The sequence below is a fragment of the Pseudomonas sp. BN411 genome, assembly GCF_029871235.1.
GTDB lineage: Bacteria > Pseudomonadota > Gammaproteobacteria > Pseudomonadales > Pseudomonadaceae > Metapseudomonas.
Window position 1 is genome coordinate 158208 of the sequence record NZ_SSOM01000085.1, and the last position, 56906, is coordinate 215113.

Below are 56906 nucleotides of genomic sequence, written 5' to 3' on the forward strand. Positions count from 1 at the left end.
CTTCAACAAGGCCTTCAAGCCCAACCGCACGGCCTTCGACTGGCTGAGCCGCGACCCGGTGGAAGTGGACAAGTACGTGGGCGACCCGCTCTGCGGCTTCCGCTGCACCAACCAGTTGTGGCTCGACCTGCTCGGCGGGCTTCAGAACATCACCCCGCCCAAGCACCTGGCGCAGATCGACCCCGACCTGCCGCTGCTGGTGATCGGCGGCGAGCGCGACCCGGTCAGCGAAGGCCGGCGCCTGCAGGATCTGGCCCAGGCCTTGCGCCGGGCCGGCATCAGGGACGTGCAACTGAACATCTACCCCGACGCCCGCCACGAGCTGCTCAACGAGAGCAACCGCGACGAGGTGACCAACGACCTGATCGACTGGCTGGAACAGGCCCTTGCCCACAGCCGGCACCACCCAACGCAAGCCAAGGAGACCGCATGAGCCAGGTAACCAACTTCACTTACGACGCCCTGGAAGTCGGCCAGAAAGCCACCTTCTCCACCGCCGTCGAAGAGCGTCACATCCAGCTGTTCGCCGCCGTCTCCGGCGACCGCAACCCGGTGCACCTGGACGCTGAATACGCCGCCACCACCATGTTCAAGGAGCGCATCGCCCACGGCATGTTCACCGGCGCCCTGATCAGCGCCGCCATCGCCTGCGAAATGCCCGGCCCGGGCAGCATCTACCTCGGCCAGCAGCTCAAGTTCACCCGTCCGGTGAAGCTGGGCGACACCCTGACCGTGGAACTGGAAATCCTCGAGAAGCTGCCGAAGAACCGCGTGCGCATCGCCACCCGCGTGTTCAACCAGAACTCCGACCAGGTGGTAGACGGCGAAGCCGAAGTGCTGGCACCCAAGCAGCAGCTCTCCGTGGAACTGCCGGAGCTGCCGCCGATCACGATCGGCTGATTGCGCTGGATACGAAAAAGCCCGGATGAGTCCGGGCTTTTTTGTGGGCATTCGTCTGCCCTCACCCCAACCCTCTCCCGCAAGCGGGAGAGGGAGCAGTTTGTGCCCGCCGGGCAGTCGTCCGCTTTTCCTGTAGGGGCGAATTCATTCGCCAAGCAGGACGTAGTCCTGCCGTAGGTTGGTGCTGAGGAACGAAGCCCAACGAATCGGCCCCGCCCTACTCCTCCACCGTCACACTCGCCGTCATCCCAGCGCTCAGGGTCACGTCGTCCGGCACCTTGTCCAGCTTGATCCGCACCGGAATCCGCTGGGCCAGGCGCACCCAGTTGAAGGTCGGCTCGACGTTCGCCAGCAACTGGGTATCCGGAATCGCGTTGCGGTCGGTGATGCCGCGGCTGATGCTTTCCACCTTGCCGGCGAGCGGTTCGCCCGCGCTCATCAGCCAGACCTTTACCGGTGCGCCGACCTTGATGCGCGACAGCTTGGTTTCCTCGAAATAGGCCTGGACATAGAAGGAGCCGTCATCCACCAGCGCCATGACCGGCTGGCCAGCGCCGACGTAGTTGCCCTGGGCGAGGCGCAGGTTGGTGACCTGGCCATTGCGGGGCGCGCGCAGTTCGCTGCGGGCCAGGTTCAGTTCGGCCACCTTCACTTCCGCCTGGGCCTCGCGGAACTCGGCGCGGGCCACGTCGGCAGTGATCAAGGCGTTCTCGCGCAATTCCGCGCTGATGGCCTGAGGTCCCAGGTGCTCGCGGCGGGACGCCTCGTGTTCACGCAGGCGCAGTTGGTGCTGGCGCGTGTCGGCCACAGCACGGGCCTTCTCCAGCGCCGCCTGGTAGCGCTCGCGGTCGATGCTCAGCAACAGGTCGCCAGCCTTCACCTGCTGGTTGTCCTGGACCTTGAGCTCCATGACCCAGCCGGACACATCCGGCGATATCACCACCACATCGGCGCGCACCCGCGCATCGCGGGTCCAGGGTGCAAGCATGTAGTGCTGCCAGAGACCATAGCCGGACACCAGGGCCACCACGACCAGGGTGAGGGTTACCAGCACACGCAACATCGAACGCATCTTTCTCTCCTTCACCAGTGCCCGGTCAGCGCGACCAGCGCGGCCAGTACACAGACATACAGGGCACAGTCGAACAAAGCCTCGTGCCAGATCCAGCGCGCCAGCCCGACTCGCGCCAGGCCAACGCGCAGCACGCCGGTCACCAGCAGTGCCAGCAGTGCATAAAGCAGAAAGGGGCTGAGCAACACGCCGCCCAGGGACCATTCACGCAAGCCCATGGCTCGCCTCCTGTTGTTCACACCATTGTCGCCAGCTCTGCTGCAACTGCAGCACCGCCGCCTGGGCCAGGCGGCGGTCGATGCTGCGGCCCGCTCCACGCAGGGCCTCCAGCAACTCACTGACGGGTTCGTCGAGGGCCTGGGCGCGACCGGGCGCCGGCCCCTGCATCAGGACGCGCTCAAGGTTGCGCAGGAAGCGGTCCTCGGAAACGCCCAGTGATCGGTCTGCTGCCGCCAGGCAACGGCGCAGGTGCAGCAGTTCGTCGCCCAGGTCCAGGCTGGCGATGCCGTCGTCCCAGCGGCTGCGGCTCTGCTCCGGCAACACCGGATACAACCGCGCCAGTTGCAGCAGGCGGTCGGCCATACGGCCGCCAAACCAGTTCTCCGCACCGGCCAGTCGCACACCGGTGAGGCGTGCCAGGTCGGACAGCGATGCCTTGAGCAGGCGCCGACCGTGCCACACCGGGTTGCGCAGGGGAATCAGGCGGAAGGTGAACACCGCGAAGCCAACCCCCAGCAGCATGGAAATCGCCTCATTGAAGAACAGGCCGACGTCGAAGCGCATCACGTTCTGCGGCGCGCAGAGCACGATGAAGTGCAGGCAGAAGGAAGTGGCCGTCGCACCCAAGGCCGGTTTGGCCATGCCCAGCGCGCCGAAGAACAGCGGCACGCCGAGGGCCATGCAGAGCATCGGAAATCCGCTGAGCTGGGGCAGGAACACCTGGCCGACGATGAAGGCCACCGGCAATGCATAGACGATTCCGCGCAGGAACATCATGCCGATCTGCTCGGCATTCTCGCGGCTGGCGAACAGGCCGCAGATCACGCAGGTCAGGGTCAGCGCGCCGACGGCCGAAGTCCAGGCGGTGGCCAGCCAGAAGGCCGACAGGCCGAGAAAGGCCAGAGCGCTGCGCAGGCCATAGATGGCGGCGGTCTGCACGTCGCGGTGGGTCGACAGCGGCGGCGGCGCATCCGCCGGGGCCTGTCCTTGCTCCACCGCGTGCATGGCGATCACGGCGGCGGAAGCCTGGCGCATCACCATCGCCATGCGGCCCAGACAGTACTGCTGCACGGTGGACAACGCCTCATCTTCGGATGCCAGCAGCAAGCGATCGCGCACGTCATCCAGGCGAGCGGTGTCGGGGTCGGCCAGGGTCAGTTCCACTTCTTCCAGCCAGGGCCGCAACTGCTCGACCTCGCCCTCCCCCAGCTGGCGCCACTGTCGCGCCACGCCACGAGCCAGGCGCAACAGACTGAGCAGATCGCGGCTGAGCACCTGCAACGCCACCGCGCGCTGGCGGCCACGGTTGCCCTCGAACCAGGCGTGCTCACGCTGGGTGTCCACGGCCACTATGCGTCCGAGCACACCGAGCAGGCCCTGGCGCTCCTGGCGCTCCCCTTTCAGGGCGGAGAGCGACGCCTGAATGCCGCATTGCCAGGCATCCCGCGCCTGGCGGGCCAGCTGGCGCTCCACCCGCTGCGGCCAGAGCAGCGCACTGGTGAGCGTGGCGCAGAGAATTCCCAGGCAGATTTCCGTGGAGCGCGCCACCGCCTGGTCGAACACCGTCAGCGGATGGGCGATGGCCGGCAGGCCGATGATGGCGACCGTGTAACCGGCCAGCACGAAGGAGTAGGACCAGGCGCTGCGCATCATGGTGGACGCGGCGGTGCAGATGCCCAGCCAGGTGGCCAGCGCCAGCAGGAACAGCCACGGCGTCTGGGCAAAGAGGCCGACGATGGTCACCGACATGACCGTCCCCACCAGGGTGCCGAGCAACCGTGCCAGCCCCTTCTGCACCACCATGCCGGACAGCGGCTGGGCCACGATGAAGGCCGTCATCAATGCCCACTGCGGCTGCTGGAGGTCGAAGCGGAAGGCGCACCAGAGCGCGAGCGCGCCGCCCAGCAGGGTCTTGATCGCGAACTGCAGCGCCGGGATGTCGGGCGCCACGAAGGCACGCAGGGTATCGCGCACGGGCAAGGTCCAAAGAAGGTGAGTGTGAAATTGAAGATAGCCCGCCGGAGTCGGCAGGCTATATGCAAGGCTTATTATTAGCCTCCTAATATAATGCCGTCCAGAGGCGACTTTTACGTTCGTCGGCTTCCGGTTGTTAATTAATTAAATGGCTATTTAAATAAGTCATCCCACTTGTCCGGAGATGGTTACCGTGACCCGCCCCCGTTCCCCAGGCCGCCCCACAGGCGAATCCCAGCTCCAGCGCGAACGCCTGCTGGACGCCGCCACCGACGCCTTCGCCCACATCGGCATCCACGCCGCGAGCCTGCGTGGCATTGCCCAGCAGGCCGGCGTGACCCCGGCCCTCGTCAACTACTACTTCGGCAACAAGGAACGCCTGGTGGATGCCCTGGTGGAAGAGCGTCTGCTCCCCCTGTTCCAAGGCATGGCCGAGCGCCTGCAACAGGTCGGCGACGATCCGCTGGATCTGGTCAGCGCCTTCGTGCGCGGCATGAGCGCCAACCTCAGCCGCAATCCCTGGCTGCCACCGCTGTGGGTGCGTGAAGTGCTCTGCGAAGGCGGCGCCCTGCGCGACATGCTCGCCAGCCGCTTCGCGCCGATGGTGCCGGTCCTGCTGGCCGAGCGCTTCGCCAAGGCCCAGGCCGGTGGCCGCCTGAATCCCGACATCGACCCGCGCCTGCTGGTGGTCTCGCTGGTGGGCATGGTGATGCTGCCCTACGCCGCCGGCCCGATCTGGCGCGGCATCTTCGCCACCCCGGAACTGGGCGACGAAGCCATGGTGAAACACATACTGGCGCTGCTCGAACGGGGCCTGGAGGTGAAACCATGAAACGCCTGCTCCCCTGCCTGCTGGCCTTCACCCTGCTCGCCGGCTGCGAAGACCCCGCCCAGCAAGCGCTGCTCGGCACCCTGGAATGGGATCGCATCGGCCTGCCCGCCGAAGCCTCGGAAACCATCCTTGCCTGGCGCGTGGCCGAGGGCGACCAAGTACAGGAAGGTCAGCTGCTGCTGGAACTGGACCCGCGCCGCCTCGACGCCCGCGTCAAGGAAGCCGAAGGTGATGTCGGCCAGGCCCGGGCGCGGCTGGACGAACTGAGCAACGGCGCCCGCAGCGAGACCGTGGACGCCGCTCGCGCCACCCTCAATCGCAACCACGCGGAGCTGACCGACGCCGAGCGCAACTTCCAGCGCATCGCCTCCCTCTACCAGCGCCGCCAGGTGGCCATCGCCGAACTGGACCGCGCCCGCGCCGCCCGCGACCAGGCCAGCGCTGCTGTGAAGAACGCCGATGCCCAGCTCCGCGAACTCACCAACGGCACCCGCCCGGAGCAGATCGAGCAGGCGACCGCACTGCTCCAGGCCGCCCAGGGCCGTCTGGCGCAATTGAAAGTCACCCGCGAACACCTCAGCCTGCGCGCGCCCCGTGCCGGACGGGTCGACGCCCTGCCCTTCAAGCCCGGCGACCAGCCGCCGCTGAACGCCGAGCTGGTCAGCCTGCTGGTGGGCGATGCGCCCTATGCACGGGTTTATGTGCCGGCCTCCGTGCGGCCGAACATCGCCATCGGCGACTCCCTCAAGGTGAAAGTGGAAGGTGTGGACGAACCCTTCGAAGCGACCGTGCGCAGCATCGCCAGCGAGTCCAGCTTCACTCCCTACTTCGCCCTGACCGGCGAAGACGCCAGCCGCCTGGTCTATCGCGCCGAGCTGGTGCTCAAGGGCGATGCGGCGCGCAAGCTGCCCGCCGGCCTGCCGGTGCAGGCGGAGCGAGTGAGCCATGAACAGTAACGAAGCTGTCATTCGCGCGAACGGCCTGACCAAGCGTTTCGGCCAGCTCACCGCCGTTGATGGGCTGAACCTGCACGTCAACCGCGCCGAGGTTTTCGGCTTCCTCGGCCCCAATGGCTGCGGCAAGTCCACCACCATCCGCATGCTCTGCGGCCTGCTACTGCCCAGCGCCGGCGAGATCGAAGTGCTCGGCTGCCGCATTCCCCAGGACGCCGAACCGCTGAAGCGGCGCATCGGCTACATGACCCAGAAGTTCTCCCTGTACGAAGACCTCACCGTGGGCGAGAACCTGGAATTCCTCGCCACCGTCCAGGGACTGGACCGCCGCCAGGCCCGCCAGCGCATCGATGAACTGCTGGAGCGCTACTGGCTGGCAGACCGTCGCAAGCAACTCGCCGGCACCATGAGCGGTGGCCAGAAGCAGCGCCTGGCGCTGGCCGGCGCGGTGCTGCACAAGCCCGACCTGCTGCTGCTCGACGAGCCCACCAGCGCCGTGGACCCGCAGTCGCGCCGGGAATTCTGGGACTCGTTGTTCGAACTGGCCGAAGCCGGCACCACCCTGCTGGTCTCCACCCACTACATGGACGAAGCCGAACGCTGCACCCGCCTCGGCATCCTCGACGCCGGCCGCCTGGTGGCCGATGGCAGCCCCGCCGAACTGATGGCCGCCCTACCCGGCCGCCCATTGGTGGTGGAGTGCGCCCAGCCGCGCCAGGCCCAGCGCGCCCTGCAAGGCGCCGAGGAAGTCATCGCCATGGCGCAGATCGGTGCCACGCTGCGGGTGCTCAGCGCCGTCGACGACGCCCACGAGCGCATCGCCCGGCGCCTGGCCGAACAGGCCGTCGAGGCCGAGGTGAAGCCCACCGACGCCAACCTCGAAGACGTCTTCGTCGCCGTCACCCACCGCCCGCTGGAGCGGGCCGGAGCCTCGTCATGAACCTGCGCCGCCTGGGGGCCATCGTCCTCAAGGAACTGCGCCAGCTGCGCCGCGACCGCCTGACCTTCGCCATGATCGTCGGCATCCCGATCATGCAACTGGTGCTCTTCGGCTATGCCATCAACATGGACGTGCGCGGCCTGCACGCCGCCGTGCTGGACCAGGCGGACACCGCCCGCTCCCGCGAAGTGGTGGCCGAACTCGGCGCCAGCCAGGTGCTGGACTTCCGCTACCAGCTCGCCACGCCCCAGGAACTGGACAAGCTGCTGCGCGAAGGCAGCATCAGCGCCGCCCTGGTGGTGCCGCCGGACTTCGAAGCACGCCTGCAACGCAAGGACCGCCCACCCCTGCAACTGGTGGTGGATGGCTCCGACCAGGTGGTGCAAGCCTCGGCGCGGCAACTGGCGGCCTATCCCCTGCCCGGCTGGCCGAACCTGATCGGCGTGCAGGTGGTGAACTTCTACAACCCGGAACGTCTGGCGCCGCTGAACACCGTGCCGGGGCTGATCGGCGTGATCCTGACCATGACCATGGTGCTGTTCACCGCCATCGCCCTGGTGCGCGAGCGGGAGCGCGGCAACATGGAGCTGCTGATCACCACGCCGGTTTCCCCCTGGGAACTGACCCTGGGCAAAGTGCTGCCCTTCGTCGGCATTGGCCTGGTGCAGGTGACGGTGATCCTGCTGGTGGGGCTGTGGCTGTTCGAGGTTCCAGTGCGTGGTTCGCTGCTGGAGCTCTACGGCGCGTCCCTGGTGTTCATCTTCGCCAGCCTGACCCTGGGCGTGTTCATCTCCACCCTCGCGCGCAGCCAGTTCCAGGCGATGCAGATGGCCTTCTTCACCTTCCTGCCGCAGATCCTGCTGTCGGGTTTCATGTTCCCCTTCGCCGGCATGCCACAGGCGGCGCAGTGGATCGCCGAGATACTGCCACTGACCCACTTCCTGCGCCTGACCCGCGGCATCATGCTGCGCGGCGCGGGCCTTGCCGACCTCTGGCTGGAACTGGTGGTGCTGATGGTGTTCACGCTGGTGATGCTTACCGTCGCGGTGATGCGGGTGCATAAGCGGTTGGATTGAGAAATACCCAGTTGGGGCGCTTCTCTGTAGGGGCGAATTCATTCGCCAAGCAGGCCGAAGGTCTGCCCAGAAAACTGTCAGGGGGCAGCTGCGCCGCCCTTGGCGAATGAATTCGCCCCTACAAGGTTTCCGGGAGTTCGGATTCACTGCCTTGCCCCATTTCGTTGGGCCTCGTTCCTCGGACCAACCTACGGGAGGCCTATGGCCTCCATCGCGAATGAATTCGCCCCCACAAGATCAAGCCAGAGGCGCGGATGCATAAGCGGCTGGATTGAACCCCGAAATCCGGGCCGCTTTTCGTAGGTTGGGTCGGGCGGCGTTCCGCGAGCGAAGCGAAACCCAACGATTCACAGCCCGGCCATATTTCGTTGGGCCTCGTTCCTCGGACCAACCTACGGTCTCTCACCTCTACCGGATCAAGCCAGCAACCCCGCCATCGTCCGCTCACCCAGCGCCGGGCCGATGCTCATGCCGACACCGCTGTGCATCAGCACCGCCGTCACGCCAGGAGCGGCCTTGAGTACCGAGAACGGGCCGGGGCCACGTGCGCCGTAGACGCCCTGCCAGCGCTCCACCACCGTCAGGCGGGTGCCCAGGGTGTGCTCGGCCAGCGCCAGCATGATGTCGTCCACCGCTTCGGCGTTGAAGGGCGAGGCATCACTGCCGTAGTGGTGAGAATCGCCGACGATCAGCTCGCCATAAGGCGTCGGGCTGACCAGCAGGTGGATACCGTTTTCCTCCAACTCAGGCTGCTCGCTCTGGATCTGCTCGCGGATGGCTTCGGCCTCCGGCAGGTCGGCGAAGGCGCCGTAGTGCACGCAAGAGAGGCCGGTGAGCACTGCCTGTTTCAGACCGAAGTCTCGCTCCGGGCGTACGCGCAGCATCTGCAGACGGCACACCTGGGGTTGCAGCGGAGCGATGTGTTCGGCCAGCAGAGTCTGGTAGTCGTGCCCCGAGCAGATAACGATCTGCTCTGCGCGGCAGCTGCCTTTGGTGCTGTGGATAACCCCCGGTTCGACGTCGCGCACCAGGGTGGAGAAATGGAATTCGACGCTGTGTTCGCGGCGCAGGTAGTCCACCAGCGCGGGAATAGCCTCGCGGGAATAGATCTGCTGGTCGTCCAGCCCCAATAGCGCGGCGCGGTGGTGGCTGAACTGGCCCTGGTAGAGGTTGTGCAGGTGCTCGCCGCGCAACAACTCAACGCGATAGCCGTGCTCGGGGGCGCGCACTTCGCAAAAGGCTTCCAGCAGCTCCTCTTCGGCGCGGGTACGGGCGAACAGCAGGGAGCCGTTGCGGCGGATGTCGAAACCGGCGGCCTCGGCCCAGCCCGCCCAGATTTCGCGACTGGCGCGGGCCAGCGCATGCATGGGGCCCGGCGGTTGGCCGGTGACCAGGGCCTGGCCGAAGTTGCGCACCGACGCGCCCAGCGGCGTGGCGCTGCGCTCGAAGACGCTGACGCGCAGGCCGCGACGGGCGGCGGCGTAAGCGTGGGAAAGGCCGAGGATGCCGGCGCCGACGATGGCGATATCGGTGTCTTGCAGGGGCATGAGTGACTCCTTGGATTCGAGCGGGGCCCAGCTTCCCTCACCCCGGCCCCGCTCCGCGCCCCTGCCTGGCGCTTCGCGCTCAGGCGCTCATAGGCACTGGAAGCAGTGCTTCCAAAAGCGTGCCTATTCGCCCCAGAGGGAGAGGGGGAAAAGAGCGAGGGAGCGGGCTGATACTTCGGGTTACTGCGGCAGCTTCTCGGACTTGCCGTCGTAGCGCTTACGCCACTCGGCCAGGATCTGGTCGCGGTTCTGCGAGGCCCAGGCGAAGTCGTTCTTGATCAGGCGCTGCTCGTAGTCGGCCGGCAGTTCGGTCTGCGGTTTGGCGATGCCCGGAGCGGCGAGGACGGCGAAGTTCTCCTTGTACAGATCCATGGCAGCCGGGCTGGCGGAGAAGTCGGCGAGTTTCTTCGCCGCTTCCATCTGAGCGGTGCCTTTCACGATGCCGGTGGCTTCGATTTCCCAGCCCAGGCCTTCTTTCGGCAGGACGATGTCCAGCGGGGCGCCCTGGCGCTTGAGTTGCACGGCCGGGTATTCGAAGGAGATGCCGATGGGGAACTCGCCGGCGGCGGCCAGTTTGCACGGCTTGGAACCGGAATGGACGTACTGGCCGATGTTCTGGTGCAGGCCGTCCATGTAGGCCCAGCCCTGCTTCTCGCCGAAGGTCTGCAGCCAGGCGCTCACATCGAGGAAGCCGGTACCGGAGGACGCCGGGTTCGGCATCACGATCTTGCCCTTGTACTCGGGCTTGGTCAGGTCCTCCCAGCTGCCCGGCTTGGCCAGGCCCTGTTTCTCGGCTTCCACGGTGTTGAAGCAGATGGTCGCGGCCCACACGTCCATGCCCACCCAGGCCGGCGGGTTGGCGGCGTCACGGTAGTTGGCGCCGATGGTGTCCAGGTGCTTGGGCGCGTACTTCTCCAGCATGCCCTGCTGGTCCAGGATGGCCAGGCTGGAAGCGGCCAGGCCCCACACGGCGTCGGCCTGCGGGCGGTCTTTCTCGGCCAGCAGCTTGGCGGTGATGATGCCGGTGGAATCACGCACCCACTTGATCTCGATGTCCGGGTTCTGCGCTTCGAAGGCCTTCTTGTAGGCCGACAGCTGTTCGGCTTCCAGGGCGGTATACACGGTCAGCTCGGTGGCGGCCTGGGCCTGGAAGCTGAAGCCGGCCACAACGGCAGCGGCGAGGGCGAGGCGTTTGAACATGGAAAGCTCCTTGTCGGGGTTGGCTTGCGGTTTGTGGTTGTTCAACGGTTGGTTCAGGCGGTGGCCGGCGAGCCCCGGCGCCACGCCTGGGAGCGGCGCAACAGGCCGCGCGAAGCCCAGGCCAGCAGCAGGGACACCGCAGCGGAAGTCAGCAGGATCAGGGTCGACATGGCGGCCGCACCGCCCACGTTGCCGGCGTCGTCCATGTTCAATACGGCCACGGCGGCGAGGATGCTGTCGGGGCTGTAGAGGAAGATGGCGGCGGACACCGTGGTCATGGCCGAAACGAACAGGTAGCGAATGATGTCCAGCAGCGCCGGCAGGCAGATCGGTACGGTCACTCGCAGGTAGTGGCGCCAGAGCGGCGCCTTGAGCGACAGCGCGGCGGCTTCGAACTCGCCGTCCAGCTGGCGCAGCGCGGTAGTGGCGGTCATCTGCGCGGTGGTCAGGAAGTGCGCAATGGAGCAGATCACCAGCAGGGCCATGCTGCCGTAGAGCGCATGCAGTGGATTGCCCGGCAGGTTGAAGAAGAACACGTAGCCAAGGCCTAGCACGAGGCCGGGCACCGCCATGGGCACGAAGCTGAGCAGGCGCAGCGCCTGGTTGAACCACTGCTGGCCACGGGTCTTCTCCATCAGGTAGGCGCCGGTGAAGATCAGCGCGCTGCCGAAGATGGCCGTGCAAGTAGCCAGGGTCAGGCTGTTGCGGTACGCCAGCCAGCCGCCGCCCGCGGTTTCTTCGAAGGCGTAGTGACGCAGGGACAGTGACAGGTTGTAGGGCCAGAACTTCACCAGCGACGAATACACCGCCATGCCCAGCACCAGCAGGAGAATCGCGCAGACCACCAGCACCAGGGCCAGGAAGCAGGCATCGCGGACCTTCGACGGTGCCGGGTGAAAGACCTGGGCGCGGCCGCTCATGGCCTCGCCCTGGCGGCGGCGCAGCCAGGCATCGACGCCGAAGCTGAGCAGCGCGGGCAGCAGCAGCACCATGCCGATCAACGCACCACGGCCGAACTGCTGCTGGCCGACCACGGCCTTGTAGGCCTCCAGCGCCAGCACCTGGTAGTCGCCGCCGACCACCACGGGCACGCCGAAATCGGTGATGGTCAAGGTGAACACCAGACAGAACGCGGCGAACACAGCCTGGCGCGTGGCCGGCCAGGTGATGCTGCGGAAGGCCTTCCACGGACCGGCGCCCATGCTGGCGGCAGCGTCGAACAGGCGCGCATCGGCCATCGACAGTGCCGAGAGCAGCACCATCAGCGCATGGGGGAAGGTGTAGATGGCTTCTCCGAGGACGATGCCCCAGAAGCCATAGATGTTGTCCGGCAGCCAGTCGCGCAGCAGGCCCTGGTTGCCGAACAGGTAGATCAGCGCGATGCCCGGCAGCATCGAGGGCGCCAGCAGCGGCAGCAGGGAAATCCCCCGCCACAGGCCCTTGGCCGGAATCAGCGTGCGCTGCAAGGCATAGGCGAACAGGTAGGCCGTGGGCACCACGATGGCGGCGACACTGAGGGATACCTTCAGGCTGTTGCCCAGCAGCCAGTGGAAGTTGGCGCTGGCGAACAGCTCACGGGCCGCGACGAAGCCGCCGCCCTGCCCCGCTTCACCGCTGAAACCGCGCCAGAAGATCGCCAGCAGCGGCAGCAGTACCGCGAGGATCAGCAGACCGAGGAACAGGTACTTGCCGCCGGTCACGAAGAGGCGGTCGCCGAGGTCGCCGCGCGTAGCGCCCTTGGCCGGAACGTTATCCAGCTTGATCACGGATTCCATCTCAGGCGAACACCTGCAGGCTGCGAGACGGCAGGGCCACCCAGATATCCGGGGTGCCGAGGCGCGGCAGGCTTTCCGGGTCCAATTCGGCCAGCAGCGAATGGCCTGGCAGTTGCTCCAGCTCGAAGCTCATGCGGCAGCGGTTGCCGAGGAAGGTGATTTCCCGCACCTGGGCACGGAAGCGATTGTCCTGCTGCTCGGAGGGGTTGATGGCGATAGCTTCGGGGCGGCAGAACAGGCGACCGCTGGTGGCACTGCCCGCGGTTTCCGGCAGGCGCAGGTCGAGGTTGCCGACACGGGCATGGCCGTTCTGGCTCGAGTCGAAGGGCAGCCAATTACCCTGGCCGACGAACTCCGCAACGAAGGGCGTCGCCGGCTGGCGATAGATGTCCTGGGGCGAACCGTATTGCTCGACGCGGCCCTGGTTCATCACCGCGATGCGGTCGGCCATCAGCATGGCCTCGTCCTGGTTGTGGGTCACCATCAGCGTGGTGATGCCCAGGCGCTTCTGCAGTTGGCGCAGCTCGGTGCACAGGTGCTCGCGGACGCGGGCGTCCAGCGCCGACATCGGCTCGTCCAGCAACAGCAGTGAAGGCGCGGGAGCCAGGGCGCGGGCCAGGGCTACGCGCTGTTGCTGGCCACCGGATAGCTGGCCGGGGAATTTCTTCTCGCTACCCGCCAGGCCCACCAGCTCCAGCATCTCGATGACGCGGGCACGAACCTGCTCGCGGCCGCTACCGGACAGGCCGTAAGCGATGTTCTGCTCGACGGTCAGGTTGGGGAACAGCGCATAGGACTGGAACAGAATGCCGTAGTCACGGGCCTGGGGCGGCAGACGAGAGATATCCCGCGAGCCGATGTGGAGCGTGCCGCTGTCCTGCTGTTCCAGACCGGCGATGCAGCGCAGCAGCGTGGTCTTGCCACAGCCCGACGGCCCCAGCAGGCACACCAGTTCGCCTTCGGCGATATCCAGGGACACCCCACCCAACGCGGTGAAATGGCCGAAGCGCTTGTGGATATCTCGCACCCGCATATGGGTGGCTTGGTGGTCGGCTGGGGTCATGGCGGTACCTCGTTAAGCAGTTGGCGTGCACAGGTGCACGGCTCGACGAGGTTGATGCTAGGGAGGCATTACGAACACCAGATGGCGTTTGGGCAAATTACGCCGATAGTGTCATTGGCGGATTTGGGATAGGGGATCGGAGCGTCAGGGAACACCAACGGCGCCATGCCGAACTCCAATGGTGGATCGATGAAGCGTGATCCACCCTACGACTCCGACGTGCTTTTCGTAGGGTGGATGTCGCTCTTTACATCCACCTTTCCTACTCGGTGCTTTCCCGCGCCACCGCCAGGAACGCCGCCGGAAGCCGTGCCTGGCGTCGTTCCTTGAGGCAGTAGAGGTATTCGTCGATCTGCGGCGCGCCCTTGAGTTCGATAACCCGCAGTTCCGGGTTATCCGGCACTTCATGGCGGGCGATGATGCTGATGCCGAGATTGCGGATCACCGCCTCGCGGATGGATTCGCGGCTGCCGATTTCCAGCAAGGGGCCGATGGAGATTCCGGCGTCCTTGAGCATGTCCTCGGTGAGCTGGCGGGTGGTCGAACCGGGCTCGCGCATCAGCAGGCAGTGGCCCTTCAGGTCCTCCAGGCTCACCGACTTGCGCCGTGCCAGGGGGTGTTCACGGTGTACGGCCAACACCAGCGGGTCGCTGCCCAGCACCATGCGCACCAGGCGGGCGTCGTCCAGTTTCTGCGAGGAGGCGGCGAGGTCGACGCGATACTCCTCCAGGGCTTCAACCACCTGCTGGGAGTTGCCGATATCCAGGGAAACATCGATCTGCGGAAAGCGTTCGCGGAAGGTGCGCACCAGGTCGAGGATGTAGTACGGCGCTGTGGCACCGATGCGCAGGGTGCCCTGCATCTGACCGCAGTTGCGCAGGAAGAACTCGATGTCGGCCTCCTGCTGCAGTAGCACCTTGACCATGGGCAGCAACTTCGCCCCCTCTTCGCTCACCGTCAGGCGGCGCCCTCCACGATGGAACAGCTCCACGCCGTACTGGCCTTCCAGATTGCGGATCTGGGTGGTCACGGTCGGCTGGCTGAGGCCGAGCTTCTTCGCCGCCTGGGTGATGCTGCCCAGGCGGGCAACCATATAGAAGGCCTTGAGCTCAGCGGCGAGCATGGGGATGGAACCTCGGAACGGGGAAGTCCAGGCATTCTGCCCGTGGCCGGGTGAGCTGCACAGTGGCGGAGGAAACCTGTGGAAGCGAATTCAATCGCGATGCAGGACGCGGCCCTACTCGCCTACGCGTTCCACCCGTGCCCTTTCCTGCAGGCGGAAGGCAGCAGGTGAAATGCCGAAGCGCTTGCGGAACAACCTCGCCAGGTGGCTGGTATCCACTGCGCCAATCTCATCGGCGATCAGCGCCAGGCTGTGGTTGGAGTTCAGCAGGCGCCACTTCGCGTGGTTCAGGCGCATCTCGGTCCAGTAGGCCTTCACTGTCATGCCCTGGCTGGCCTGAAACAGCCGGTCCAGCTGGCGGCGGCTGATGCCAACCACATCAGACAGTTCGTCAGCACCGGTCGCCGAAGCCATCAACTGCCTCATCAGGGCGATGGCGCGATCCACTTGCCGCCCGTGCATGACTTCGGCCTCCCGCGAACGCAACCGGTGCTCGCTGCTGCGGCTTTCATCCACCAGCATGTCGGCCAGCCCCTTGAGTGCCTTGGTGCGGCCGCACGCTCGGGACAACAATTCCACCGCCAGATCGATGGCAGCAGCGCCGCCGGCGCAGGAAATACGATTGCCGTCGAGCCAGTAGAGCCGGTCCCGCTGCAACTGGATGCGCGGAAACGAGGCACGGAATTCGGCCTCGTGCCGCCAGTGCACCACCACCTTGTGGCCAGACAGCAGGCCGCAGGCGGCGAACAGGAAGCTCGCGTTGTCGATGCAGACCAGTTTCACGCCCTGCGCAGCCGCCTTGCGCAGGAGCGGCCGGTAGCGCGGGGCGAGCGCCTCGGTGGCGCCCGCACTGCGCCCGCCGAACACCACCAGGTAGTCGTATTCGGCGAGGGTCACCTCGTCCGCACTGGCATCCACCTGGAGCGCGGCCCCGCTGCTGGACAGGACATGCCCGTGCTCAAGACCGAGGATCGTCCAGCTGCAGTAGCGCTGGCGGCTGTAGTCTTCCTCATCGCCGGTGAAACGCAGCTTGTCGAGAAAGCCACCGAAGGGCAGCAGGCTGAATTCGGGAAGCGGCAGCAACAGGAAGCGAACGTCGGGCTGGAGGGTGTCGTCATGCATGGTCGGTATGTCCTGAAACTACCCGTCAATGTCCAGAAAATACCTCATGCAATCACCTTGTGCCCCTAGACTGGCCCCAGCCTTCAACGAGGACCTACACATGGCACTGGAAACCTGGCTGATCTACTTCATCGCCACCATCGGCCTCTCGCTCACCCCCGGCCCGAACAGCCTGCTCGCCCTGACCCACGGGGCGCTGCATGGAGCGAAACGGACGCTGTTCACCATCGTCGGCGGGGTTACCGGCTTCAGCCTGTTGATCGCCCTGGCGATGTTCGGGCTGGGCGCTCTGCTGGAAGCCTCTTCAGCCGCGCTGACGGTGCTCAAGTGGGTGGGTGGTGCCTATCTGGTGTGGCTGGGCATCCAGCTCTGGAGATCGCCGCCGCTTCGCCTGAATCCCCTGACCGGAGCGGCTACGCCCCCGGCCTCCAGCCTGTTCCGCCAGGGCTTCCTGTCCGCCATTGCCAACCCCAAGGTGCTGCTCTTCTACGGGGCCTTCCTGCCGCAGTTCATCGACCTGCAGCGTTCGCTGGTTGCCCAGTTCGTGGTGATGGCGGCGACCTTCGCCGCAACGGAGTTCCTGGTGGAGTATCTGCTGGCACGCCTGGCGTTCAGGGTCCGCCCCTGGCTGGAGCGTGGCGGCAAGGGCTTCAATCGCGGCTGCGGGACACTGTTCGCGCTGATCGGCGCGGCGCTGCCAATGACTCGCTGATCGCTGAAGGTGCCTGCAACGGGCACCAGACATGAAAAGCCCCGCACCAGGCGGGGCTCGTTCGCGCTAGTAACCGCCGCCGCCTCCGCCGCCGCCGCCCATGGGCTCGCTCTGTTGCGAGCCACCGCCACCACCGCTGCCGCCATCGCAAGACGAGCCACTGATCGCGATGAACAACGCCACCATTAACAAGGGGATCAAGCGCTTGAGCATCTGAGTTCTCCCGTGAGGTGAGCCCCCATCTTTCAGTCAAGCGCGCAGCACAAGGCGCCGCAAGCACAGGCGGCAAGCGGTATGGAGCGATGAGGAGTCATGAAAAATGGCGTCCCAGAGTGGGTTCGAACCACCAACCTTCCCCTTAGGAGGGGGATGCTCTATCCAATTGAGCTACTGGGACGCGGGGCTTGCCAATTGCTGGCAAGGTCCGGAGGACGGGCGGCATGTTAGCGACGTCCGCACGTTTTGTCATGCCTCGCGGGACCAGTGTCCCGCGAGGCATTCACCTCAGCGGCCGAAGCGCTCTTCGGCCAGGCGATCCGCCACGGCAGTGGTGGTACGGCCTTCGCTGTCGGCGCGGGCGAAGATTTCCCGCAGGGTCTCACCGATGCCTTCGACGTGCTGGCGCAGCGCGGTTTCGCTGCCGTTGCTGCGCTCGTACCAGACGTCGATGATGCCGCCGGCATTGATGGCGTAGTCCGGTGCGTAGAGGGTGCCGCGACGACGCAGCTCCTCGGCCAGGCCCGCGTCGGCCAGCTGGTTGTTGGCGGCGCCGGCGATGATGGGCGCGCGCAGGGCTTCGAGGGTCTGCGGGTTGATGATGCCGCCCATGGCGCACGGCGCGAAGACGTCCACATCGAGGCCGTAGATTTCGTTCTGCCCTACCACCTGGGCGCCCAGTTGCTCGGCGGCTTTACGGGCGTTGGCTTCGTGGATATCGCAAACCCAGAGCTGGGCGCCCGCCTCCTTGAGGTACTGGGCCAGGCTGAAGCCCACCTGGCCAACGCCCTGGATGGCCACGCGCAGGCCGGTCAGGTCGTCACGGCCGAGGCGATGCTTGGCCGCCACGCGGATGCCGACGAAGGTGCCGTAGGCGGTGGACGGCGACGGGTTGCCGTCACGCACGCCGCCACCCAAGGCCTCGCGGGTGCCGGCGCCGGCCACGTGGCGGCTGCGCTCGGCCATGATGCGCATCTCGGTGACGCCAGTGCCGGAGTCGGCGGCGGTGATGTAGCGGCCACCCAGGCTGTCGACGAAATCGCCCATGGCCTGGAACAGCGCTTCGCTCTTGTCGCGGTGCGGGTCGCCGATGATCACGGCCTTGCCGCCACCCAGCGGCAGGTTGGCCAGGGCGGATTTGTAGGTCATGCCACGGGACAGGCGCAGCACGTCGCGCAGGGCCTGTTCGTCGTTCAGGTAGGGCCACATGCGGCAGCCGCCGAGGGCCGGACCGAGGTTGCTGTTGTGGACGGCAATGATGGCCTTGAGGCCGGTGGCCTTGTCGTGGCCGAAGACCACCTGCTCGTGATGATCGAACTCGACATGGGTGAAGACGGACATGGAGGTACCTCTGATTCGGTATGGACGTGTTTCAAGTCGAAGAGCGCCCTCCCCCCGGCCCCTCTACCGCAAGCGGGAAAGGGGGGAGGTCTGAGGGCGTAATTGGGTTCAGGCAGCCGGGTCGAACAGGTGCAACACCTGGATGTCGCTGGCAGTAAGGCGGGCGCGGAGCTGCTTCTCCTGCTCGCGGACCTTGGCCAGGGCGCGCTCCTTCACCGGGCCGTAGCCACGGATCTGCTCCGGCAGTTCGGCGAGGGCGACGGCTGCGGCGTAGTTGCTTGGCTTGAGTTCCTTGATGAGCAGGTCGACCGTGGCTTCGTACCCGGCGATCAGCTCGCGCTCGACCTTACGCTCCTCGCTATGGCCGAAGGGGTCGAAGGTGGTGCCTCGCAGGAACTTGAAGCGCGCCAGCACGCCGAACGCCTTGAGCATCCAGGGGCCGAAGCGGCGCTTGCGCGGTTCGCCGGTGAGCGGGTCGGGCTTGGCCAGCCAGGACGGCGCCAGGTAGAACTCCAGGTGGAAGTCACCCTCGAACTGGGCTTCGAGCTGCTTGCGGAAGGCGTCGGCGCTGTAGAGGCGCGCCACTTCGTACTCATCCTTGTAGGCCAGCAGCTTGGCGTAGTACCGGGCAACGGCGCGGCTCAGGGCCTTGTCTTCACCGCTGTCGGCCTGACGCACGCGCTCCACCAGAGCACGGTAGCGCTCCGCGTAGTCGGCATTCTGGTAGGCACGCAGGTGATCGGCACGGTGCTGGACGATTTCTTCCAGGGTTTCGCAGCGCGGTGCTTCCACTTCTGCCGGTTTGGCCAGCTTTTCCACCGCCACGAGGTCGTGGGCGGCACGGCGGCCCCAGAGGAACGCCTGCTGGTTGAGAGCGACGGACACACCGTTGAGCTCGATGGCCTTGTCGATGGCCTCGGCGGAGATCGGCACCAGACCGCGCTGGTAAGCGAAGCCCAGCATGAACAGGTTGGTGGCAATGCTGTCGCCCAACAGGCGGGTGGCCAGGCGGGTAGCGTCGACGAAGTGGGTCTTGGCGCTGCCAACCGCTTCTGCCAGCGCGTCGCGCATGGCCTGGCCGGGCACCTGGGCATCGGGATTGCGGGTGAACTCGGCGGTGGCGGCCTCATGGCTGTTGACCACGGCGTGGGCGATGCGGTCGTTGAGCTTGGCCAGGGCCTCTTCGCTTGCGGCTACCACCAGATCGCAACCCAGCAGCAGATCGGTCTCACCAGCGGCGATACGCACGGCGTAGATGTCGTCCTGCTTGGCGGCGATGCGGATGTGGGTGATCACCGGGCCGAACTTCTGCGCCAGGCCGGCCTGGTCGAGTACGGTGCAGCCCTTGCCTTCGATGTGCGCGGCCATGCCGAGCAGCGCGCCGACGGTGGTCACGCCACTGCCGCCAACGCCCGGCAGGAGGATGTTCCAGGGACGCTCCAGGCTCGGCTGGCGCGGCTCCGGCAGAGCCACGAAGAGCGCCTTGGCACCGGCCGCTTCGGGCTTGCGCAGGCTGCCGCCATGCACGGTGACGAAGCTCGGGCAGAAGCCTTCGACGCAGGAGAAGTCCTTGTTGCAGGCGTTCTGGTCGATCTGGCGCTTGCGGCCCAGTTCGGTTTCCAGTGGCAGCACGGACAGGCAGTTGGATTTGACGCTGCAGTCGCCGCAGCCTTCACACACGGCCGGGTTGATGAACGCGCGCTTGGCCGGGTCCACCAGCTTGCCGCGCTTGCGACGGCGACGCTTTTCGGTGGCGCAGGTCTGGTCGTAGATCAGCACCGACACGCCCTTGAACTCGCGCAGCTCGCGCTGCACGGCATCCAGTTCGCGGCGATGGTGGAAGGTGACGATGGGCGCGAAGGTATCGCGAGTCGGGTACTTCTCCGGCTCGTCGGTGACCAGGGCGATGCGCTTCACGCCTTCGGCGAAGACCTGATGGCTGAGCTGGTCGACGCGCAACTCGCCGTCGATGGGCTGGCCGCCAGTCATGGCCACGGCGTCGTTGTAGAGGATCTTGTAGGTGATGTTGACCCCGGCGGCGACGGCCGCGCGCAGGGCCAACTGGCCGGAGTGGAAATAGGTGCCGTCACCCAGGTTCTGGAAGATATGCGGGGTATCGGTGAAGGGGGCCTGGCCGATCCAGGTGGCACCCTCCCCGCCCATCTGGGTGTAGGTGTCGGTGTTGCGGTCCATCCACTGGGTCATGTAGTGGCAGCCGATACCGCCCTGGGCGCGGCTGCCCTCGGGCAGTTTGGTGGAGCTGTTGTGCGGGCAGCCGGAGCAGAAGTGCGGCGTGCGGGTGGTCGTGTGCTTGGGCGCGGCCAGGGCCTTTTCCTTGGCGGCGAGGAAGGCCAGGCGGGATTCGATCTGCTCGCTGGAGTAGATGGGAGCCAGGCGCTTGGCGATGACGCGGGCGATCATCGCCGGGGTCAGTTCGCTGAGGTTGGGCAGCAGCGATACGCCGTCTTCGTCGAACTCGCCCACGACGCGCGGGCGCTTGTCCACGGGCCAGTTGTAGAGCTGGCCGGTGACCTGGTCCTCGATGACGCTGCGCTTCTCTTCCACCACCAGGATTTCATCCAGGCCTTCAGCGAATTCGTGGACGGAGACCGGTTCCAGCGGCCAGCTCATGCCGACCTTGAGCACCCGCAGGCCGACCTTGGCGCACAGCTCTTCGTCCAGGCCCAGGTCATTCAGGGCCTGACGCACGTCGAGGTAGGACTTACCGGTGGTGATGATGCCGAGGCGCGGACTGGGCGAATCCAGCATCACCTGGTTGAGATTGTTGGCGCGGGCGAAGGCGCGGGCGGCGTAAATCTTGTACATGTTCAGGCGCTTTTCCTGCGCCAGGGGCGGGTCCGGCCAGCGGATGTGCACGCCATCTTCCGGCAGGACGAAGTCTTGCGGAATCTGGACATCCACGCGCAGCGGGTCCACTTCCACTACCGCGGAGGAGTCGACGTTCTCGGCGATGGTCTTGAGCGCTACCCAGCAGCCGCTGTAGCGCGACAGCTCCCAGCCGATGATTCCGTAGTCGAGGATTTCCTGGACGTTGGACGGATTCAGTACGGGAATGGAGGCGCCGATGAAGGCGTGCTCGCTCTGGTTGGCGATGCTGGAGGATTTGCAGCCGTGGTCGTCGCCGGCCAGCAGCAGCACGCCGCCGTGGGGCGAAACGCCCGCGGAGTTACCGTGCTTGAAGACATCGCCGCAGCGATCCACACCTGGGCCCTTGCCGTACCACATGGAGAACACGCCGTCGTAGCGGGCACCAGGGAACAGGCTGGTCTGCTGGCTGCCCCAGCAAGCGGTCGCGGCCAGTTCTTCGTTGACGCCTGGCTGGAAGTGGACGTGGTTTTCCTTGAGGAAGGACTTGGCTTCCCAGAGGCTCTTGTCGAGGTTGCCGAGGGGCGAACCGCGATAGCCGGAGATGAAGCAGGCGGTGTTCAGGCCGTGGGCCTTGTCGCGTTGCTTCTGCAGCATCGGCAAGCGGGTAAGCGCTTGGGTGCCGGTGAGGTAGAGGTGACCGGTTTCGAGGCGGTATTTGTCATCCAGGCGGATCTCGGCCAGAGACATGCAGGCGCTCCTTTTATTTTTATGGCGACCTTGATGGCAACGGTGGGTGCCATCTTGTGTTCAGCCCGAAGCAGGATCGCTGCCTCGGACGCGTGCCAAGACTATGACCGGACAGTGCTGATTTTTTCTTTCTATTTTCGGGCTCCAACGCCAGACTTGCGCATGATCCTTCCAACAAAAACAAAATTTCGGACTGACTCATGCAGAACTCTCTGAGCCCCATCGACCGCAAGATTTTGCGCTTGCTGCAACACGATGCCGACCTCTCCGCCGCTGAAGTGGCCGAAAGGGTGGAGCTGTCGCAGTCACCGTGCTGGCGGCGGATTCATCGCATGCAAGAGGAAGGGCTGATCGAACGCAAAGTAGCCCTGCTCAATCCGAAGCTGCTGGGCTTCTCGATCACGGTGTTCGTCAACATCAAGCTGTCCGCCCACGGCCGCAACAACCTCACCGAGTTCGAGGAGGCCATCGTCGGCTATCCGGAAGTGCTGGAGTGCTACACCATGGCCGGCGGCTCGGACTACCTGCTGAAGGTGGTGGCCAAGGACATCGCCAGCTATGAGCGCTTTCTGCGGGACCAGCTGCTGCAACGGCCCCATGTGCTGGAGGCGCACTCGAACATCGCCATGAGCGAGGTCAAGCGCACCACGGAGCTGCCGCTGGATTGAGGGTCAGGCTGAGTCGGGCCAGGCCAGGGGCCGGTGATCTTCGATGAGCTGCAGCAGGCGCTGGCAGGTCTCGGTGATGGAGCCGGAATTGTTCAGCAGACAGAGGTCGGCGTTCTCGCCAGCCAGCAGGGTGTCGGCAAACCCGGCGTTGCGCGCCAGGCGGGCTTCGATCTCTTCCGCCGACTCACGGCCACGGGCATGCAGGCGTGTGCGCAGGACGCCATCCTCCACCGTCAGTAGCACTGCCAGCAGGTGTGGATAACGCCGACGCGCTTCCGGCAGGTAGCCACGGGAGCCGTTTACCAGCACGTCGTCGCCCGCAGCGAGCCAATCGTCGATCACTCGGGGAATGCCATAGGAAAGACCATTGGCGTACCAGCTCATGGCGAAGTCGCCACGGGCCTCGCGTTCGGCGAACACTTCGGGACTGACGGCTTCCGCCAGCTCCCCCTTGGCCTCTGCAGAACGCGTGATGACCCGGCGCGCAACACGGCAGCCCTGCCCGCCCAAGCCCTCTCGCACGGCATCCAGAAGGCTGTCCTTACCGGAACCGGACGGGCCGATGAGATAGATGAGCCTGCCTGTCATGGATGCACCTGGTGGGAATGTGTGGCGAACGATGGTCACGACGGAGAGTCATGAGAACTGGTACGAAAATTTTGAACCGCTTTTATGACAGCGCAAAGGATTCTTTTGCGAAGGGCGTGGTCTGACAACTGCAGCTACCCTTTAGTGTGATGGCCAGACAGCATCATGATGCCTTCATGGACCTTGAATAGGGCTTCGAGGGGCAATGCGGTTGTCGGACTGTGCTCAATGAGGGATTTAGAGCGGTAGAAGCAGCATCTGGGAATTGTCTGGAAAGTGTTTAGCTACTCGCAATTCGGACAATTGGTGCTGGCCAAAAGCCGCTATAACGATCACAATCTGACACCAATTTGACGTCAAGGAAACGTTTTGCTGACCTTAGGGTCATACCGATTCGAATCGCGAAACTGGCTGAACAATTGCTGCCAAGAACAGTCAAACCGGTGACAATCTTGCGGCTCATTGCCAGCATCGCTTTCCTGAACTAACCGGTTGAATGTATGCGCCCTATGAAACAGGCTATCTATTCCAGTCGCACGGCTGACAAATTCGTCGTTCGTCTCCCCGAGGGTATGCGAGAGCGCATTGCTGTCGTGGCCCGCAACCACCATCGCAGCATGAACTCCGAGATAATCGCCCGCCTTGAGCAGAGCATGCTCCAGGAAGGCGCGCTGGACGAAGGCGTTTCCATGCGCCTGGACAGCCCAGAGCTGAGCCTGCACGAACGCGAGCTGCTGCAACGTTTCCGTCAACTCTCCCGGCGTCAGCAAAACGCACTGGTTGCGCTGATCGCCCACGATGCGGAACTGGCTGCCGAGGAGTCGTGAGACTGCCTCGCATTCATTGAAGAAGCCGGCAATTGCCGGTTTTTTCATGCCTCCGATTCGAGGTTCGGAGCGGCGGCTGCATTTCCTGCTGCCATAGAAACGAAAAAGCCGCCCTTGTAAGGCGGCTTCTTCGTTTGTGCCCTGGTCAGAGCAGGAACAGGGTGGCAAGCCCGAGGAAGATGAAGAAGCCACCACTGTCGGTCATGGCCGTGATCATCACGCTGGAGCCCATGGCCGGGTCACGCCCCATGCGCGTCAGGGTCATGGGAATCAGCACTCCCATCAGTGCCGCGAGCAACAGGTTCAGCGTCATGGCGCCCGTCATCACCGCGCCCAATGACCAACTGCCGTACAGGGAGTAGGCCACCAGGCCAATCACCCCGCCCCAGATCAGGCCGTTGATGAGCGCCACGCCCAGTTCCTTGCGTAGCAGGCGCGAGGTGTTGCCCGTCCCGACCTGGTCGAGTGCCATGGCGCGGACGATCATGGTAATGGTCTGATTGCCGGAGTTGCCGCCAATACCAGCGACGATGGGCATCAGTGCGGCAAGGGCCACCAGCTTCTCGATGGAACCTTCGAACAGGCCGATGACACGGGAGGCGATGAAGGCGGTGACCAGGTTGACCGCCAGCCAGGCCCAGCGGTTGCCCACCGATTTCCAGACCGAGGCGAAGATGTCTTCCTCTTCGCGCAGACCGGCCATGTTGAGGACTTCGTTCTCGCTTTCCTCACGAATCAGGTCGACCATCTCGTCGATGGTCAGACGGCCGATCAGCTTGCCGTTCTTGTCCACCACCGGCGCCGACACCAGGTCGTAGCGCTCGAACGCCTGGGCGGCATCGTAGGCATCCTCATCCGGATGGAAGCTCACCGGGTCGGTGGCCATTACTTCGGCCACTTCCTTGTCCGGGTCGTTCACCAGCAGACGTTTGATGGGCAGGACGCCCTTGAGGATGCCGTCGTAGTCCACCACGAAAAGCTTGTCGGTGTGGCCGGGCAGTTCCTTGAGGCGGCGCAGGTAGCGCAACACCACTTCCAGGGCCACGTCATCACGGATGGTGACCATCTCGAAGTCCATCAGCGCGCCGACCTGGTCCTCCTCATAAGACAGCACGGAGCGAACGCGCTCGCGCTGCTGCGCATCGAGGGACTCCATCAGCTCGTGGATCACATCTCGCGGCAACTCAGGCGCGAGATCGGCCAGCTCGTCGGCGTCCATTTCCTTGGCCGCAGCGAGCAGCTCGTGATCGTCCATGTCGGCGATCAGCGACTCTCGAACGGCGTCGGATACTTCGAGGAGGATGTCGCCGTCACGCTCCGCCTTGACCAGCTGCCAGACCGTCAAGCGGTCATTCAGCGGCAGGGCTTCAAGGATGTGGGCGATGTCGGCAGGGTGCAGCTCGTCCAGCTTGCGCTGAAGCTCGGCAAGGTTCTGCCGATGGACGAGGTTTTCAACGAGGTCGCGATGCTGGCCTTCCTGACGGTGGGTCAGGTCTTCTACCAGCTTGTGGCGATGCAGCAGATCGATAACCTGGGCCAGGCGGTCCTGCAGGCTCTCTTGCGGCTTTTTGGCTTCTACTTCAGTCATATAGCGCGCTCCACCCCCAGCGGCGGGGCGCGCCGAAATGGGGTCAGACAGTCATTTCGCGATTGTGCAATCGGGATTCTGAGTAACTACTGGGTAAGTCCATGATGGTTGTCCGAATGCCCCGGCGGGGCTGACCGCGCAATGATAACACCGCCATTCGGCCCACGCGTTACAAAATCGTGGAAAGAACAATCGCTTGCATCGCATAGTTGGGATTGCCTTCACCCTGGTGCGACGAAAGCAACCCCCTGTAGGACACGCCCACGCAAAGAAATTCACCGGATACGCTCGAGAGCCCATGCCAAGGAGAAGGCACCATGAAACGACTCTCGATCCTCGCTCTCATCACCCTGCCCTGCTTGCCGCAAACCCCGCTGAATGCGGCATTCGTCTTCCGCTGCAGCGACTCCGAAGGCAACGTCAGCTTCAACCAGCATGGCTGCCCGCCGGACAGCCAGGTCGAGCATCAACGCACCGGCACGCCAAACCTACTGAGCAGCGAGCCGATACCAGAGGAAATCGGCGGCCAGTACTTTCCGAGTCAGAAATGGGAAAGCCCCGAACGCTCCACGGAAATAGTAGTTGTCGGTGAACGAGAAGAAGTGTGCGGCAACCTGATTTCGCCGCAGGAACGGCGCAAGGCGATCATTCGCAAGCAGATCCGCAAAGGCATGACCCGCGCCGACGTCGAAAGTGCCCTGGGCAAGCCGGACCGCATTAGCGGCACCAACGGCCAGGTCCGGTACCACTACAAAGCGAAGAAAGGAACCGGCCAGCAAGTAGCGTTCGACGAGGACGGCTGCGTGAAAGGCGGACGCTGAATGCAAAAAGAAAAAGGGCCTGCATTTCTGCAGGCCCTTTCGGTATGGCGCACTCAGGAGGATTCGAACCTCCGACCGCCCGGTTCGTAGCCGGGTACTCTATCCAGCTGAGCTATGAGTGCGTAGTTGGTGTTTTTAGACCAGATCACCGCTGGTTTCTTCATGACCCTGGCTACGCCGAGAGCCTTGAAAGATGGCGCACTCAGGAGGATTCGAACCTCCGACCGCCCGGTTCGTAGCCGGGTACTCTATCCAGCTGAGCTATGAGTGCGTTGTGGGCGCGCATTATAGGGAACTTTCAGCCTTGGTCAACTGTTTTTTCGAGAAGTTTCAATAACTTATCGATCTACCGCTGACCACCCTACAACACGAAATATGGCGGAGAAGGGGGGATTCGAACCCCCGACACCCTTTTGAGGTGTACTCCCTTAGCAGGGGAGCGCCTTCGGCCACTCGGCCACCTCTCCGCAACACGGGGCGCATGATATCCATGTTTTCCCCGTTTGCAAAGCAAAAAATGCAGAAAAATTAGTGGCTTGGTTCCTGGTCTTTCTCTTTCTGTATGCGCTGGTAGATTTCTTCGCGATGCACGGCAACCTCCTTGGGAGCATTGACACCAATGCGCACCTGATTACCTTTCACGCCAAGCACGGTCACAGTGACATCGTCACCCACCATCAGGGTCTCTCCGACCCGGCGAGTCAGAATCAGCATTCCTTTCTCCTTACGGATTCGTTTCGGGACAACAGTCTGCAAAAAAGAAATGGTTACGGCCCCGGCACAGAATTACCGCTGGAGCTTACACCCAAGTATTGACCAGCCCCGGCAAAAGGAAAGTTCCACCGTAGCGGCCAAAAACGACAAAAGGCGCGGGATGAGCCGCGCCTTTTGGAATTTGCCTTACTCGCCCTGTCGAGACGGGGCGTCCAGCTCGAACGCGGTGTGCAGCGCACGGACCGCCAGCTCCAGATATTTCTCTTCGATCACCACGGAAACCTTGATTTCCGAAGTGGAGATCATCTGGATGTTGATGGTTTCCTTGGCCAGGGCTTCGAACATGCGGCTGGCTACACCCGCGTGGGAACGCATGCCAACGCCGACGATGGAGACCTTGGCGATCTTGGTGTCGCCGATCACTTCACGGGCGCCGAGTTCGCTAGCGGTCTGCTCCAGTACGCGCTGAGCGTTCTGGTAGTCATTGCGGTGCACGGTGAAGGTGAAATCGGTGGTGTTATCGTGCGCGACGTTCTGCACGATCATGTCCACTTCGATGTTGGCGGCACTGATCGGGCCCAGAATCTTGAATGCCACGCCGGGGATGTCCGGCACGCCACGGATGGTCAGCTTGGCTTCGTCGCGGTTGAAGGCGATGCCGGAGATGATCGGCTGTTCCATGGATTCCTCTTCATCAAGGGTAATGAGGGTGCCCGGACCCTCCTGGAAGCTGTGCAGCACGCGCAGCGGGACGTTGTATTTGCCGGCGAACTCCACCGAGCGAATCTGCAGCACCTTGGAGCCGAGGCTGGCCATTTCCAGCATCTCTTCGAAGGTGATCTTGTCCAGGCGCTGGGCCTGGGGCACCACGCGCGGATCGGTGGTGTAGACGCCATCTACATCGGTGTAGATCTGGCACTCGTCGGCCTTCAGGGCCGCTGCCAGGGCTACGCCGGTGGTGTCGGAACCGCCACGACCGAGGGTAGTGATGTTGCCGTGCTCATCCACGCCCTGGAAGCCGGCGACCACGACCACGCGGCCGGCCTTGAGGTCGGCACGGATCTTCTGGTCGTCGATCTGCAGGATGCGCGCCTTGTTGTGGGCGCTGTCGGTGAGGATGCGCACCTGGTTACCGGTATAGGAAACCGCCGGCACGCCGCGCTTGATCAGCGCCATGGCCAGCAGGGCGATGGTCACCTGTTCACCGGTGGAGACCATCACGTCCAGTTCGCGCGGTACCGGCTGCTCGCTGATCTGCTTGGCCAGATCGATCAGGCGGTTGGTTTCGCCGCTCATGGCGGAAACCACGACCACGATGTCATCACCGCCTTCGCGGAACTTCTTCACCTTCTCGGCCACCTGCTCGATGCGCTCGACAGTGCCGACCGAGGTCCCCCCAAACTTCTGTACGATCAAAGCCATTTCAAAAGCCGCCTAATCCCGTGAAGGGCGCCCATTAAACAATCAACGCAGAACACTGCCAAGGTCCGCCGGGCGTGGGGCGGACCGCTGGCGGCGGGCCTCAGAGGCCCTGTTCGACGAACGGTGCGGCCAGGGCCAGAGCCTGCTCCAGGGCCGCAGCGTCGGTACCGCCGCCGCGTGCCATGTCAGGGCGACCACCGCCCTTGCCGCCAACCGCTGCCGCGGCCTGCTTCATCAGATCGCCGGCTTTGAGTTGGCCGGTCAGGTCCTGGGTGACGCCGGCGACCAGTGTCACCTTGCCCTCCAGCGCACTGCCGAGCAGGATCACCGCGCGGCCGAGCTTGTTCTTCAATTGGTCGACCAGCGCCAGCAGCGCGTCGCCGTCCAGTCCGTCCAGTCGCGCCGCCAGCACCTTCACGCCTTTGATATCGATGGCGGAAGAAGCCAGGTCGTCGCCGGCAGCACTGGCCGCCTTGGCCTTGAGCTGCTCCAGCTCTTTCTCCAGCTGGCGGTTGCGCTCCAGCAGCGCGGACAGTTTGTCCAGCAGGTTGTCGCGGCTGCCCTTGACCAGGCCCGCGGCTTCCTTGAGTTGTTCTTCGGCGCCGTTCAGGTAGGCCAGGGCAGCAGCCCCGCTCACGGCTTCGATACGACGCACGCCAGCCGCGACACCGCCTTCGCTGGTGATCTTGAACAGGCCGATGTCGCCGGTGCGGGATACGTGGGTACCACCGCAGAGTTCGACAGAGAAATCGCCGCCCATGGTCAGAACGCGCACCTGGTCGCCGTACTTCTCGCCGAACAGGGCCATGGCGCCTTTCGCCTTGGCGGTGTCGATGTCGGTCTCTTCGGTCTCGACTTCGCTGTTCTTGCGGATTTCGGCGTTGACGATGTCTTCCAGGGCCTTCAGCTGTTCAGGCTTGATGGCCTCGAAGTGGCTGAAGTCGAAGCGCAGGCGCTGGCTGTCCACCAGAGAGCCCTTCTGCTGGACGTGGTCGCCCAGCACGCGGCGCAGGGCGGCGTGCAGCAGGTGGGTGGCGGAGTGATTGAGGGCGGTTGCCTGACGAACGGTGGCATCCACCTGAGCGGTGACAGCGCTGCCAACGCGAAGGACGCCGTGATCGACCACGCCGTGGTGGAGGAAGGCGCCACCCGCCTTGGTGGTGTCACGCACGTCGAAACGCAGGCCGCTGGCGGCGATGAAGCCGCAGTCGCCCACCTGGCCACCGGACTCGGCGTAGAACGGAGTGCGATCCAGGACCAGCACGCCCTCCTCGCCTTCGGCGAGTTGCTCGACGGCCTGGCCGTCCTTGAACAGGGCGACGACATTGGCATCGCCGTGGGTGCAGACGTAGCCGGTGAAATCGGTATCGGCGTCGACCTTGACCAGGGCGTTGTAATCCATGCCGAAGGCGCTGGAGGCGCGGGACATTTCGCGCTGCTTCTCCATCTCGCGCTCGAAGCCTTCCTCGTCGAGGGTCAGGCCGCGCTCACGGGCGATGTCGCCAGTCAGGTCCATGGGGAAGCCGTAGGTGTCATAGAGCTTGAACACCACATCACCCGGGATCACGGTGCCGGACAGGCCGGCCAGATCCTGCTCGAGGATGCGCAGGCCCTGCTCCAGGGTCTTGGCGAACTGCTCTTCCTCGGTCTTCAGCACGCGCTCGATGTGCGCTTGCTGCTGCTTGAGCTCGGGGAAGGCTTCGCCCATTTCGCCCACGAGGGCTGCGACGATCTTGTGGAAGAAGCTGCCTGTGGCGCCCAGCTTGTTACCGTGGCGGCAAGCGCGACGGATGATGCGGCGCAGCACGTAGCCACGGCCTTCGTTGGACGGCAGCACGCCATCGGCGATGAGGAAGCTGCAGGAACGGATGTGGTCAGCCACCACTTTCAGCGACGGGGCGTCGTCATTGGCGCAGCCGATGGCTTCGGCGGACGCCTTGAGCAGGCTCTGGAACAGGTCGATCTCGTAGTTCGAGTGCACGTGCTGCAGCACGGCGCTGATGCGCTCCAGACCCATACCGGTGTCCACGCTGGGCGCCGGCAGCGGGTGCATCACGCCGTCAGCCGTGCGGTTGAACTGCATGAACACGTTGTTCCAGATTTCGATGTAGCGGTCGCCGTCCTCTTCCGGCGAGCCGGGCGGGCCGCCCCAGATTTCAGGACCGTGGTCGAAGAAGATTTCGGTGCAGGGACCGCAAGGGCCGGTATCGCCCATGGCCCAGAAGTTGTCGGAAGCGTACGGCGCACCCTTGTTGTCGCCGATGCGCACCATGCGCTCGTGGGGAATGCCGACTTCCTTAGTCCAGATGTCGTAGGCCTCGTCGTCGCTGGCGTAGACGGTTACCCAGAGTTTCTCTTTCGGCAGCTTCAGCCAGTTGTCGCCGGTGAGGAATTCCCAGGCGTAGTGAATGGCGTCGCGCTTGAAGTAGTCGCCGAAGCTGAAGTTGCCCAGCATTTCGAAGAAGGTGTGGTGGCGCGCGGTGTAGCCGACGTTTTCCAGGTCGTTGTGCTTGCCACCGGCACGCACGCATTTCTGGCTGGTGGTGGCACGGGTGTAGGCGCGCTTTTCCAGGCCAAGGAAGCAGTCCTTGAACTGGTTCATCCCCGCGTTGGTGAACAGCAGGGTCGGGTCGTTGCCCGGAATCAGGGAGCTGGAAGCGACACGGGTATGCCCCTTCTCTTCGAAGAAGCTCAGGAAGGCTTCACGGATTTCTGCGCTTTTCATAGGTTCTTCCACGGAAACTGCGGCCACGACGGCGGTGCAAATCGTTATCGGCGAAGGACGGCAAGTGGAAATCGACGAAAAAGCAGCAGGTTTTCAAGAAAATTCCGGCAGTTCCCGCCTATTTCCAACATTGCGCGCGAAACTCGCAGCCGTCTGGCGACAGGCATACGAATCACCGGCAAAGGGCCGCATTATATCGGCCCTGCGCCAGCGGGATAGTCTCTTTGTGCGATAGAAGGCGGCTATTTATGCACGCCGTCGATTCAGGCGCGTCGGAATGCCGCGAAAGCCTCGATTACGCGGGTGATATCGGCGGCCTGCACGTCCAGGTGGGTCACCAGGCGCAGGCGCGCGGCCGGGCTGACGCGGATACCCTGACCAGCGAGGAACTCGCCCAGGGCACGAGCCTGATCGCCGATCTGCACGTAGACCATGTTGGTCTGCACCGGCTCGATGTCATAGCCCAGCTCCCGCAGCCCAGCACCCAGGCGCTCGGCATTGGCGTGATCGTCCGCCAGGCGCTCGACCTGGTGATCCAGCGCATAAAGCCCGGCCGCTGCCAACAATCCGGCCTGGCGCATGCCGCCGCCGACCATCTTGCGCAGACGCCGCGCCTTGCCGATGAGCCCTGTACTACCACAGAGCACCGAACCCACCGGCGCGCCGAGCCCCTTGGACAGGCACACGGAAACCGAGTCGAAGTGCTGGGTGATCTCGCGGGCATCCACGCCCTGCTTCACCACCGCGTTGTACAGCCGGGCGCCGTCCAGGTGCAGAGCCAAACCACGACGGCGAGTCAGCTCACGCGCCGCAGCCAGGTACTCCAGCGGCAGGACCTTGCCCTGCATGGTGTTTTCCAGGGCCAGAAGACGGGTGCGGGCGAAGTGGAAGTCATCCTGCTTGATGGCGGCCTCGACCTTACCGAGATCCAGGCTGCCGTCGGCCTCGCCCTCGATGGGCTGGGGCTGGATGGAGCCCAGTACGGCGGCACCACCACCCTCGTATTTATAGGTGTGGGCCTGCTGGCCGACGATGTATTCGTCGCCGCGTTCGCAATGGGCCATCAGCCCCAGCAGGTTGCTCATGGTGCCGGTCGGCACGAACAGCGCAGCCTCGAAGCCCAGTCGCTCGGCCAGGCTCGCTTCCAGGCGGTTCACGGTGGGGTCTTCGCCATAGACATCGTCGCCAAGCTCGGCGCGCTGCATGGCTTCGCGCATGCCGGCGGTGGGTTGGGTGACGGTGTCGCTGCGCAGGTCGATCAGGCTCATTCCGGGCTCCTTGGATGGGCGAAGAGCCCGATCCTAAAGCCCGGCGCCATATGGGTACAGGTACAGAAAGGGAAGAATCGTCAGACGTCGGCGGGAACGATGAGAATCCCGGCCCGCAGGCCGTTCTTCACCCTCGGATTGGGGAAGATGATGCGGGCGCCCTGCTCTTCCACGACCCAGCGGGTGCCAGCGATGTCTTCGGCCAGCAGATAGCCCACGGGCAATTCGCTGAAGTTCTCGATATCTGGCGCCAGGTGCAGTTGGAAGGATTCGCTGTGCTTAATGATCTCGCGCGATACCGAGAACAGTTGCAGCCCGTCCAGGCTGTCGCCGTCGGTCTTCGGCTCACTCCCTTCGATCAGCGACTTCAGCCGCGTTTCGAGGCGGTCGAGATTGACCTCCTGGTTGCTGCCGAAAGGCCGTGCCTTGCCCAGCTCCAGGGTAAAGGCCTCTGCATCCAGACTGGCGTAGGTGTAGGAGCTGAAGGTGATACCGGTCTTGTTCTGCAGCAGCACGGCATCGATGCCGGCGTCCCGCAGACGAGCCAGTTCCTGGCGCGAATGCTCACGCCCCTCCACATAGGGATAGAGGGCGAACTGTTCGATCTTCGAGCCACGGATGGCGGTGTGCAGGTCGTAATGCAGGCGGGCACGATCGGGCTTGCTGAAGAAGGCAGCGGCGTAGCGCTCCAGCTCTCCAGCGCGCATGGCTTCGAAACCGCTGGATTCGGCGTGGCGACCATTGAACAGGCGATTGACGTCCTGCTCGACGAAACGCTCCCCGCGACGAATGGCTTCGGGATTGCCCAGCAGGAAGAGAATGCGGGCGCGCGGCTTGAGATGTCCCCGGGCGATGGCCTGGACCAGGCGGTCCAGCAGTTCGATCGGAGCGGTTTCGTTGCCGTGCACCCCGGCCGAAAGCAGCAGGTCGAGCCCGTTGTCTTCGGCGGCCGGCGGGGTGACGTCCAGCGCCCCCTCGCCCAGCCAGTGCAGGCGCACGCCCCCGGATGTCAGCTGGATCTTCTCGGTCGGCTCGCGGCCGGCGAGGGTCAGTTCGAGCAGTTTTCCGAGGGCTAGCATCCTGTTACCTCAATCGTGATCGCAGTCGGGACCATGTACATGGTCATCGTCGTCGCCAGCGGCGTCGGCCGGTTCCATTTCCAGCTCCAGGCTGACCAGGTTGGTGGCCAGCGGACGCAGCAGCAGGTTGGCGTACTCGGTGTCGTCTTCCTCGACGTCCACACCGATCAGCAGTTGGCCGTTGCCAGCCTGCTGGATCCAGACTTCCTTGCCCTGCCAGACGACGGCAAACCGGGTGCAGGAGGTTTCGAGCTGGGTGCCGTCGGTATCTTCGAGGATGAGTTGCAGGGCGTCGGACATTTCAGGGTTCTCAGTTGAGCTGGAAGGGATAAACAGCGCCCAGTTTAAGGATCTGCGTCAGTTCATCCAATGCCGTCCGGCACTCCACCAGCAATTGCGGGTCGGCCAGGTCGGACTCGCTGAGGCGGTCACGGTAGTGCTTCTCGACCCAGGTGGTCAGGGTGGCGTGGAGTTCCGGGGTCATCATCACCCCCTGGTTCACCGCCGCCAGCTCATTTTCCTTCAGCGCCACGCGCAGTCGCAGGCAGGCCGGACCACCGCCGTTCTGCATGCTCTGCTTGAGGTCGAAGACCTTCACTTCGCGGATCGGACCCTGGCCCGAGGTCAGCTCGCTCAGGTAGTTCCAGACGTTGGCGTTGGCACGGCACTCTTCCGGCACGATCAGCAGCATGCTGCCATCGGCACGGCTGAGCAGCTGGCTGTTGAACAGGTAGGAGCGCACCGCGTCCTCCACAGCCACCGCGCTGCGCGGCACGCGAACCGCCTGGAAGCGGCCACCACGTTTGCCCAGCTTGCCGTCCAGCTCGGCCAGAACCTTGTCGGTCTCGAGGAAAGCATCCTCGTGGTAGAACAGCACTTCGCCGTTACCCACCGAGATCACGTCGTTGTGGAACACGCCCTGATCGATCACTGCCGGGTTCTGTTGAGCGTAGACCACGCCCTCCGCGCTCAGCCCATGCAGGCGAGCGACCGCATGGCAGGCTTCCAGAGTCTGCCGCGCCGGGTAACGCTGCGGAGACGGGAAACGGCTGTCGAAGGCACTGCGGCCAAAGACGAAGAATTCGACACCGGCTTCACCGTAACCGTTGCAGAAACGGGTGTGGTTGGCGGCACCTTCGTCGCCGAACTGGCCGACCGCCGGCAGGGCTGCGTGGTGAGCGAAGAACTTGTCGTTGGCGAACATGGCGCCCAGCACGCGACTGGTGGTCGGGTGCTCGATGGAGCGATGGAACTTGCAATTCAGGTTGGCGGCGGTGAAGTGCACACGGCCGTCCGCAGTGTCGGCGCTGGGGCTGACGGTGCAGGAGTTGGCTGTCCACATGCTGGAAGCCGAGCTGCAGGCGGCCAGCAGCGGCATGGCTTCCTTGGCAGCCTTGGCGATGACTTCCGCATCGGTACCGGAGAAACCCAGGCTGCGCAGGGCTGCGACGTCCTGGCGCTCCTGCGGAGCGAACACGCCCTGCTTGAAGCCCATTTCCATCAGCGCCTTCATCTTGCCCAGGCCCTGCAGTGCAGCTTCCTTCGGGTTGGAGGCCGCCTGGCTGTTGCTCTGCGAGGCGACGTTACCGTAGGACAGGCCGCCGTAGTTGTGGGTCGGGCCGACCAGTCCGTCGAAGTTCACTTCATAGGCGTTCACAGGCTGACTCCTGGAGTAAGGGTTGCAGGCAGGGCAAGGGTTTCGCTTTCCAGCGAGGCCACCGGATAGGCGCAGTAATCAGCGGCGTAGTACGCGCTGGCACGATGGTTGCCGGAGGCGCCGACACCACCGAAGGGCGCACTGCTGGCGGCACCGGTCAGCTGCTTGTTCCAGTTGACGATGCCGGCGCGGCTCTCGATGAGGAACTGCTGGTAGCGCTCGGCGGAGTCCGACAGCAGGCCGGCGGCCAGGCCGTACTGGGTGGCATTGGCTTCGGCGATGGCGGCGTCGAAATCGCGGTAGCGGATCACCTGCAGCAGTGGGCCGAAGAATTCTTCATCCGGACGATCCGCCACGGCAGTCACGTCGAGGATGCCCGGGGTCAGCAGCGCGGCATTTTCCAGCGGCTGGGACATGGCCAGCAGCGCCACCGCACCGCCGGCGATCAGGTGCTCCTGGGCCTTGAGCAGGTGACGCGCCGCGTCCAGGGAGATCACCGAGCCCATGAAGGGCGCGGGCTGGGCGTCGAAGGCACCAACCTTGATGGAGCTGGCGACACTCACCAGGCGCGCCAGCAGGGCGTCGCCCCAGGCACCTTCGGGCACCAGCAGGCGGCGGGCGCAGGTGCAGCGCTGGCCGGCGGAAATGAAGGCCGACTGGATGATGGTGTAGACAGCGGCATCCACGTCCTGGACCTGGTCTACCACCAGCGGGTTGTTGCCGCCCATTTCCAGGGCGAGGATCTTGTCCGGACGACCGGCGAACTGCTGGTGCAGCAGGTTGCCGGTGCGGCTGGAGCCGGTGAAGAACAGTCCGTCTATACCCGGATTGCCGGCCAGGGCCACGCCGGTTTCACGGGCGCCCTGCACCAGGTTCAGTACACCTGCGGGCAGGCCGGCCTCGACCCAGCATTTCACCGTCAGCTCGGCAACCTTCGGGGTCAGCTCACTGGGCTTGAAGATCACCGCATTACCCGCCAGCAGAGCCGGGACGATATGGCCGTTCGGCAGATGGCCGGGGAAGTTGTAGGGACCGAATACCGCCACCACGCCGTGGGGCTTGTGGCGCAGAATCGCCGTGGCATCGGCCAGGGGGCCGCTCTTCTCGCCGGTGCGCTCACGGTAGCTCTGGATGGAGATGGCGACCTTGTTGACCATGCTGGTCACTTCGGTGGCCGACTCCCACAGGGGCTTGCCGGTTTCTTCGCCGATGCTGCGAGCCAACTCGTCGGCATGGTTGCGCAGGGTCACAGCGAACTGTTCGAGGATGGCGATGCGCTCTTCCAGCGGGCGACGGGCCCAGGCCGGGAAAGCTGCGCGGGCGGCCTTCACAGCTTCGTCCACCTGGGTGGCATTGGCGCCACGACCAGACCAGACGGCTGCCTGGGTTACCGGGTTCAGCGAATCGAAGGCCTCGCCCTGCCCTGCCTGCCAGTTACCAGCGATGAAATGGGTGCTCATTTATACGGACTCCTTGGCCGACAGCGGTACGGCGCGAACCGAAGCGCCGGCGGAGAGTTTCAGGCGCTTGGCGGTCAGCGCATCCACCACCAGGGTGCCGGCCGCCAGGCGGGCCGGAGCGGCGGTGATGCGGCAGTCTTCGCGCTTGCGGTTGTGAATCAGGAAAGGCGTGGCGTCGTCACCCGGAGTACCGACGGCCAGGACCAGGTTCTGGCTGTCGCGCACAGCGCGGATCTTCGACGTTTCGCATTCGATGGCCGGGCCGGCGTCGAAGATGTCGACGTAGCCCTGGTAGCTGAATCCTTCCCCTTTGAGCATGGCCAGCGCCGGCTCGGTGTCGTTGTGCACGCGACCGATGACGTTGCGCGCGGCTTCGGAGAGGAAGCAGGTGTAGAGCGGGAACTTGGGCATCAGTTCGGCGATGAATGCCTTGTTGCCGACGCCGGTAAGGTAGTCGGCGCGGGAGAATTCCATCTTGAAGAAATGCCGGCCGAGGCTTTCCCAGAACGGGGAAACGCCATTGCCATCGGACATGCCACGCATCTCGGCGATCACCTTGTCACCGAACAGCTCCGGGAACTCGGCGATGAACAGGAAGCGCGCCTTGGACAGCAGACGACCTTTCAGGCCGGTACGATGGCCGGCATGCAGGAACAGCGAGCAGAGCTCGGAATTGCCGGTCAGGTCGTTGGCCAGGAACAGGGTGGGAATCTGGCGGTGGATGTGCAGCTCCTGGGAGGCACTGACGGTCAGGCCAACCCGGTAGTTGTACCAGGGCTCACGCAGGCCCACGGCGCCGGCCACAGCGGAAATGCCGATGACGGTGCCATCGTCGTCCTCAAGCACGAAGAGGTAATCCGCATCGGCCCGCTCGGCTTCGCCACGGAATGCCTTCTCCGCCCAGCCGACGCGATGCGACAGGCGCGCCTCATTGGCCGGCAGCGTGGTCAGGCCCGCGCCGGTGCTGCGCGCCAGGTCGATCAGGGCCGGTAAATCGGCGCTGCGTACGGGACGAACGATCATAGTGCCTCCAGAAATTTCGCTCCCTTCCGTCCGGGAAGGCAGCCAGGGAGAGGGCTGTGCCCTCATCCGGCCCCATCAGGGGCCACCTCCTCCCGGCGGGAGGAGGGTCAAAGACTCAAACGGCGATCAGACGGACGCTGGCGCCTTCACCGACACCCAGGGCCTCGGCGGCTTCTTCGCCAAGCACCACTGGCTTGCCGGGCACCCAGTCGAGTTCGGCGACGATGGCCCGGAAATCCTGCAACTGACCGTTGCACACCAGGTACTGGCGGCCACCCTTGCCCTGCTCGCCCAGCTTCACCGGCACCATGCGGCTCTGCGCGATGGAGCGGATGCTCGAGGTGCGGGCATGGAGGGTCGGGCCACCATCGAAAATGTCGATGTAGTTGTCGGTCTCGAAGCCTTCGCGCATCAGGATGTCGAAGGTGATCTGCGCACGCGGGTGCACCTGCCCCATGGATTCCTGGGCTTCATCCGGCAGCAGCGGCACGTAGATCGGGTAATGCGGCATCAGTTCGGCGAGGAAGGTGCGGCTCTTCAGGCCGGACAGGCGCTCGGCCTCGGTGTAGTTGAGGTCGAAGAAGTTGCGCCCCACGGCATCCCAGAACGGCGACTCGCCGTGCTCGTCGCTGTATCCGACTATCTCCACCACTACGGCATCGGCGAAGCGCTCCGGATGGCTGGCCATGAACAGCAGGCGGCTACGGGAGTTGAGCTCGGCGATGGGGGTGTTCACCAGGTCGCGCTGGACATAGAAGCTGGTCAGCAGGCTGTTGCCGGTCAGGTCGTGGCAGAGCGAGAGGACGTGGATCTTGTTGTGGATCTTCAGCTCCCGCGAGGCATGCACGAAGGTCTCGTTGCGGAAGCTGTAGAAGGGTTCGGAGAAGCCGGCAGAGGCGACGATCGCCGAGCAGCCCGCCAGGCGGCCGGTCGCCGTGTCCTCAAGGACGAAGAAATAGCTCTCTTCGCCGTTGAAGCTCACCTCGGCGGAGAAAGATGCCTCGGACGCGGCGATCTTCTCGCCCAGCACCTCGGCGTCATCCGGCAACGAGGTGACACCCACGGGGCTATCCGCGGCCAGACGCTGGACTTCAGCGAGATCGGCCATTTGCGCGGGGCGCATCACCAACATGGGGGTCACTCCTTTTTCTTGTTGAAAACTCCGAACGAACCAGTGATTCCATCCGGAGAAAAGCCGGGCCCCGATGGCCCGCACTCATACATGAATCTGTTCCGTCCCTGGGATCGCAGCGCAGCGCTTCCCTGCGCTGCGTCCAGCAGAGGCTTACGCCTGAGTCAGCTTGGCGACGGCGCGCTCGAAGCGGTCGAGGCCTTCGTCGATGTCCGCATCCGGGATCACCAGGCTGGGCGCGAAGCGCACCACGTCCGGGCTGGCCTGCAGAACCATCACGGCTTCCTTCTCGGCGGCGTTCAGCACGTCTTTCGCCTTGCCCTTCCAGGCATCGGAGAGGACGGCGCCGATCAGCAGGCCCAGGCCGCGAACTTCGGTGAAGATGCCGTACTTGGCACCGATGGCGTCGAGGCGGGCCTTGAAGCGGTCATGCTTGGCATTGATGCCGCGCAGCACTTCCGGGGTGTTGATCACATCCAGCACAGCCTCGGCTACGGCGCACGCCAGCGGGTTGCCGCCGTAGGTGGTGCCGTGGGTGCCAACCGACAGGTGCTTGGCGATTTCGGTGGTGGTCAGCATGGCGCCGATGGGGAAACCACCGCCCAGGCTCTTGGCGCTGGAGAGGATGTCCGGGGTCACGCCGTAGTGCTCGTAGGCGAACAGGTGGCCGCTACGGCCCATGCCGCTCTGCACTTCGTCGAAGATCAGCAGTGCGTTGTGTTCGTCGCACAGCTTGCGGGCACCTTCCAGATAGGCCTTGTCCGCCGGCAGCACGCCGCCTTCGCCCTGCACGGGCTCCAGGACAACGGCGCAGGTCTTGCCGGAGATGGCAGCCTTCAGGGCGTCCAGGTCGTTGAAGGGCACATGGCTGATGCCTTCCATCTTCGGACCGAAGCCGTCGGAGTACTTCGGCTGGCCGCCAACGGTCACGGTGAACAGGGTACGACCGTGGAAGCTGTTGGTGGCGGAGATGATTTCGTGCTTCTGCGGGCCATAGACGTCATGGGCATAACGACGGGCCAGTTTGAAAGCCGCTTCGTTGGCCTCGGCACCGGAGTTGGCGAGGAATACGCGCTCGGCAAAAGTAGCGTCTACCAGCTTCTTGGCCAGGCGCAGGGCCGGCTCGTTGGTGAAGACGTTGGATACATGCCAGATCTTGTTGGCTTGTTCGGTCAGCGCATTGACCAGCGCGGGGTGCGCATGGCCCAGGGAGTTCACTGCGATACCGCCGGCAAAATCGATCAGCTCGCGACCGGACTGGTCCCAGACTCGGGAACCCTGGCCACGCACCGGAATGAAAGCGGCGGGGGCGTAGTTGGGAACCATCACCTTGTCGAAATCGGCGCGCTCGACCTGCGCATGCTCAACGGACATCAGTTTCTCCTGCCATGAACGGCTAGTGATGAAAGGATTGTAGGGACTGATTCGGGGTTGGCATTGCCGCCATGCGACAACTTCTTACAGCGCCAACCCCGCGAAAACCGGCGCTTATGGAAATGCGACAGAAAGCGTCGGGAAGGCGCAGTTTAAACGCTGATCGCCGCTGCTATGCACCCGCCGGGAAAATTTCTCCACGGGGTGACTGGTGGGTATCGGCTGGCAAGCAATGGGTGGTCCGGCAAGGAACACTTGTAGGTTGGCGCAGAGCGCAGCGAAGCCCAACAACGGGTCCACACCAAGCGTTGGGCTTCGTTCCTCAGCACCAACCTACGGGGCAGCTACGCTGCCCTTGGCGAATGAATTCGCCCCCACAAGAAAAGCAGGAGTGAAAAGAGAAGGGTCAGCTCCGCTCCGCCACTGGGGTCGGTGCCGGCTGCGGGGTTTCGAAGGGGCTGGTGCCGCGACGCTGGTTGCGGTCTTCGCGCGGGGTGACGCCGAAGAAATTGCGGTAGGCGCTGGAGAAGTGCGGGCCGGAGGAGAAGCCGCAGGACAGGCCGATCTGGATGATCGATTTGCTGGTCTGCATCAGCATCTGCCGTGCCTTGTTCAGGCGCAGCTCCAGGTAGTACTGGCTGGGCACGCGATTGAGGTACTGCTTGAAGATGCGCTCCAGCTGGCGACGGGACACGCAGACGTGCTGGGCAATCTCGTCGGTGGTCAGCGGCTCTTCGATATTGGCTTCCATCAACAGTACGGCCTGGGTCAGCTTCGGGTGGCTGGAGCCCAGACGGTTCTGCAGCGGAATGCGCTGGCGCTCGCCGCCTTCACGGATGCGTTCCACGACGAGCTCTTCAGAGACCGCACCTGCCAACTCGGCGCCATGGTCGCGGGCCAGCACGGCCAGCAGCAGATCGAGCACCGCCAAGCCGCCGCAAGCAGTGAGGCGGTCGCGATCCCAGTCGAACAGATGGCTGGTGGCGATCACCTTGGGGAAACGCTCGGCGAAATCGTCCTGCCAGCGCCAGTGCACCGCCGCGCGATAGCCATCCAGCAGGCCAAGGTGCGCCAGGGGATAAACACCAGCGGAAAGGCCGCCGACCACGCAACCGGCACGCACCGAATGCTTGATCGCAGCGGAAAGTGCCGGGGATATCTGCGCCGGCGGCTCGTCGGCCACCAGGAACAGACGCTGCAGGCCATCCAGCTTGCCGGTCCAGGCCTCGCCCGGCAGGCGCCAGGCACCCTCGGCGGCCGGTTCGGCCTGCAGGAAGGAGATCTCGTAAACCACTTCCGGATGCAGTCGCTGGGCGACACGCAGGGCTTCCTCGGCCAGCGCCAGGGTCAGCGCCTTGGTACCGGGCCAGAGGAGAAAAGCGATTCGATGGGCAGTCATGGCAGGCAGCTTAGCAGACCCCGGCTAAAGGAAAGGGACAAGGCGAAACAGGGTTTCGAATGCGGTGCGGCGGCCCTGGGGCCGCCGCGTCGTGGATCACTTCAGGCTGCCGGAGAGGAACTGCTTGAGGCGATCGGATTGCGGGTTGGCCAGCACTTCCTTCGGGCAACCGCGCTCTTCTACCAGGCCCTTGTGCAGGAACACCAGTTGGTTGGACACCTCGCGGGCGAAGCCCATCTCGTGGGTCACCACCACCATGGTGCGGCCTTCCACGGCCAGGTCCTTCATCACCTTGAGCACTTCGCCCACCAGCTCCGGGTCCAGTGCCGAAGTGGGCTCGTCGAACAGCATTACCTCCGGCTCCATGGCCAGGGCACGGGCGATGGCCACGCGCTGCTGCTCGCCACCGGACATGTGTGCCGGATAGGCATCCTTGCGATGGGCCACGCCCACTTTGGCCAGGTAGTGCTCGGCCTTCTCGATGGCTTCCTTCTTCGGCACGCCGAGCACATGCACCGGCGCTTCGATCACGTTCTCCAGGGCGCTCATGTGCGACCACAGGTTGAAGTGCTGGAACACCATCGCCAGCCGCGAACGCATGCGTTGCAGCTGCTTCGGATCGGACGCCTTGAGGCCGCCGTCGCGGTTGGCCACGAGCTTCAGCTCTTCGCCATTGAGGAGGATCTTGCCGCCGTGGGGCTGCTCCAGCATGTTGATGCAGCGCAGGAAGGTACTTTTGCCCGAGCCGCTCGAGCCGATGATGCTGATGACGTCACCGGCCTTGGCCGCCAGGGACACGCCCTTGAGCACTTCGTGGCTGCCGTAGCGCTTGTGCAGGTCTTGGACTTCCAGTTTGTACATGGTGAGGGCTCTCTGTGCGATTCGTGGAAAGTCAGGCCTTGCGCGGGGCCAGGTAGGCCAGGTAGCGGCGCTCGGCGGCCTTGAACAGGCGCACCAGGATGAAGGTCAGGCAGAGGTAGAACAGGCCGGCGGTGATGAAGGCCTCGAACGGCAGGTAGTACTGCGAGTTCACGGTACGCGCGGCGCCGGTGATGTCGATCAGGGTGACGATGGACGCCAGGCTGGTGGTGTGCAGCATCATGATGACTTCGTTGCTGTACTGCGGCAGCGCGCGACGCAGGGCCGACGGCAGCAGGATGCGGCGGTAGAGCTTGGCGCGGGACATGCCCATGGCCTTGGCCGCCTCGATTTCGCCGTGGGGCGTGGCCTTGATGCTGCCGGCGAGGATTTCTGCGGTATAGGCGCTGGTGTTGATGGCAAAGGCCAGGCAGGCGCAGAAGGTCGCGTTGGACAGGTAGGGCCAGAACGCACTCTCGCGCACCCACTCGAACTGGGCCAGGCCGTAGTAGATGAGGAACAGCTGCACCAGCATCGGAGTGCCGCGGATCACGTAGGTGTAAAGCCAGGCGGGCAAGTTCACCCACGGCTGCTTCGACACTCGCATCAGCGCCAGCGGCACGGCCGAGGCCAGACCAAGGGCGAGGGAAATCGCCAGGAGCTTGAGGGTAACCAGCACGCCACCGAAGTAGAGCGGCAAGCTCTCCCAGATCACGTTGTAGTCGAAGATCATAGTTCAGCCGCCTTGATGCCTACGGAGTAGCGCCGCTCCATGAAGCGCAGGGCCAGCAGGGAAATGCTGGTCAGCACCAGGTAGAGCGCGGCAACCGCGAGATAGAAGGTGAAGGGTTCACGGGTCGCGTCCGCTGCACTCTTGGCCTTGAACATCATGTCCTGCAGGCCGACCACCGAGATCAGCGCAGTGGCCTTGGTCATCACCAGCCAGTTGTTGGTGAAACCGGGAATCGCCAGGCGGATCATCTGCGGCACCAGGATACGGAAGAACACCTTGGTCCCGCTCATGCCATAGGCCAGGCCCGCCTCGCCCTGCCCTTTCGGGATCGCCATGAAGGCGCCACGGAAGGTCTCGGACAGATACGCGCCGAAGATGAAGCCGAGGGTGAAGACGCCGGACCAGAACGGGTCGAGGTCGATGTAGTCCTCATAGCCGACCATGGGCGCCACGACGTTCACCAATTGCTGGCCGCCGTAGAAGATCAGCAGGATCAGCACCAGGTCGGGGATACCACGGATCACGGTGGCATAGGTCTCGCCCATCAGGGCCAGCCACTTGATCGGCGAAAGCCGGAAGGCCGCACCCACCAGGCCGAGCACCGCCGCCAGGGATATGGAAGACAGGGCCAGCAGCAGGGTGAGCCAGGCACCATCGAGAATGGTCGAGCCGTAGCCGTTGAGCATGATCAGATCCTCATGCAGCGCGCCGGGTTGCACCGGGCGGCACCGCCACAACGAAAAAGTGGCACAAACCGCAATCTGAAGTTTGTGCCACTTTCAGGGAAAAGCGATTACTCGCCGTAGACGTCGAAGGTGAAGTACTTGTCCTGTACTTCCTTGTACTTGCCATTGGCACGGATGGCGGCAATGGCGGCAGTAATTTTGTCGGCCAGAGCCTTGTCGCCCTTGCGCACGGCGATACCGGCGCCTTCACCGAAGTACTTCTGCTCGGTGTAGTCCGGACCAACCAGGGCGAAGCCCTTGCCGGCGTCGGTCTTGAGGAAGCCGTCGTCGATGTTCACGGCGTCGGCCAGGGTGGCATCCAGGCGGCCGGCGGTCATGTCCAGGAAGATTTCGTTCTGCGAGCTGTAGCGCACCACTTCGACACCAGCGGGTGCGAAGACGTCGGTTGCGTAGCGGTCGTAGACGGAAGCGCGCTGCACGCCGACTTTCTTGCCCTTCAGGTCCGCCAGCGGGTCGTTGATCACGGTGCCGGCCTTCATCGCCAGCTTGACCGGGGTCTGGTAGTACTTGCCGGTGAAGTCCACGGACTTCTTGCGCTCTTCGGTAATGGTCATGGACGAGAGTACGGCGTCGAACTTGCGTACTTTCAGGGCCGGGATCAGGCCGTCGAACTCCTGCTCGATCCACTGGCACTTGACCTTCATCTCTTCGCACAGGGCGTTGCCGATGTCGTAGTCGAAGCCGGTGATCTTGCCGTCCGGGGTCTTGAAGGCGAAGGGCGGGTAAGCGGCTTCGATACCAATGCGCAGAGGCTTGGCGTCGTCAGCGATAGCAGCCAGCGGCGACAACAGGGACAGCGCCATGGCGCCGAGAAGTGCAATCTTCTTCATGTTATGACTCCTTCAAAGGGATATGGCTTCTGTTGGCAGCGTGAGAGTTCGCCCAGACGGTCCACGAAATTGTAGAAAGAGTCGTCGTCTTTGCTGGCTGAAGGCCGTGTGCAAAAGGCTCCGACTGGGTGTGCGGCATTCTAGCCACACCCCTTAAGTCGATATTTCTTCAATGCGACAACAAATTACAGAAGCGCAGGAGAGAGGGAGAAACAGCATTGACAGGCACTGAGAAAAGTGCCGGGAAGATCAAGCACAGAACCTATGAACAAAGCAATTATCGGACCACAAATTCCTTAAGCCTTTTATTTCGCGGCCTGGCGAATTTCCTCTTGTTCTTCGGCGCACAAAAAACACCTTGAATGAGCGCGACTCGTTCCCGATGGAACCAGCTCGGCGCGCGCCGTAACCACGACTGTTACTTGCCCTCTCCTCCCCCTCCCGAAATCCGATACGAATTCGGTATTTGCCATCGAAAGCAGATAAACCGCCTCGCGAATTTCAGACAGACAGAAATGCAAAACCCCGCCGCGGCTTGTGGCCGGGGCGGGGTTTTGCCGCAGGCTCCGATCAGGCGGCCTGCATGGTGCGATGAGTATCGATGAGGTGTTGCACCACTCCGGGATCAGCCAGGGTGGAGATGTCGCCGAGGGCGTCGTATTCGGCGACGGCGATCTTGCGCAGGATACGGCGCATGATCTTGCCCGAGCGGGTCTTCGGAAGGCCCGGAGCCCACTGGATCACATCCGGGGTAGCGATCGGACCGATCTCCTTGCGCACCCAGGCTCTGAGTTCCTGACGCAGCTGCTCGGAGGCTTCCTCGCCAGCATTCAGGGTGACGTAGACGTAGATGCCCTGCCCCTTGATGTCGTGCGGCACGCCTACTACCGCGGCCTCGGCCACCTTCGAGTGGGCAACCATGGCGCTCTCGATTTCGGCGGTTCCCATGCGGTGGCCGGAGACGTTCAGCACATCATCCACGCGACCGGTGATCCAGAAGTAGCCGTCTTCATCGCGACGGGCGCCGTCACCGGTGAAGTACATGCCTTTGAAGGTCTTGAAGTAGGTGTCGACGAAGCGGTCGTGATCGCCGAACAGGGTACGGGCCTGGCCCGGCCAGGAGTCGATGATCACCAGGTTGCCTTCAGCCGGGCCGTCGATGAGGTTGCCCAGGTTGTCCACCAGCGCCGGCTGCACGCCAAAGAAAGGACGCGCGGCGGAGCCCGGTTTCAGCGCATGGGCGCCCGGCAGCGGAGTCATCAGGCAGGCGCCGGTCTCGGTCTGCCACCAGGTGTCGACGATCGGGCAGCGACCCTGGCCGACGTTCTCGTAGTACCAGTGCCAGGCTTCCGGGTTGATCGGCTCACCCACCGAGCCCAGCAAGCGCAGGCTGGAACCATCGGCACCTTCGACCGCAGCCTTGCCCTCGGCCATCATGGCGCGAATGGCGGTCGGCGCGGTGTAGAGGATGTTCACCTTGTGCTTGTCGACGATCTTCGCCACGCGGGTGACATCCGGGTAGTTCGGCACGCCTTCGAACATCAGGGTAGTGGCGCCATTGGCCAGAGGGCCGTAGACCAGATAGGTGTGGCCGGTCACCCAGCCGATGTCGGCGGTGCACCAGAAGACTTCGCCCGGGCGGTAATCGAACACGCGCTCATGGGTCAGCGAGGCGTAGACCAGATAGCCGCCAGTGGTGTGCAGCACGCCCTTGGGCTTACCGGTGGAGCCGGAGGTGTAGAGGATGAACAGCGGGTCCTCGGCGCCCATTTCCTTCGGAATGCAGTGGCTGGAAGCGACCTTCATCAGGTCCTCGTACCAGACGTCGCGATGCTGGTTCCACTTGATGTCGGCACCGGTGCGCTTGACCACAACGATCTTCTGCACACTGCAGGTTTCAGGGTTGGTCAGGGCGTCATCGACGTTGGCCTTGAGCGGTACCTTCTTGCCACCGCGCACACCTTCGTCGGAGGTGATCACCACCTTGGACTTGCAGTCGATGATGCGACCGGCCAGGGCTTCAGGAGAGAAACCGCCGAATACCACGGAGTGGATCGCGCCAATGCGGGTACAGGCCAGCATGGCGACCACGGCTTCCGGGATCATCGGCATGTAGATGGTCACCACGTCACCACGGTGCACGTCCTGGCCGCGCAGGGCGTTGGCGAATTTGCAGACGCGCTCGTGGAGGTCGCGGTAGGTGATGACTTCGTGCTCGGCCGGGTCATCGCCTTCCCAGATGATCGCAGGCTGGTCGCCGCGCTCGGCGAGATGGCGATCCAGGCAGTTGGCGGAGACGTTGAGGCTGCCGTCGGCGAACCACTTGATGTCGACGTGGTGATCGTCGAAGGAGGTCTGCTTCACCTTGGTGAAGGGCTTGATCCAGTCCAGGCGCTTGGCCTGCTCGCGCCAGAATCCGTCTGGGTTGATCACGGACTGCTGGTACATGGCTTTGTAGGTCGCTTCGTCGGTGAGGGACTGGGCGGCCACTTCAGGGCGGACCGGATAAAGAGAAGCAGCACTCATTGGGTCTTACCTCGGTGGGTAGTTGTTTTTGTATGACGTCTTTTGTATCCCCCACCCTTCTACACGGCCATTCGACCATGGTCTTACCAAACCCGGACTATGGTCGAAGCACCGAAAATCGCGTAGTGCCGGACAGGCACGCATTCACTTATCCACAGGGCAAAAAAAACCGGCCCATATCCAGGGACATGGGCCGGCGAAGCACTATCGGGTCGTTGGTGAGAGCCCGGGATCAACCCGGAGCACGGCACGCGGACGACCGGCCGCGTGCCGCACAGTGTCAGACGTGGGCGTCCTGGTATTCCTTCTCGGCTTCGTCGAAGCGCTTGATCATCGCAGCCGACGGGCCATTGCCGATGCGGCTGAAGATCAGGATGCCGAGGGTGCAGAGAATGAAGCCCGGAATAATTTCGTACAGACCGGTCCAGCCGAAGAAGTTCTTCCAGAGCACGACGGTGACGGCACCGAGGATCATGCCGGCCAGAGCGCCGTTACGGGTCATGCCTTTCCAGATCAGGGACAGAATCACCACCGGGCCGAAGGCGGCACCGAAGCCGGCCCAGGCGTAGGACACCAGGCCCAGCACCTTGCTGTCCGGATCAGCGGCGATGACGATGGAAATCACGGCCACCAGCAGCACCATGGCGCGGCCGACCCAGACCAGTTCGGCCTGGCTGGCGTTCTTGCGGAAGAAGGCCTTGTAGAAGTCTTCGGTCAGGGCGCTGGAGCACACCAGCAGTTGGCAGCTCAGGGTGGACATCACGGCCGCCAGGATGGCGGACAGCAGCACACCGGCGATCCACGGGTTGAAGAGGATCTTGGCCAGCTCGATGAATACGCGCTCGTGGTTAGCGGTAACGGCGCCAGCCTGCTCCGGATGGGCGGAGAAGTAGGCGATACCGAAGAAGCCCACGGCTACGGCGCCGGCCAGGCAGAAGATCATCCAGGCCATGGAGATGCGGCGAGCGTTCGGGATGGACTTGACCGAGTCGGCAGCCATGAAGCGCGCCAGGATGTGCGGCTGGCCGAAGTAGCCAAGGCCCCAGGCGAGCAGGGAGATCACGCCAACGAAGCTGGCACCCTTGAGCATGTCGAAGTTGGCGGCGTCCTTCATTTCGATAGCCATGAAGGTGGTGTCCATGCCGCCAGTGGCGATCATCACGATGATCGGGGTGAGGATCAGGGCGAAGATCATCAGGCTGGCCTGGACAGTGTCAGTCCAGCTCACAGCCAGGAAGCCACCGACGAAGGTGTAGCAGATGGTGGCGGCAGCGCCGGCCCACAGGGCGGTTTCGTAGGAAATGCCGAAGGTGCTCTCGAACAGACGGGCACCAGCCACAACGCCGGAGGCGCAGTAGATGGTGAAGAACACCAGGATTACCACGGCGGAGAAGATGCGCAGGATGCGGCTGTTGTCTTCGAAGCGGTTGGTGAAGTAGTCCGGCAGGGTCAGGGCGTTGCCGTTGTGCTCGGTCTGCACGCGCAGACGGCCGGCAACCAGCAGCCAGTTGAGGTAGGCACCGATGATCAGGCCAATGGCGATCCAGCTTTCGGAGAGACCGGAGAGGTAGACGGCACCCGGCAGGCCCATCAGCAGCCAGCCGCTCATGTCGGAGGCGCCGGCGGACAGTGCGGTAACGAAGCTACCGAGGCTGCGGCCACCCAGGATGTAGTCGGAAAGGTTATTGGTGGAGCGATAGGCGGCGAAGCCGATCAGCACCATGGCCGCGATATAGATCACGAAGGTGATCAGCATCGGGTTGCTCATACTCATGGGGGTCTCCCCTGCTCGTTTGTTTTTATTCGGGGGCGGCGGGTAATCCGCTCCCTTGGTTGCTATTTGGCGGGCGCTCGTGGCGACCACCGGTTTTCTTCCCGACCACCTCGGCCATGGGGCCAATGCAATCCCGATCGGGCAATTGACGCAGGGCATCCGGCCCCACCAATGCGACGACGGACCAGCCCCGGTGGACCTGGCCCATCGCACGAATCCAAGACACTCCCGCAAACCTGCAAACAGCGCTATTGCTCGGTCTAGTACATCCATCCGGGCTCGCAAGAACGATTCCCATTTGGACCCCGGAAGGCGAGTGCGGAATTTAGAGATATGGCACTCCGCCTTTCTTGTCAGATTCTCTGATTTATTTGCAGAAAGCTCTGATTAAGGGAACTTTCCGCCAAAAGGTGCAACCCGGCGCCAAGCGCCTGAAATGGCACATTCAGCAAAATCAGGCAGGTGAATCGATAAAGGGCGGTTGCGCCCGACAGGTACAACCATCCCGAGCATGGAAGAACCGGTTGCACCCAATCAGCAACTCCACCCTGGCGACCCGCTGCAGTGGCTGGCGAGGGGATTTATTCGTTGCCGCGCAGTCGCTTGGGGGTAAGCCCCAGGTAGCGGCGCATGGCAGTGGTCAGCGCGCTCTGGCTGGAGAAACCGCATTCTTCGGCAATGCGCACCAGCGGCTGATCGCTTTCCCGCAGCAGGCGCGCGGCGTGATCGAGGCGGGTCTTGAGCAGGTACTGGTGGGGCGTCAGGCCCAGGCTGTCCTTGAACTGGGCATGGAAGTGGCTCGGGCTCAGGCACGCTACCTGGGCCAGTTCCGCCACGCTGATCCGGCGCGACAGGTTGTCCTGGATGTAGCCGTCCAGGCGCTCGACATCGAGGCTGCCCACCGGCCGTCGACTCACCTCGCCAAACAGGCGCAGGTACAGGGCGCGCAGCAGGATGCCGCCGAGGGAACGGGCCAGCATCGGGTCGCTGCCATAGCGGGCGAGTTCAGCGCCGGCGTAGCTCAGGAGGTTCTGGAAGTCGGCGTCCAGCTCGGGATAGCGCGGCGCCTCGAACAGGCGGCCGAGCAGCTCCTGGTCTTCGGCGGAGGTGCCCTGCTGATCCAGGTCGAGGATCAACATGCGGTTCTCGCCCACACCGGCAAATTCGTGCCCGGCATCCCCCGGCACCAGGCACGCACGCATCCGGCAAACCTCGCCGCCACGGCCATCCACCTCGAACTCGGCGCGGCCGGCAAGGGACATCACCAACTGGTGATGGTCATGGGCGTGATGGTGGGCCTGATCGTCCAGGCGCAGGAGGCGAGCTTCGAACATGGGGCGGATTGATCAAAAGTTGCGCATTCTAGCCGTCGCAACCCGGGTTGCACAGCGCCATCCGGCAGAGGCGCACCCTAGCGGGCGGTTGAAAAGCCTCCCGCCCTGCCCCATCTAGCCTGGGTAAGCCAACTGCCAGGTGCCCCCATGAGCGATCAGGACATCAACGCCGACATCGTCGAAGAAGCCACTTCAAGCCAGCGGACAGGCCTGGTGTTGCCCGGCCAGACCCTGCCCGACAAGGTCTACATCATTCCTATCCACAACCGCCCGTTCTTCCCGGCTCAGGTGCTGCCGGTGATCGTCAATGAAGAGCCCTGGGCGGAGACCCTGGAGCTGGTGGCCAAGACCGAGCATCGCAGCCTGGCACTGTTCTTCATGGAGAACCCGCCGGAAGATCCGCGCCATTTCGATCCCAACACCCTGCCGGAACACGGCACCCTGGTGCGCGTGCACCACGCCAGCCGCGAGGGCGGCAAACTGCAGTTCGTGGCCCAGGGCTTGTCGCGCGTACGCATTCGCGGCTGGCTCAAGCGCCATCGCCCTCCCTTCCTGGTGGAGGTGGATTATCCACAGAGCCCCCAGGACCCTCGAGACGAGGTGAAGGCCTATGGCATGGCGCTGATCAACGCGATCAAGGAGCTGCTGCCGCTCAACCCGCTGTACAGCGAAGAACTGAAGAACTACCTCAATCGCTTCAGCCCCAACGATCCGTCGCCGCTGACCGACTTCGCCGCCGCCCTGACCACCGCGCCCGCACGAGAATTGCAGGAAGTGCTGGACACGGTGCCGATCCTCAAGCGCATGGAGAAGGTGCTGCCGCTGCTGCGCAAGGAAGTGGAAGTGGCGCGGTTGCAAAGCGAACTTTCCGCCGAGGTGAACCGCAAGATCGGCCAGCACCAGCGCGAATTCTTCCTCAAGGAACAGCTCAAGCTGATCCAGCAGGAACTGGGCATCACCAAGGACGACCGCAGCGCCGACAGCGAGCAGTTCGCCCAGCGCCTGGAAGGCAAGGTCCTGCCCGACCAGGCGAAGAAGCGCATCGACGAAGAGATGAACAAGCTGTCGATCCTGGAAACCGGGTCGCCGGAGTACGCGGTTACCCGCAACTACCTGGACTGGGCCACGTCCGTGCCCTGGGGCGTGTACGGGGCCGACAAGCTTGATCTCAAGCATGCCCGCCGGGTGCTGGATAAACACCACGCCGGGCTGGACGACGTGAAGAACCGCATTCTCGAGTTCCTCGCCGTCGGCGCCTTCAAGGGTGAAATCTCCGGTTCCATCGTGCTGTTGGTGGGCCCGCCCGGCGTAGGCAAGACCAGCATCGGCAAATCCATAGCCGAATCCCTTGGGCGCCCCTTCTATCGCTTCAGCGTCGGCGGCATGCGCGACGAAGCCGAAATCAAGGGTCACCGCCGCACCTACATCGGCGCCCTGCCCGGCAAGCTGGTGCAGGCACTGAAGGAAGTCGAGGTGATGAACCCGGTCATCATGCTCGACGAAATCGACAAGCTCGGCGCCAGCTACCAGGGCGACCCGGCCTCCGCGCTTCTGGAGACCCTGGACCCGGAGCAGAACGTCGAATTCCTCGACCACTACCTGGACCTGCGCCTGGACCTGTCCAAGGTGCTGTTCATCTGCACCGCCAACACCCTGGACTCCATTCCCGGCCCGCTGCTCGACCGCATGGAGACCATTCGTCTGTCCGGCTACATCACCGAAGAGAAGCACGCCATTGCCAAGCGCCACCTCTGGCCGCGTCTGCTGGAGCGAACCGGGGTGCCGAAGGAACGCCTATCCATCACCGACGGCGCGATGACCTCGGTGATCGATGGCTATGCGCGCGAAGCCGGGGTGCGCCAGCTCGAGAAGCAGCTGGGCAAGATCATCCGCAAATCCGTCGTGCGTCTCCTGGAAGAGCCGGAGGCGAAGATCAAGGTCGGCCAGAAGGACCTGGAGCAGTACCTGGGGCTGGCGCCATTCCGCAAGGAACAGCTGCTGGCGGGCGTCGGCGTGATCACCGGGCTGGCCTGGACCAGCCTCGGCGGGGCCACGCTGCCCATCGAGGCGACGCGCATCCACACGCTGAATCGCGGCTTCAAGCTCACCGGCCAGTTGGGTGACGTGATGAAAGAGTCAGCCGAGATCGCCTACAGCTATATCAGCTCGCACCTCAAGCGCTATGGCGGCGACGCGGGCTTCTTCGACCAGGCGTTCGTCCACCTCCACGTACCGGAAGGCGCGACCCCCAAGGATGGCCCCAGCGCTGGCATCACCATGGCCAGTGCGCTGCTCTCCCTGGCGCGTAACCAGACGCCGAAGAAGGGCGTGGCCATGACCGGCGAGCTGACCCTGACTGGCCAGGTCCTGCCCATTGGCGGGGTCCGCGAGAAAGTCATCGCCGCGCGCCGACAGAAGATCCACGAGCTGATCCTGCCGGAAGCCAATCGGGGTGCCTTCGAAGAGCTGCCGGACTACCTCAAGGAAGGCCTGACGGTGCACTTCGCCCGCCGCTTCAGCGATGTGGCGAAGGTGCTGTTCGACTGACAGGCCCTACGCAAGGGCGGGGTCAGCCGTTATGCTGACCCCGCCCTTGACCGATGGAGCCTCCGATGTCCCTCGTTCCCTCCCCTCGCCTGCTGTTGCCCCTGGGCCTCGCCCTGCTCGCCGCCTGCGCCCAGCAGAAAACCGGCCCGGTTGTGGTCCAGGACCAGCAGGACGATTGCCCGCTGTCCCTCAGCCAGGGCCAACCCCTGGTACTGACCCTGCCGAGCAATCCCACCACCGGCTTCCGCTGGGTGATGCGCGATGCCGCCACCAACGTGCTGCAGAGCCTCGGCCCGGAGGTCTACTCGACGCCGGAAGACGCCGGTCTCGTGGGCAGCGCCGGGCAGTCCACCTGGCGCTTCAAGGCCAGCCAGCCCGGCGAAGGTCGCTTGCGCCTGGACTACCAGCGCCCCTGGGAGACCGATGTGGCGCCGGTGGAAAGCTTCGACTGCCAGATCAGCGTCAAGTAGCGCCAAATGACTGCGCCGTTGGCGTCTGCCGCCTGGCGGGCGCAGCGGCACCTTTCCATAGTGATGCCCTGACGGACTCGCAGGAGCATTCATGGGAACCCTGAACTTCGGACTGGCCGGCGCACTGGCCTTTCTCAGCGGACTCGCGCTGGACCTCGACTGGTTGTGCTTCATCAGCAAGCCGATCCCCGTAATCGCGCTGTTGATCTGGCTGCATCGTGCGCCCGCTGGTGCCTATCGCCGCTGGATCGCCATCGGCCTCGTGCTCTCCCTGCTCGGCGACATGCTGCTGGAATGGCCAGCCGACCTGTTCGTGTTCGGCCTCGGCGCCTTTGTCCTTGCCCACCTGGCCTACCTGCGTGCCTACCTGCTGGACACCCGCCGGCTGGCTCCGCTCGCGCTGCTGGTGGCCGCCGGCTGCGGCGCTGTCATCTTCGCCCTGCTCGCCTCGGGCGGGCTTGGCGCCCTGCTGGTGCCAGTCGCCTGCTACGCACTGGCCATCAGCGCCATGCTTTGGCGCGCCCTGGCCCGCCTGGGACACGATCTCGACCGCCAATCGGCACTGCTGGCAGCGGGCGGTGCGGCACTCTTCGTGCTGTCGGACAGCCTGATCGGCATCAACCGTTTCGTCTCCCCCTTCAGCGGCGCGAGCTACCTGATCATCCTCAGCTACTGGTTGGGCCAATGGGGAATCGCAGCCTCCGTAGTGGCCATGTCGACCTCCGCACTCTCCCTGAAAAAACCGTCAGCGCCGTCCCGGGAAATCGGCTATAGCAAATAGGCGGACACTTAAACGGGGAGCGTGTAATGGGTAACCTGGTTCGACTGTGGAGCTTGCTGTGCTGTGCAGTTGCTATCGCGGGTTGCGGTAGTTTGCTGCCCAGCGAACGAGCTGAAGTCCTGTCGCCATTTCGCAGTTATTCCGATGCGGAAGCCCGCTATTCACAAGCGGTCCCAGGCCGAACGACACGCCCTGAGCTGTTCTCCCTGGGATTCGATCCGCTGATCGAAGGGAACGGCAAGATGCTCTCGTTCATCGACGTGCGCCTGATGTTCGTCCAGCCCAACGTGCCCATCGACTACCTGCCCGAAGGCTTGATGAAGTGCCTGGAAGCCAAGGATCGCTGCATCGGCTACGCCTTCGAGTTCACCAAGACCGATACCCAGCGGGTGGGCAGCTTCTGGGCGGACGTCTTCAACTTCCGCAAGAACCGCGAGTTCCAGGGCTGGGTATTCCGCGCGGTGTTCGTGCTGGTGGATGACGTGCTGGTGCACAAGGTGAGCAACGGCGAGCCGAACATCCGCCGTCACGAGGTCAAGCGCAACCCGCTGGGGCCGTTGCAGGGTGCGGGAGAGTTCTTTTCCGATCAGCTGAAGTGAGGGAGGTTTGGCCGCGTCGCGCAGTCCGTTAGAATGCCGGCCTTTTCCCTTGCTGGTACCGGCCCGTGACCGAAAGTCCCGATCGCATCTACGCCAATCCCCAGGCCCAAGTCGCCGACTTCGCCTTCAATGAAGACGTGGTCCGGGTCTTTCCGGACATGATCAAGCGCTCGGTTCCGGGTTATCCCACTATCGTCGAGAACATCGGCGTGCTGGCGGCGCAGTTCGCCCAGCCCAACACCCCGCTGTATGACCTGGGCAGCTCTCTCGGCGCCGTGACCCAGGCCCTGCGCCGCCATGTGAAGACCGATGGTTGCAAGGTCATCGCTGTGGATAACTCCAGCGCCATGGTGGATCGCTGCCGCGAATACCTGCATGCCCAGGACGCCATGTTCCAGGAGCTGCTGCCGGTGGAGGTGGTCGAGGCCGACATCCTCGCCCTCGAGTTCCAGCCCTGTTCCCTGGTGGCGATGAACTTCACCCTGCAGTTCGTACCCCGCGAGCACCGCACCCCGCTCCTTGGCCGCATTCGCCAGGCGCTGCTGCCGGGCGGCGCGCTGATCCTCTCGGAGAAGCTGCGCTTCGAAGATGCCGACGAGCACCAGTTGCTCACCGACCTGCATGTCGCCTTCAAGCGTGCCAACGGCTACAGCGAACTGGAAATCGCCCAGAAACGCAGCGCGCTGGAAAACGTCATGAACCCGGACAGCCTGGAAGAACACCGCGAACGCCTGCTGGCAGCGGGATTCTCCAAGGTCGTGCCCTGGTTCCAGTGCCTCAACTTCGCTTCGCTGATCGCCCTGCCATGATTCGAACGCTGGACCTCGACGCCCTGCAACAACGACTGGCGGGCACAAACCTGCAGGACTGGGCAGCCGACCTGCCCGCGCAACTCGACGCCAAGCTGGCAGTCGGCCACGGCGACCTCGAGCGCTGGGGCGCGGCGGTCAATGCCCTGCCGCCCCTGCAACCACAGCAGGTGGAACTGGCGCAGCGCTTCCTGCTCGACGGCCCCTGCGACGACGCCACGCGAGCCGCACTGAAAGCCGCGCTACAGGGGCTGATTCCCTGGCGCAAAGGCCCCTTCGAAGTGTTCGGGGTGCACGTCGATACCGAGTGGCGTTCGGACTGGAAGTGGTCGCGGGTCGCTCCGCATCTGGACCTGCGCGGCCGCCGCGTGCTGGATGTCGGTTGCGGCAACGGTTACTACCAGTGGCGCATGCTGGGCGCAGGCGCTGACTGCGTGGTGGGCGTCGATCCCAACTGGCTGTTCTTCTGCCAATTCCTGGCCATGAAGCGCTTCCTGCCCGACCTCCCCGCCTGGCACCTGCCGCTGTCGCTGGAAGAACTGCCACCGAAGCTGGAAGGCTTCGATACCGTGTTCTCCATGGGCGTGCTCTATCATCGTCGCTCGCCCATCGACCATCTGCTCGACCTCAAGGACTGCCTGCGCCGGAATGGCGAGCTGGTGCTGGAAACCCTGGTGGTGGAAGGTGACGCCCAGCAAGTACTGGTGCCCGAGGATCGCTACGCGCAGATGCGCAACGTCTGGTTCCTGCCTTCGGTGGCGGCCCTGGAATTGTGGCTGCGCCGCGCGGGCTATGTGGATGTGCGTTGTGTGGATGTCAGCTACACCAGCGTGGAAGAGCAACGCAGCACCGACTGGATGCGCTACCAGTCCCTGCCCGAATTCCTCGACCCCGCTGACCACAGCCGCACCATCGAAGGCCTCCCTGCACCGGCCCGCGCCGTGCTGATCGCGCGCAAGCCCTGACGATCGCTGCTTATGGGGAGCACGCACCGCTTTTCGTAGGTTGGGTAGAGCCTGCGAAACCCAACGCAGCGGACTCACCCCGCACATCGTTGGGCCTCGTTCCTCGGCACCAACCTACGAGGCCGCTACGCAGCCCTTCACGATTGAAATCGCCCCCAAAGGAAGGGCCTCAGCTTTGTAGGGTGGATAGCGCTCTTTCCATCCACCAAGGGCCTGGTGGATCGGTGAAGCGTGATCCACCCTACGAACATTCGCGATTGAAATCACCCACACCAGCCGCCGCCTGAAACGACTCGCCCCCACAGGAACCGAATCCTGTGGGGGCGAATTCATTCGCTGAGCCGGGCCGGCGCTTGGCCCTGATCAGCCCTTGGCGGCAGCCGAAACGATCAGCTGCTTCATCTCCACCACCGCCTGCTTGAAACCAACGAACAGCGCGTGGGCCACCAGGGCGTGGCCAATGTTCAGTTCGTTGATACCGGAAATCGCAGCCACCGGCTCGACGTTGTGGTAATGCAGGCCGTGGCCGGCGTTGACGATCAGGCCGA

General features: G+C 64.1%; 50 protein-coding genes and 4 tRNA genes (2 of these 54 cut by a window edge). 16 read left to right on the top strand and 38 right to left on the bottom strand.

The genetic code is table 11. The annotated features are described in order from the left end of the window. Positions 1 to 433, top strand: the final stretch of a protein-coding gene (locus E8F06_RS27745) for an alpha/beta hydrolase (protein WP_280372378.1). It extends 527 nt beyond the left edge of the window; 433 of the gene's 960 nt are visible here — the last part of the coding sequence; its start codon lies beyond the left edge, outside the window; it ends in the stop codon at positions 431 to 433. Next, positions 430 to 900 (top strand): MaoC family dehydratase, encoded by a 471-nt coding sequence (locus E8F06_RS27750; RefSeq protein WP_271472344.1) that lies wholly within the window; start codon positions 430 to 432, stop codon positions 898 to 900. Before E8F06_RS27745 ends, E8F06_RS27750 begins: the two co-directional genes overlap by 4 nt. A 217-nt stretch (positions 901 to 1117) precedes the next feature. Here E8F06_RS27750 and E8F06_RS27755 read toward each other — a convergent pair whose 3' ends face one another. The 3 genes from E8F06_RS27755 to E8F06_RS27765 are packed head-to-tail and all read right to left on the bottom strand — an operon-like array spanning position 1118 to position 4165. Further along, entirely contained in the window at positions 1118 to 1972 is an 855-nt protein-coding gene (locus E8F06_RS27755; protein ID WP_280372379.1) for an HlyD family secretion protein, read from the bottom strand. An 11-nt stretch (positions 1973 to 1983) separates the two neighbouring features. After that, complete coding sequence (locus tag E8F06_RS27760) at positions 1984 to 2190, bottom strand: DUF1656 domain-containing protein (RefSeq protein WP_280372380.1); 207 nt, start codon at positions 2188 to 2190, stop codon at positions 1984 to 1986. Continuing rightward, on the bottom strand, positions 2177 to 4165 hold the full coding sequence (locus tag E8F06_RS27765) for an FUSC family protein (protein ID WP_280372381.1): 1989 nt from the start codon (positions 4163 to 4165) through the stop codon (positions 2177 to 2179). Before E8F06_RS27765 ends, E8F06_RS27760 begins: the two co-directional genes overlap by 14 nt. A 184-nt stretch (positions 4166 to 4349) precedes the next feature. On the opposite strand from E8F06_RS27765, the gene E8F06_RS27770 reads away from it, so the two are divergent. Genes E8F06_RS27770 through E8F06_RS27785 form a run of 4 tightly spaced genes read left to right on the top strand, consistent with a single transcriptional unit; the run spans position 4350 to position 7966 of the window. Further along, a complete protein-coding gene (locus E8F06_RS27770; protein ID WP_280372382.1) occupies positions 4350 to 4997 on the top strand; it encodes a TetR/AcrR family transcriptional regulator in 648 nt (215 codons plus the stop codon). Further along, positions 4994 to 5953 (top strand): biotin/lipoyl-binding protein, encoded by a 960-nt coding sequence (locus tag E8F06_RS27775; RefSeq protein WP_280372383.1) that lies wholly within the window; start codon positions 4994 to 4996, stop codon positions 5951 to 5953. The genes E8F06_RS27770 and E8F06_RS27775 overlap by 4 nt, the downstream gene beginning before the upstream one ends. Next, entirely contained in the window at positions 5943 to 6890 is a 948-nt protein-coding gene (locus E8F06_RS27780) for an ABC transporter ATP-binding protein (RefSeq protein WP_280372384.1), read from the top strand. Before E8F06_RS27775 ends, E8F06_RS27780 begins: the two co-directional genes overlap by 11 nt. After that, positions 6887 to 7966 carry an ABC transporter permease gene (locus tag E8F06_RS27785; protein WP_280372385.1) on the top strand — a complete coding sequence of 360 codons (1080 nt, stop codon included), beginning with the start codon at positions 6887 to 6889 and terminating at the stop codon, positions 7964 to 7966. The genes E8F06_RS27780 and E8F06_RS27785 overlap by 4 nt, the downstream gene beginning before the upstream one ends. A gap of 416 nt (positions 7967 to 8382) precedes the next feature. Here the strand turns inward: E8F06_RS27785 and E8F06_RS27790 are convergent, their stop codons facing one another. The 6 genes from E8F06_RS27790 to E8F06_RS27815 form a co-directional block, all read right to left on the bottom strand. Continuing rightward, positions 8383 to 9513: a TIGR03364 family FAD-dependent oxidoreductase gene (locus E8F06_RS27790; protein ID WP_280372386.1), complete on the bottom strand. Its 1131-nt coding sequence runs from the start codon at positions 9511 to 9513 to the stop codon at positions 8383 to 8385. A gap of 180 nt (positions 9514 to 9693) precedes the next feature. Continuing rightward, the gene (locus E8F06_RS27795; RefSeq protein ID WP_280372387.1) at positions 9694 to 10713 is read right to left on the bottom strand and encodes a putative 2-aminoethylphosphonate ABC transporter substrate-binding protein; all 1020 of its coding nucleotides are present in this window, start codon (positions 10711 to 10713) and stop codon (positions 9694 to 9696) included. Between the two features lie 53 nt (positions 10714 to 10766). Continuing rightward, positions 10767 to 12488, bottom strand: coding sequence for a putative 2-aminoethylphosphonate ABC transporter permease subunit (locus tag E8F06_RS27800; protein ID WP_280372388.1), 1722 nt, complete (start codon positions 12486 to 12488; stop codon positions 10767 to 10769). Between the two features lies 1 nt (position 12489). Continuing rightward, positions 12490 to 13551, bottom strand: coding sequence for a putative 2-aminoethylphosphonate ABC transporter ATP-binding protein (locus E8F06_RS27805; RefSeq protein ID WP_280372389.1), 1062 nt, complete (start codon positions 13549 to 13551; stop codon positions 12490 to 12492). A gap of 262 nt (positions 13552 to 13813) precedes the next feature. Next, complete coding sequence (locus tag E8F06_RS27810; RefSeq protein ID WP_280372390.1) at positions 13814 to 14674, bottom strand: LysR family transcriptional regulator; 861 nt, start codon at positions 14672 to 14674, stop codon at positions 13814 to 13816. Between the two features lie 114 nt (positions 14675 to 14788). Next, on the bottom strand, positions 14789 to 15796 hold the full coding sequence (locus tag E8F06_RS27815) for a helix-turn-helix domain-containing protein (protein ID WP_280372391.1): 1008 nt from the start codon (positions 15794 to 15796) through the stop codon (positions 14789 to 14791). Positions 15797 to 15896: 100 nt separating this feature from the next. Here E8F06_RS27815 and E8F06_RS27820 point away from each other — a divergent pair, with 100 nt between their 5' ends. After that, entirely contained in the window at positions 15897 to 16508 is a 612-nt protein-coding gene (locus tag E8F06_RS27820; RefSeq protein ID WP_280372392.1) for a LysE family transporter, read from the top strand. Between the two features lie 66 nt (positions 16509 to 16574). On the opposite strand, the gene E8F06_RS27825 is transcribed toward E8F06_RS27820, so the two are convergent. The 4 genes from E8F06_RS27825 to E8F06_RS27840 form a co-directional block, all read right to left on the bottom strand. Then, positions 16575 to 16721, bottom strand: a complete 147-nt coding sequence (locus tag E8F06_RS27825; RefSeq protein WP_280372393.1) for a hypothetical protein — start codon at positions 16719 to 16721, stop codon at positions 16575 to 16577. Positions 16722 to 16828: 107 nt separating this feature from the next. Further along, positions 16829 to 16905, bottom strand: a tRNA-Arg gene (locus tag E8F06_RS27830). Between the two features lie 107 nt (positions 16906 to 17012). Beyond that, positions 17013 to 18065 (bottom strand): Glu/Leu/Phe/Val dehydrogenase dimerization domain-containing protein, encoded by a 1053-nt coding sequence (locus E8F06_RS27835; protein ID WP_280372394.1) that lies wholly within the window; start codon positions 18063 to 18065, stop codon positions 17013 to 17015. Positions 18066 to 18173: 108 nt separating this feature from the next. Continuing rightward, positions 18174 to 21641 carry an indolepyruvate ferredoxin oxidoreductase family protein gene (locus E8F06_RS27840; RefSeq protein ID WP_280372395.1) on the bottom strand — a complete coding sequence of 1156 codons (3468 nt, stop codon included), beginning with the start codon at positions 21639 to 21641 and terminating at the stop codon, positions 18174 to 18176. 200 nt (positions 21642 to 21841) lie between these two features. On the opposite strand from E8F06_RS27840, the gene E8F06_RS27845 reads away from it, so the two are divergent. Continuing rightward, the gene (locus E8F06_RS27845) at positions 21842 to 22309 is read left to right on the top strand and encodes an Lrp/AsnC family transcriptional regulator (RefSeq protein WP_280351311.1); all 468 of its coding nucleotides are present in this window, start codon (positions 21842 to 21844) and stop codon (positions 22307 to 22309) included. Positions 22310 to 22312: 3 nt separating this feature from the next. Here the strand turns inward: E8F06_RS27845 and phnN are convergent, their stop codons facing one another. After that, positions 22313 to 22897 carry a phosphonate metabolism protein/1,5-bisphosphokinase (PRPP-forming) PhnN gene (gene phnN / locus E8F06_RS27850; RefSeq protein ID WP_280372396.1) on the bottom strand — a complete coding sequence of 195 codons (585 nt, stop codon included), beginning with the start codon at positions 22895 to 22897 and terminating at the stop codon, positions 22313 to 22315. Between the two features lie 500 nt (positions 22898 to 23397). Here phnN and E8F06_RS27855 point away from each other — a divergent pair, with 500 nt between their 5' ends. After that, a complete protein-coding gene (locus tag E8F06_RS27855) occupies positions 23398 to 23724 on the top strand; it encodes an Arc family DNA-binding protein (RefSeq protein WP_151135887.1) in 327 nt (108 codons plus the stop codon). Between the two features lie 145 nt (positions 23725 to 23869). Here E8F06_RS27855 and mgtE read toward each other — a convergent pair whose 3' ends face one another. After that, on the bottom strand, positions 23870 to 25312 hold the full coding sequence (gene mgtE / locus E8F06_RS27860; protein ID WP_280372397.1) for a magnesium transporter: 1443 nt from the start codon (positions 25310 to 25312) through the stop codon (positions 23870 to 23872). Positions 25313 to 25629: 317 nt separating this feature from the next. Here mgtE and bamE point away from each other — a divergent pair, with 317 nt between their 5' ends. Next, on the top strand, positions 25630 to 26133 hold the full coding sequence (gene bamE, locus E8F06_RS27865; RefSeq protein WP_280372398.1) for an outer membrane protein assembly factor BamE: 504 nt from the start codon (positions 25630 to 25632) through the stop codon (positions 26131 to 26133). Positions 26134 to 26178: 45 nt separating this feature from the next. Here the strand turns inward: bamE and E8F06_RS27870 are convergent. From E8F06_RS27870 to E8F06_RS27975, 22 genes are all read right to left on the bottom strand, one after another. Beyond that, positions 26179 to 26255, bottom strand: a tRNA-Arg gene (locus E8F06_RS27870). A 72-nt stretch (positions 26256 to 26327) separates the two neighbouring features. Continuing rightward, a tRNA-Arg gene (locus tag E8F06_RS27875) sits at positions 26328 to 26404 on the bottom strand. 105 nt (positions 26405 to 26509) lie between these two features. Next, positions 26510 to 26600, bottom strand: a tRNA-Ser gene (locus E8F06_RS27880). A 61-nt stretch (positions 26601 to 26661) separates the two neighbouring features. Continuing rightward, positions 26662 to 26847, bottom strand: a complete 186-nt coding sequence (gene csrA / locus E8F06_RS27885; protein ID WP_003283978.1) for a carbon storage regulator CsrA — start codon at positions 26845 to 26847, stop codon at positions 26662 to 26664. 186 nt (positions 26848 to 27033) lie between these two features. Next, entirely contained in the window at positions 27034 to 28269 is a 1236-nt protein-coding gene (locus E8F06_RS27890; RefSeq protein ID WP_151135892.1) for an aspartate kinase, read from the bottom strand. A 100-nt stretch (positions 28270 to 28369) separates the two neighbouring features. Continuing rightward, on the bottom strand, positions 28370 to 30994 hold the full coding sequence (gene alaS, locus E8F06_RS27895) for an alanine--tRNA ligase (RefSeq protein ID WP_280372399.1): 2625 nt from the start codon (positions 30992 to 30994) through the stop codon (positions 28370 to 28372). A gap of 263 nt (positions 30995 to 31257) precedes the next feature. After that, a complete protein-coding gene (gene ltaE / locus E8F06_RS27900; RefSeq protein WP_280372400.1) occupies positions 31258 to 32262 on the bottom strand; it encodes a low-specificity L-threonine aldolase in 1005 nt (334 codons plus the stop codon). An 80-nt stretch (positions 32263 to 32342) separates the two neighbouring features. Beyond that, positions 32343 to 33341, bottom strand: coding sequence for a succinylglutamate desuccinylase (gene astE, locus E8F06_RS27905; RefSeq protein WP_280372401.1), 999 nt, complete (start codon positions 33339 to 33341; stop codon positions 32343 to 32345). A gap of 9 nt (positions 33342 to 33350) precedes the next feature. After that, positions 33351 to 33641, bottom strand: coding sequence for a topoisomerase II (locus tag E8F06_RS27910; RefSeq protein WP_280372402.1), 291 nt, complete (start codon positions 33639 to 33641; stop codon positions 33351 to 33353). A gap of 10 nt (positions 33642 to 33651) precedes the next feature. Beyond that, complete coding sequence (gene astB, locus E8F06_RS27915) at positions 33652 to 34998, bottom strand: N-succinylarginine dihydrolase (RefSeq protein WP_280372403.1); 1347 nt, start codon at positions 34996 to 34998, stop codon at positions 33652 to 33654. Beyond that, complete coding sequence (gene astD / locus E8F06_RS27920) at positions 34995 to 36458, bottom strand: succinylglutamate-semialdehyde dehydrogenase (protein WP_280372404.1); 1464 nt, start codon at positions 36456 to 36458, stop codon at positions 34995 to 34997. Before astD ends, astB begins: the two co-directional genes overlap by 4 nt. Further along, positions 36459 to 37481, bottom strand: coding sequence for an arginine N-succinyltransferase (gene astA / locus E8F06_RS27925; RefSeq protein ID WP_280372405.1), 1023 nt, complete (start codon positions 37479 to 37481; stop codon positions 36459 to 36461). It lies immediately after the preceding gene. 115 nt (positions 37482 to 37596) lie between these two features. Next, complete coding sequence (aruF, locus tag E8F06_RS27930; RefSeq protein ID WP_280372406.1) at positions 37597 to 38613, bottom strand: arginine/ornithine succinyltransferase subunit alpha; 1017 nt, start codon at positions 38611 to 38613, stop codon at positions 37597 to 37599. Positions 38614 to 38766: 153 nt separating this feature from the next. Further along, positions 38767 to 39987 carry an aspartate aminotransferase family protein gene (locus tag E8F06_RS27935; RefSeq protein ID WP_280372407.1) on the bottom strand — a complete coding sequence of 407 codons (1221 nt, stop codon included), beginning with the start codon at positions 39985 to 39987 and terminating at the stop codon, positions 38767 to 38769. 406 nt (positions 39988 to 40393) lie between these two features. Next, the gene (gene argR / locus E8F06_RS27940; RefSeq protein WP_280372408.1) at positions 40394 to 41386 is read right to left on the bottom strand and encodes a transcriptional regulator ArgR; all 993 of its coding nucleotides are present in this window, start codon (positions 41384 to 41386) and stop codon (positions 40394 to 40396) included. Positions 41387 to 41482: 96 nt separating this feature from the next. Further along, complete coding sequence (gene aotP / locus E8F06_RS27945) at positions 41483 to 42247, bottom strand: arginine/ornithine transport ATP-binding protein AotP (protein ID WP_151135914.1); 765 nt, start codon at positions 42245 to 42247, stop codon at positions 41483 to 41485. Positions 42248 to 42278: 31 nt separating this feature from the next. Next, positions 42279 to 42977, bottom strand: a complete 699-nt coding sequence (locus E8F06_RS27950) for an ABC transporter permease (RefSeq protein ID WP_280372409.1) — start codon at positions 42975 to 42977, stop codon at positions 42279 to 42281. Continuing rightward, a complete protein-coding gene (locus tag E8F06_RS27955) occupies positions 42974 to 43663 on the bottom strand; it encodes an ABC transporter permease (protein WP_280372410.1) in 690 nt (229 codons plus the stop codon). The genes E8F06_RS27950 and E8F06_RS27955 overlap by 4 nt, the downstream gene beginning before the upstream one ends. 107 nt (positions 43664 to 43770) lie before the next feature. Then, complete coding sequence (locus E8F06_RS27960; protein ID WP_271471466.1) at positions 43771 to 44553, bottom strand: ABC transporter substrate-binding protein; 783 nt, start codon at positions 44551 to 44553, stop codon at positions 43771 to 43773. 570 nt (positions 44554 to 45123) lie between these two features. Continuing rightward, positions 45124 to 47079, bottom strand: coding sequence for an acetate--CoA ligase (gene acs, locus E8F06_RS27965; RefSeq protein WP_280372411.1), 1956 nt, complete (start codon positions 47077 to 47079; stop codon positions 45124 to 45126). A 280-nt stretch (positions 47080 to 47359) separates the two neighbouring features. After that, entirely contained in the window at positions 47360 to 48853 is a 1494-nt protein-coding gene (putP, locus tag E8F06_RS27970; RefSeq protein WP_280372412.1) for a sodium/proline symporter PutP, read from the bottom strand. A gap of 581 nt (positions 48854 to 49434) precedes the next feature. Further along, complete coding sequence (locus tag E8F06_RS27975) at positions 49435 to 50187, bottom strand: AraC family transcriptional regulator (RefSeq protein ID WP_280372413.1); 753 nt, start codon at positions 50185 to 50187, stop codon at positions 49435 to 49437. A gap of 147 nt (positions 50188 to 50334) precedes the next feature. Between E8F06_RS27975 and lon the strand changes: the two genes are divergently transcribed. The 6 genes from lon (at position 50335) to cmoB (ending at position 56358) form a co-directional block, all read left to right on the top strand. Continuing rightward, the gene (gene lon / locus E8F06_RS27980; RefSeq protein ID WP_280372414.1) at positions 50335 to 52734 is read left to right on the top strand and encodes an endopeptidase La; all 2400 of its coding nucleotides are present in this window, start codon (positions 50335 to 50337) and stop codon (positions 52732 to 52734) included. 65 nt (positions 52735 to 52799) lie between these two features. Beyond that, the gene (locus tag E8F06_RS27985) at positions 52800 to 53204 is read left to right on the top strand and encodes a protease inhibitor I42 family protein (RefSeq protein WP_280372415.1); all 405 of its coding nucleotides are present in this window, start codon (positions 52800 to 52802) and stop codon (positions 53202 to 53204) included. Positions 53205 to 53295: 91 nt separating this feature from the next. Continuing rightward, a complete protein-coding gene (locus E8F06_RS27990) occupies positions 53296 to 53985 on the top strand; it encodes a lysoplasmalogenase (RefSeq protein ID WP_280372416.1) in 690 nt (229 codons plus the stop codon). Positions 53986 to 54011: 26 nt separating this feature from the next. Further along, the gene (locus tag E8F06_RS27995) at positions 54012 to 54584 is read left to right on the top strand and encodes a hypothetical protein (RefSeq protein ID WP_280372417.1); all 573 of its coding nucleotides are present in this window, start codon (positions 54012 to 54014) and stop codon (positions 54582 to 54584) included. Between the two features lie 65 nt (positions 54585 to 54649). Beyond that, a complete protein-coding gene (cmoA, locus tag E8F06_RS28000) occupies positions 54650 to 55393 on the top strand; it encodes a carboxy-S-adenosyl-L-methionine synthase CmoA (protein WP_280372418.1) in 744 nt (247 codons plus the stop codon). Next, a complete protein-coding gene (gene cmoB, locus E8F06_RS28005; protein WP_280372419.1) occupies positions 55390 to 56358 on the top strand; it encodes a tRNA 5-methoxyuridine(34)/uridine 5-oxyacetic acid(34) synthase CmoB in 969 nt (322 codons plus the stop codon). The genes cmoA and cmoB overlap by 4 nt, the downstream gene beginning before the upstream one ends. Positions 56359 to 56721: 363 nt before the next feature. On the opposite strand, the gene pdxJ is transcribed toward cmoB, so the two are convergent. Continuing rightward, on the bottom strand, positions 56722 to 56906 hold the 3' end of the coding sequence (pdxJ, locus tag E8F06_RS28010; RefSeq protein WP_280372420.1) for a pyridoxine 5'-phosphate synthase. The gene runs 562 nt beyond the window's last position; 185 of the gene's 747 nt are visible here — the last part of the coding sequence; the start codon falls outside the window, past its right edge — the gene reads right to left on this strand; its stop codon occupies positions 56722 to 56724.

Bases quoted from the DNA above. Each gene is read 5' to 3' on its own strand.
- E8F06_RS27750 (WP_271472344.1), top strand. From the start codon at position 430: ATGAGCCAGGTAACCAACTTCACTTACGACGCCCTGGAAGTCGGCCAG.
- E8F06_RS27755 (WP_280372379.1), bottom strand. From the start codon at position 1,972: ATGCGTTCGATGTTGCGTGTGCTGGTAACCCTCACCCTGGTCGTGGTG.
- E8F06_RS27760 (WP_280372380.1), bottom strand. From the start codon at position 2,190: ATGGGCTTGCGTGAATGGTCCCTGGGCGGCGTGTTGCTCAGCCCCTTT.
- E8F06_RS27770 (WP_280372382.1), top strand. From the start codon at position 4,350: ATGGTTACCGTGACCCGCCCCCGTTCCCCAGGCCGCCCCACAGGCGAA.
- E8F06_RS27775 (WP_280372383.1), top strand. From the start codon at position 4,994: ATGAAACGCCTGCTCCCCTGCCTGCTGGCCTTCACCCTGCTCGCCGGC.
- E8F06_RS27780 (WP_280372384.1), top strand. From the start codon at position 5,943: ATGAACAGTAACGAAGCTGTCATTCGCGCGAACGGCCTGACCAAGCGT.
- E8F06_RS27785 (WP_280372385.1), top strand. From the start codon at position 6,887: ATGAACCTGCGCCGCCTGGGGGCCATCGTCCTCAAGGAACTGCGCCAG.
- E8F06_RS27790 (WP_280372386.1), bottom strand. From the start codon at position 9,513: ATGCCCCTGCAAGACACCGATATCGCCATCGTCGGCGCCGGCATCCTC.
- E8F06_RS27795 (WP_280372387.1), bottom strand. From the start codon at position 10,713: ATGTTCAAACGCCTCGCCCTCGCCGCTGCCGTTGTGGCCGGCTTCAGC.
- E8F06_RS27800 (WP_280372388.1), bottom strand. From the start codon at position 12,488: ATGGAATCCGTGATCAAGCTGGATAACGTTCCGGCCAAGGGCGCTACG.
- E8F06_RS27805 (WP_280372389.1), bottom strand. From the start codon at position 13,551: ATGACCCCAGCCGACCACCAAGCCACCCATATGCGGGTGCGAGATATC.
- E8F06_RS27810 (WP_280372390.1), bottom strand. From the start codon at position 14,674: ATGCTCGCCGCTGAGCTCAAGGCCTTCTATATGGTTGCCCGCCTGGGC.
- E8F06_RS27815 (WP_280372391.1), bottom strand. From the start codon at position 15,796: ATGCATGACGACACCCTCCAGCCCGACGTTCGCTTCCTGTTGCTGCCG.
- E8F06_RS27820 (WP_280372392.1), top strand. From the start codon at position 15,897: ATGGCACTGGAAACCTGGCTGATCTACTTCATCGCCACCATCGGCCTC.
- E8F06_RS27825 (WP_280372393.1), bottom strand. From the start codon at position 16,721: ATGCTCAAGCGCTTGATCCCCTTGTTAATGGTGGCGTTGTTCATCGCG.
- E8F06_RS27835 (WP_280372394.1), bottom strand. From the start codon at position 18,065: ATGTCCGTCTTCACCCATGTCGAGTTCGATCATCACGAGCAGGTGGTC.
- E8F06_RS27840 (WP_280372395.1), bottom strand. From the start codon at position 21,641: ATGTCTCTGGCCGAGATCCGCCTGGATGACAAATACCGCCTCGAAACC.
- E8F06_RS27845 (WP_280351311.1), top strand. From the start codon at position 21,842: ATGCAGAACTCTCTGAGCCCCATCGACCGCAAGATTTTGCGCTTGCTG.
- phnN (WP_280372396.1), bottom strand. From the start codon at position 22,897: ATGACAGGCAGGCTCATCTATCTCATCGGCCCGTCCGGTTCCGGTAAG.
- E8F06_RS27855 (WP_151135887.1), top strand. From the start codon at position 23,398: ATGCGCCCTATGAAACAGGCTATCTATTCCAGTCGCACGGCTGACAAA.
- mgtE (WP_280372397.1), bottom strand. From the start codon at position 25,312: ATGACTGAAGTAGAAGCCAAAAAGCCGCAAGAGAGCCTGCAGGACCGC.
- bamE (WP_280372398.1), top strand. From the start codon at position 25,630: ATGAAACGACTCTCGATCCTCGCTCTCATCACCCTGCCCTGCTTGCCG.
- csrA (WP_003283978.1), bottom strand. From the start codon at position 26,847: ATGCTGATTCTGACTCGCCGGGTCGGAGAGACCCTGATGGTGGGTGAC.
- E8F06_RS27890 (WP_151135892.1), bottom strand. From the start codon at position 28,269: ATGGCTTTGATCGTACAGAAGTTTGGGGGGACCTCGGTCGGCACTGTC.
- alaS (WP_280372399.1), bottom strand. From the start codon at position 30,994: ATGAAAAGCGCAGAAATCCGTGAAGCCTTCCTGAGCTTCTTCGAAGAG.
- ltaE (WP_280372400.1), bottom strand. From the start codon at position 32,262: ATGAGCCTGATCGACCTGCGCAGCGACACCGTCACCCAACCCACCGCC.
- astE (WP_280372401.1), bottom strand. From the start codon at position 33,341: ATGCTAGCCCTCGGAAAACTGCTCGAACTGACCCTCGCCGGCCGCGAG.
- E8F06_RS27910 (WP_280372402.1), bottom strand. From the start codon at position 33,641: ATGTCCGACGCCCTGCAACTCATCCTCGAAGATACCGACGGCACCCAG.
- astD (WP_280372404.1), bottom strand. From the start codon at position 36,458: ATGAGCACCCATTTCATCGCTGGTAACTGGCAGGCAGGGCAGGGCGAG.
- astA (WP_280372405.1), bottom strand. From the start codon at position 37,481: ATGATCGTTCGTCCCGTACGCAGCGCCGATTTACCGGCCCTGATCGAC.
- aruF (WP_280372406.1), bottom strand. From the start codon at position 38,613: ATGTTGGTGATGCGCCCCGCGCAAATGGCCGATCTCGCTGAAGTCCAG.
- E8F06_RS27935 (WP_280372407.1), bottom strand. From the start codon at position 39,987: ATGTCCGTTGAGCATGCGCAGGTCGAGCGCGCCGATTTCGACAAGGTG.
- argR (WP_280372408.1), bottom strand. From the start codon at position 41,386: ATGACTGCCCATCGAATCGCTTTTCTCCTCTGGCCCGGTACCAAGGCG.
- aotP (WP_151135914.1), bottom strand. From the start codon at position 42,247: ATGTACAAACTGGAAGTCCAAGACCTGCACAAGCGCTACGGCAGCCAC.
- E8F06_RS27950 (WP_280372409.1), bottom strand. From the start codon at position 42,977: ATGATCTTCGACTACAACGTGATCTGGGAGAGCTTGCCGCTCTACTTC.
- E8F06_RS27955 (WP_280372410.1), bottom strand. From the start codon at position 43,663: ATGCTCAACGGCTACGGCTCGACCATTCTCGATGGTGCCTGGCTCACC.
- E8F06_RS27960 (WP_271471466.1), bottom strand. From the start codon at position 44,553: ATGAAGAAGATTGCACTTCTCGGCGCCATGGCGCTGTCCCTGTTGTCG.
- acs (WP_280372411.1), bottom strand. From the start codon at position 47,079: ATGAGTGCTGCTTCTCTTTATCCGGTCCGCCCTGAAGTGGCCGCCCAG.
- putP (WP_280372412.1), bottom strand. From the start codon at position 48,853: ATGAGTATGAGCAACCCGATGCTGATCACCTTCGTGATCTATATCGCG.
- E8F06_RS27975 (WP_280372413.1), bottom strand. From the start codon at position 50,187: ATGTTCGAAGCTCGCCTCCTGCGCCTGGACGATCAGGCCCACCATCAC.
- lon (WP_280372414.1), top strand. From the start codon at position 50,335: ATGAGCGATCAGGACATCAACGCCGACATCGTCGAAGAAGCCACTTCA.
- E8F06_RS27985 (WP_280372415.1), top strand. From the start codon at position 52,800: ATGTCCCTCGTTCCCTCCCCTCGCCTGCTGTTGCCCCTGGGCCTCGCC.
- E8F06_RS27990 (WP_280372416.1), top strand. From the start codon at position 53,296: ATGGGAACCCTGAACTTCGGACTGGCCGGCGCACTGGCCTTTCTCAGC.
- E8F06_RS27995 (WP_280372417.1), top strand. From the start codon at position 54,012: ATGGGTAACCTGGTTCGACTGTGGAGCTTGCTGTGCTGTGCAGTTGCT.
- cmoB (WP_280372419.1), top strand. From the start codon at position 55,390: ATGATTCGAACGCTGGACCTCGACGCCCTGCAACAACGACTGGCGGGC.